This is a genomic window from Streptomyces sp. NPDC057474, assembly GCF_042802555.1.
Lineage (GTDB): Bacteria > Actinomycetota > Actinomycetes > Streptomycetales > Streptomycetaceae > Streptomyces.
On the sequence record NZ_JBHVDX010000039.1, the window covers coordinates 12,604 to 55,081 of the forward strand.

At 70.9% G+C, this 42,478-nt stretch carries 38 protein-coding genes and 3 pseudogenes; 21 read left to right on the forward strand and 20 right to left on the reverse strand.

Features of this window, described 5'->3' with window-relative positions:
• Positions 1-122: 122 nt before the first annotated feature.
• Positions 123-962, forward strand: coding sequence for an alpha/beta fold hydrolase (locus tag ACFU53_RS14230; RefSeq protein WP_383990740.1), 840 nt, complete (start codon positions 123-125; stop codon positions 960-962).
• 18 nt (positions 963-980) lie between these two features.
• On the opposite strand, the gene ACFU53_RS14235 is transcribed toward ACFU53_RS14230, so the two are convergent.
• Complete coding sequence (locus tag ACFU53_RS14235) at positions 981-2,600, reverse strand: acyl-CoA synthetase (protein ID WP_383990742.1); 1,620 nt, start codon at positions 2,598-2,600, stop codon at positions 981-983.
• 213 nt (positions 2,601-2,813) lie between these two features.
• On the opposite strand from ACFU53_RS14235, the gene ACFU53_RS14240 reads away from it, so the two are divergent.
• From ACFU53_RS14240 to ACFU53_RS14260, 5 genes are all read left to right on the forward strand, one after another.
• The gene (locus ACFU53_RS14240; RefSeq protein WP_383990745.1) at positions 2,814-3,614 is read left to right on the forward strand and encodes a crotonase/enoyl-CoA hydratase family protein; all 801 of its coding nucleotides are present in this window, start codon (positions 2,814-2,816) and stop codon (positions 3,612-3,614) included.
• Positions 3,615-3,730: 116 nt separating this feature from the next.
• Positions 3,731-4,681: a Zn-ribbon domain-containing OB-fold protein gene (locus ACFU53_RS14245; RefSeq protein WP_383990748.1), complete on the forward strand. Its 951-nt coding sequence runs from the start codon at positions 3,731-3,733 to the stop codon at positions 4,679-4,681.
• Positions 4,678-5,754 (forward strand): thiolase domain-containing protein, encoded by a 1,077-nt coding sequence (locus ACFU53_RS14250; RefSeq protein WP_383990751.1) that lies wholly within the window; start codon positions 4,678-4,680, stop codon positions 5,752-5,754. The genes ACFU53_RS14245 and ACFU53_RS14250 overlap by 4 nt, the downstream gene beginning before the upstream one ends.
• Entirely contained in the window at positions 5,751-6,917 is a 1,167-nt protein-coding gene (locus tag ACFU53_RS14255; protein WP_383990754.1) for a thiolase domain-containing protein, read from the forward strand. Before ACFU53_RS14250 ends, ACFU53_RS14255 begins: the two co-directional genes overlap by 4 nt.
• Before the next feature lie 82 nt (positions 6,918-6,999).
• Positions 7,000-7,245: a DUF397 domain-containing protein gene (locus ACFU53_RS14260; protein ID WP_351404856.1), complete on the forward strand. Its 246-nt coding sequence runs from the start codon at positions 7,000-7,002 to the stop codon at positions 7,243-7,245.
• A gap of 124 nt (positions 7,246-7,369) precedes the next feature.
• Here ACFU53_RS14260 and ACFU53_RS14265 read toward each other — a convergent pair whose 3' ends face one another.
• The gene (locus ACFU53_RS14265; protein WP_383990757.1) at positions 7,370-8,290 is read right to left on the reverse strand and encodes a transglutaminase domain-containing protein; all 921 of its coding nucleotides are present in this window, start codon (positions 8,288-8,290) and stop codon (positions 7,370-7,372) included.
• A gap of 178 nt (positions 8,291-8,468) precedes the next feature.
• Here ACFU53_RS14265 and ACFU53_RS14270 point away from each other — a divergent pair, with 178 nt between their 5' ends.
• Both ACFU53_RS14270 and ACFU53_RS14275 read left to right on the forward strand, forming a co-directional pair.
• The gene (locus ACFU53_RS14270; RefSeq protein WP_383990760.1) at positions 8,469-9,071 is read left to right on the forward strand and encodes a CGNR zinc finger domain-containing protein; all 603 of its coding nucleotides are present in this window, start codon (positions 8,469-8,471) and stop codon (positions 9,069-9,071) included.
• A 165-nt stretch (positions 9,072-9,236) separates the two neighbouring features.
• Positions 9,237-9,734 (forward strand): hypothetical protein, encoded by a 498-nt coding sequence (locus tag ACFU53_RS14275; protein WP_383990763.1) that lies wholly within the window; start codon positions 9,237-9,239, stop codon positions 9,732-9,734.
• Between the two features lie 92 nt (positions 9,735-9,826).
• On the opposite strand, the gene ACFU53_RS14280 is transcribed toward ACFU53_RS14275, so the two are convergent.
• Both ACFU53_RS14280 and ACFU53_RS14285 read right to left on the reverse strand, forming a co-directional pair.
• The gene (locus tag ACFU53_RS14280; protein ID WP_383990766.1) at positions 9,827-11,803 is read right to left on the reverse strand and encodes an N-acetylmuramoyl-L-alanine amidase; all 1,977 of its coding nucleotides are present in this window, start codon (positions 11,801-11,803) and stop codon (positions 9,827-9,829) included.
• Positions 11,804-12,026: 223 nt separating this feature from the next.
• Positions 12,027-13,169 carry an aminoglycoside phosphotransferase family protein gene (locus ACFU53_RS14285; protein WP_383990769.1) on the reverse strand — a complete coding sequence of 381 codons (1,143 nt, stop codon included), beginning with the start codon at positions 13,167-13,169 and terminating at the stop codon, positions 12,027-12,029.
• Positions 13,170-13,404: 235 nt separating this feature from the next.
• Here ACFU53_RS14285 and ACFU53_RS14290 point away from each other — a divergent pair, with 235 nt between their 5' ends.
• A complete protein-coding gene (locus ACFU53_RS14290; RefSeq protein ID WP_383990772.1) occupies positions 13,405-14,901 on the forward strand; it encodes a hypothetical protein in 1,497 nt (498 codons plus the stop codon).
• Between the two features lie 24 nt (positions 14,902-14,925).
• Here the strand turns inward: ACFU53_RS14290 and ACFU53_RS14295 are convergent, their stop codons facing one another.
• Entirely contained in the window at positions 14,926-16,356 is a 1,431-nt protein-coding gene (locus ACFU53_RS14295) for a PP2C family protein-serine/threonine phosphatase (protein WP_383990775.1), read from the reverse strand.
• 478 nt (positions 16,357-16,834) lie between these two features.
• Here ACFU53_RS14295 and ACFU53_RS14300 point away from each other — a divergent pair, with 478 nt between their 5' ends.
• On the forward strand, positions 16,835-17,248 hold the full coding sequence (locus tag ACFU53_RS14300; protein ID WP_383990778.1) for an SsgA family sporulation/cell division regulator: 414 nt from the start codon (positions 16,835-16,837) through the stop codon (positions 17,246-17,248).
• A gap of 42 nt (positions 17,249-17,290) precedes the next feature.
• On the opposite strand, the gene ACFU53_RS14305 is transcribed toward ACFU53_RS14300, so the two are convergent.
• From ACFU53_RS14305 to ACFU53_RS14315, 3 genes are all read right to left on the reverse strand, one after another.
• Positions 17,291-18,391, reverse strand: coding sequence for a chemotaxis protein (locus ACFU53_RS14305; RefSeq protein ID WP_383990781.1), 1,101 nt, complete (start codon positions 18,389-18,391; stop codon positions 17,291-17,293).
• A 164-nt stretch (positions 18,392-18,555) separates the two neighbouring features.
• Positions 18,556-19,086, reverse strand: a complete 531-nt coding sequence (locus ACFU53_RS14310) for a DUF4232 domain-containing protein (RefSeq protein ID WP_383990783.1) — start codon at positions 19,084-19,086, stop codon at positions 18,556-18,558.
• Positions 19,087-19,210: 124 nt separating this feature from the next.
• A complete protein-coding gene (locus ACFU53_RS14315; RefSeq protein WP_383990786.1) occupies positions 19,211-20,848 on the reverse strand; it encodes an alpha/beta hydrolase in 1,638 nt (545 codons plus the stop codon).
• Positions 20,849-21,174: 326 nt separating this feature from the next.
• On the opposite strand from ACFU53_RS14315, the gene ACFU53_RS14320 reads away from it, so the two are divergent.
• Positions 21,175-22,023 (forward strand): GNAT family N-acetyltransferase, encoded by an 849-nt coding sequence (locus ACFU53_RS14320; protein WP_383990788.1) that lies wholly within the window; start codon positions 21,175-21,177, stop codon positions 22,021-22,023.
• On the opposite strand, the gene ACFU53_RS14325 is transcribed toward ACFU53_RS14320, so the two are convergent.
• Together ACFU53_RS14325 and ACFU53_RS14330 are read right to left on the reverse strand one after the other, a co-directional pair.
• Complete coding sequence (locus ACFU53_RS14325; protein WP_383990791.1) at positions 22,001-23,191, reverse strand: acyltransferase family protein; 1,191 nt, start codon at positions 23,189-23,191, stop codon at positions 22,001-22,003. The genes ACFU53_RS14320 and ACFU53_RS14325 overlap by 23 nt on opposite strands.
• A gap of 61 nt (positions 23,192-23,252) precedes the next feature.
• Positions 23,253-23,756, reverse strand: a complete 504-nt coding sequence (locus ACFU53_RS14330) for a nucleoside deaminase (RefSeq protein ID WP_383990794.1) — start codon at positions 23,754-23,756, stop codon at positions 23,253-23,255.
• Positions 23,757-23,975: 219 nt separating this feature from the next.
• On the opposite strand from ACFU53_RS14330, the gene ACFU53_RS14335 reads away from it, so the two are divergent.
• Positions 23,976-24,770, forward strand: coding sequence for a GNAT family N-acetyltransferase (locus tag ACFU53_RS14335; RefSeq protein ID WP_383990797.1), 795 nt, complete (start codon positions 23,976-23,978; stop codon positions 24,768-24,770).
• A 41-nt stretch (positions 24,771-24,811) separates the two neighbouring features.
• Here ACFU53_RS14335 and ACFU53_RS14340 read toward each other — a convergent pair whose 3' ends face one another.
• From ACFU53_RS14340 to ACFU53_RS14355, 4 genes and pseudogenes are all read right to left on the reverse strand, one after another.
• Positions 24,812-25,690, reverse strand: coding sequence for a GNAT family N-acetyltransferase (locus ACFU53_RS14340; protein WP_383990800.1), 879 nt, complete (start codon positions 25,688-25,690; stop codon positions 24,812-24,814).
• Positions 25,691-25,984: 294 nt separating this feature from the next.
• Positions 25,985-26,248 carry a GlsB/YeaQ/YmgE family stress response membrane protein gene (locus tag ACFU53_RS14345; protein ID WP_383990846.1) on the reverse strand — a complete coding sequence of 88 codons (264 nt, stop codon included), beginning with the start codon at positions 26,246-26,248 and terminating at the stop codon, positions 25,985-25,987.
• Between the two features lie 165 nt (positions 26,249-26,413).
• Positions 26,414-26,602: pseudogene (locus ACFU53_RS14350) on the reverse strand (hypothetical protein); the annotation flags it as partial.
• The gene (locus ACFU53_RS14355) at positions 26,603-27,823 is read right to left on the reverse strand and encodes an aminoglycoside phosphotransferase family protein (protein ID WP_383990803.1); all 1,221 of its coding nucleotides are present in this window, start codon (positions 27,821-27,823) and stop codon (positions 26,603-26,605) included.
• A gap of 139 nt (positions 27,824-27,962) precedes the next feature.
• On the opposite strand from ACFU53_RS14355, the pseudogene ACFU53_RS14360 reads away from it, so the two are divergent.
• Positions 27,963-28,720 (forward strand): annotated as a pseudogene (locus tag ACFU53_RS14360) (ArsR/SmtB family transcription factor); the annotation flags it as partial.
• Between the two features lie 119 nt (positions 28,721-28,839).
• Here ACFU53_RS14360 and ACFU53_RS14365 read toward each other — a convergent pair.
• Together ACFU53_RS14365 and ACFU53_RS14370 are read right to left on the reverse strand one after the other, a co-directional pair.
• The gene (locus ACFU53_RS14365; protein ID WP_383990806.1) at positions 28,840-29,295 is read right to left on the reverse strand and encodes an SPW repeat protein; all 456 of its coding nucleotides are present in this window, start codon (positions 29,293-29,295) and stop codon (positions 28,840-28,842) included.
• 91 nt (positions 29,296-29,386) lie between these two features.
• Positions 29,387-29,989 carry a sigma-70 family RNA polymerase sigma factor gene (locus ACFU53_RS14370; protein WP_383990809.1) on the reverse strand — a complete coding sequence of 201 codons (603 nt, stop codon included), beginning with the start codon at positions 29,987-29,989 and terminating at the stop codon, positions 29,387-29,389.
• Positions 29,990-30,091: 102 nt separating this feature from the next.
• Here ACFU53_RS14370 and ACFU53_RS14375 point away from each other — a divergent pair, with 102 nt between their 5' ends.
• Positions 30,092-31,198 (forward strand): MerR family transcriptional regulator, encoded by a 1,107-nt coding sequence (locus ACFU53_RS14375; RefSeq protein WP_383990812.1) that lies wholly within the window; start codon positions 30,092-30,094, stop codon positions 31,196-31,198.
• On the opposite strand, the gene ACFU53_RS14380 is transcribed toward ACFU53_RS14375, so the two are convergent.
• On the reverse strand, positions 31,108-32,493 hold the full coding sequence (locus ACFU53_RS14380) for a cryptochrome/photolyase family protein (RefSeq protein ID WP_383990815.1): 1,386 nt from the start codon (positions 32,491-32,493) through the stop codon (positions 31,108-31,110). The two genes, ACFU53_RS14375 and ACFU53_RS14380, sit on opposite strands and share 91 nt — an antisense overlap.
• Positions 32,494-32,524: 31 nt before the next feature.
• Positions 32,525-33,556 (reverse strand): LysR family transcriptional regulator, encoded by a 1,032-nt coding sequence (locus tag ACFU53_RS14385; protein WP_383990819.1) that lies wholly within the window; start codon positions 33,554-33,556, stop codon positions 32,525-32,527.
• Positions 33,557-33,699: 143 nt separating this feature from the next.
• Here ACFU53_RS14385 and ACFU53_RS14390 point away from each other — a divergent pair, with 143 nt between their 5' ends.
• The 6 genes and pseudogenes from ACFU53_RS14390 to ACFU53_RS14415 all read left to right on the forward strand — a co-directional run.
• Positions 33,700-33,777 (forward strand): putative leader peptide, encoded by a 78-nt coding sequence (locus ACFU53_RS14390; RefSeq protein WP_383990849.1) that lies wholly within the window; start codon positions 33,700-33,702, stop codon positions 33,775-33,777.
• 152 nt (positions 33,778-33,929) lie between these two features.
• The gene (gene sfnG, locus ACFU53_RS14395) at positions 33,930-35,039 is read left to right on the forward strand and encodes a dimethylsulfone monooxygenase SfnG (protein WP_383990822.1); all 1,110 of its coding nucleotides are present in this window, start codon (positions 33,930-33,932) and stop codon (positions 35,037-35,039) included.
• A gap of 13 nt (positions 35,040-35,052) precedes the next feature.
• Positions 35,053-36,270 carry an acyl-CoA dehydrogenase family protein gene (locus tag ACFU53_RS14400; RefSeq protein WP_383990825.1) on the forward strand — a complete coding sequence of 406 codons (1,218 nt, stop codon included), beginning with the start codon at positions 35,053-35,055 and terminating at the stop codon, positions 36,268-36,270.
• 61 nt (positions 36,271-36,331) lie between these two features.
• Complete coding sequence (gene ssuE, locus ACFU53_RS14405; protein ID WP_383990828.1) at positions 36,332-36,886, forward strand: NADPH-dependent FMN reductase; 555 nt, start codon at positions 36,332-36,334, stop codon at positions 36,884-36,886.
• A gap of 4 nt (positions 36,887-36,890) precedes the next feature.
• Complete coding sequence (locus tag ACFU53_RS14410; RefSeq protein ID WP_383990831.1) at positions 36,891-38,171, forward strand: SfnB family sulfur acquisition oxidoreductase; 1,281 nt, start codon at positions 36,891-36,893, stop codon at positions 38,169-38,171.
• Between the two features lie 52 nt (positions 38,172-38,223).
• Positions 38,224-39,363 (forward strand): annotated as a pseudogene (locus tag ACFU53_RS14415) (LLM class flavin-dependent oxidoreductase); the annotation flags it as partial.
• Positions 39,364-39,428: 65 nt separating this feature from the next.
• Here ACFU53_RS14415 and ACFU53_RS14420 read toward each other — a convergent pair.
• Positions 39,429-39,929: a GNAT family N-acetyltransferase gene (locus ACFU53_RS14420; RefSeq protein WP_383990834.1), complete on the reverse strand. Its 501-nt coding sequence runs from the start codon at positions 39,927-39,929 to the stop codon at positions 39,429-39,431.
• A gap of 67 nt (positions 39,930-39,996) precedes the next feature.
• Positions 39,997-41,040: an acyl-CoA dehydrogenase family protein gene (locus ACFU53_RS14425; RefSeq protein WP_383990837.1), complete on the reverse strand. Its 1,044-nt coding sequence runs from the start codon at positions 41,038-41,040 to the stop codon at positions 39,997-39,999.
• A 499-nt stretch (positions 41,041-41,539) separates the two neighbouring features.
• On the opposite strand from ACFU53_RS14425, the gene ACFU53_RS14430 reads away from it, so the two are divergent.
• A complete protein-coding gene (locus ACFU53_RS14430) occupies positions 41,540-42,421 on the forward strand; it encodes a hypothetical protein (RefSeq protein WP_383990840.1) in 882 nt (293 codons plus the stop codon).
• Positions 42,422-42,478: the final 57 nt, after the last annotated feature.

Below are 42,478 nucleotides of genomic sequence, written 5' to 3' on the forward strand. Positions count from 1 at the left end.
GCGGAGGCCTGACCCCGCCCTCCCCGCGGAGGCCTGACGCCGTCCTCCCCGCAGAGGCCCGTCTCCGCCCTCGACGCTGAACTCCGTTGCGGCGGCCCTCGCCCGACACGAAGATCGACCCCATGCCGACCTTCACCGCACCCGACGGAACAGAACTCGCCTACCATCTGCGCGGCGAGGGCGCCCCGCTGATCGTCCTCCCCGGTGGAGCCATGCGCGCCTCCGCCTACCTGGGCGACCTGGGCGGCCTCACCGCCCACCGGCGCCTGGTGCTGCTCGACCTGCGCGGCACGGGCGACTCCGCGATCCCCGCCGATCCGGCGACGTACCGGTGCGACCGCCAGGTCGACGACGTGGAGGCACTCCGCGCCCACCTGGGCCTGGACCGCATGGACCTGATCGCCCACTCGGCCGGCGGCAACCTGGCCATGCTCTACGCGGCCCGGTATCCCGAGCGGGTCTCCCGCCTGGCGCTGATCACCGCCACCCCCTGGGCGGTGGGCCTGCCGGTGACCATCGAGGACCGTCTCACCGCCGCCCGCCTCCGCAGGGACGAACCGTGGTTCGCCAAGGCGTATCCGGCCTTCGAGGCGGCCTGGACCGGCCGAGGCCCCTTCGACGATGCCATGATGCCGTTCTTCTACGGCCGCTGGGACGACACCGCCCGCGCCCACGTGGCCGCCGAGGAGGGACAGACGAATGACGAGGCGTCCGCCGTCTACGGCTCCACGGGCGCCTACGACCCGTCCGCCACCCGAGCCGCACTCGCCGAACTGCCGGCGCCGGTCCTCGTGTACGCGGGCGAACTCGACACCGGCCCGACGCCCGACCTCGCCCGCCGCGCGGCCGGCCTCTTCCCGGACGCGCGGCTCGCGGTCCAGACCGGCGGCGGGCACTTCCCGTGGCTCGACGACCCGAAGGGGTTCACGGAGCGTGTGACGGCCTTCCTCAGCGGCCGCTGACGCGGTTCCGGGGTCGGCTCACACGTCCGCAGCCACCGCCACCGACCGCGCCCAGCGGTAGTCCGCCTTGCCGCTGGGGGAGCGCTGGATGGTGTCGGTGAGAACCAGCTGGCGGGGGACTTTGTACCCGGCGAGGCGGGTACGGCAGTGGGTCTGGATGTCCTCCAGTGACGGCTGGGCGGCGCCCGCGCGCAGCTGCACCACGGCGGCGACATGGTTGCCCCAGCGGGCGTCCGGCACCCCGGCCACCAGCGCGTCGTACACGTCTGGGTGGGCCTTGAGGGCCTGTTCGACCTCCTCCGGGTACACCTTCTCGCCACCGGTGTTGATGCACTGCGAGCCCCGGCCGAGGACCGTGACGACGCCCTCCTCGTCGACGGTCGCCATGTCGCCGAGGAGCACCCAGCGCTCGCCGTCCCGTTCGAAGAAGGTCTCGGCGGTCTTCCTCGGGTCGTTGTAGTAGCCGAGGGGGACATGGCCACGCTGGGCCACCCGGCCCGGCACACCGACCGGGACGGGCTCGTACGTCGCCGGATCCACGACCCGCGTACGGGAGTGGACGCGGATGCGGAAACCGTCGCCCGCGCCCGAGTCGTCCGTCGCCGTGCCGTTGAAGCCGGACTCCGACGAACCGAAGTTGTTCAGCAGCATCGCGTTCGGCACCAGGGCCTGGAACTGCTGCCGGACCGTCTCCGACATGATCGCGCCGGAGGACGACACGCTGAACAGGGCCGAGCAGTCCGTGCCCCTCATCGGGCCGTTGAGCGCGTCGATCAGCGGGCGCAGCATCGCGTCGCCCACCAGCGACACACTGGTGACCTTCTCCTTCTCGATCGTCCGCAGGGCCTCCTCGGGCACGAACTTGCGATGGATCACCACCCGTTGGCCGAAGTTGAACCCGATGAACGCGGTGAGCGTGGACGTGCCGTGCATCAGCGGGGCCGTGGGGAAGAACGTGATCCCGTCTCCCCCGGCCGCGACCCGCTCGGCCAGCTCCTCCGGCGACTTCACCGGCTCCCCGGTCGGCGCGCCACCGCCCAACCCCGAGAAGAACAGGTCTTCCTGACGCCACATCACCCCTTTGGGCATGCCTGTCGTACCGCCGGTGTAGATGATGAACTGGTCGTCGCCCGAGCGTGCCGGGAAGCCCCGCTCGGCGGACGCGGTCGCCTCCGCCTCGGCGAAGTCGATGGCCTCGAGCGCGGGCGCGTCCGGTGCGGGGGTCCCCACCCGCACCAGATGCCGCAGCTTCTCCGTCCGCGGCAGCGCGGCCGCGACCCGCCCCGTGAACTCCGTGTCGAAGACCAGAGCGGCCAGATCCGCGTCCCGGTAGAGGTAGACCAGCTCCTCCTCCACGTAGCGGTAGTTGACGTTGACCGGCACGATGCGCGCCTTGAGGCACCCGAGCGCGGTCTGCAGATACTCGATGCCGTTGTAGAGGTGCAGCCCCACGTGCTCACCGGGCTCTATCCCGCTGTCGAGCAGATGGTGCCCGATGCGGTTGGCCGCCGCGTCCAGTTCCGCGTACGTGAGCCGGTGTTCCGCGCCCGTGCCGGGGATGTCGAGATACGCGAGCGCCGCCCGGTCGGGGACCACGTCGACCACCGACTCGAACAGGTCGGCAATGTTGTACTCCACCGCGCTCCTCCTGACCCCGGACGTGCCCAACGCGCGTGCCGTAACCATCGGCTCGCCGGTCATCAGAGCAAAGGGCGCCGTGACTGTGAAGGGCTCGCGCAGAAGAAATCTGACTGTGTGTCAGCAAACCCTTGTACTGACTCCGCGCCTCCTGCAACCTGTTCTCGTTCCGGAGACGGAACCCCGTGCTCGCTCTGCCGGACGGAGGAAGCGATGGGTGGTACGGAACACCTGACCGTGCGACGCGAAGGCGCCACACTGGTACTCACGCTCAACAGGCCCGAGGCCAAGAACGCGCTCTCGCTGCCGATGCTCGTCGGCCTCCACGACGGCTGGGCCGAGGCCGACGAGGACGAAGCGGTCCGCTCGATCGTCCTCACGGGAGCCGGTGGCGCCTTCTGCGCCGGGATGGACCTCAAGGCCCTCGCGGGCAAGGGCATGGAGGGCCAGCAGTACCGGGACCGGCTCAAGGCCGACCCCGATCTGCACTGGAAGGCGATGCTCCGCCATCACCGGCCGCGCAAACCGGTGATCGCCGCGGTCGAGGGGTACTGCGTCGCGGGCGGCACCGAGATCCTGCAGGGCACCGATATCCGGGTCGCGGGCGAGTCGGCGACATTCGGCCTCTTCGAGGTCAAGCGCGGGCTTTTTCCGATCGGCGGCTCCACGGTTCGTCTCCAGCGGCAGATTCCGCGCACTCATGCGTTGGAGATGCTGCTCACGGGGCGGCCGTACAGCGCGCGCGAGGCCGCCGGGATCGGGCTGATCGGGCATGTCGTGCCTGATGGCACGGCCCTGACGAAAGCCCTGGAGATCGCCGAGGTGATCAATGCGTGCGGGCCGTTGGCCGTGGAAGCGGTGAAGGCGTCCGTGTACGAGACGGCCGAGATGACCGAAGCGGATGGGCTGGCCGCCGAGCTGAAGCGGGGGTGGCCTGTTTTCGACACCGATGACGCGAAGGAAGGGGCTCGGGCTTTTGCCGAGAAACGGCCCCCTGTTTACAAGCGGGCGTAGGCGCTTTGTCGGGGGCGGTTGTGGTTCGGCTGCGGGTGGTTCGTGGCTGGTCGCGCAGTTCCCCGCGCCCCTGAAGGGGCGCTCCTGTCGCCCCTTTTCGAAGGAGGAAGACCTCGATGTCCGCAATCCTCAAAGCGCCCCTCACCGTCGAGTTCCCGTTCACCCGGTCCCTCGGGCCCGTTCAGAGCGCCTTTCTCACCGGGCTTCGTGAGCGGGTCGTTCTCGGTGTGCGCACCGGCGACGGCAGGGTTCTGGTCCCGCCCGTCGAGTACGACCCTGTCACCGCCGAGGAGATCCGCGATCTCGTCGAGGTCGCGTCGACCGGCACCGTGACCACCTGGGCCTGGAACCACGACCCGCGCCGCGGCCAGCCCCTCGACACCCCCTTCGCCTGGGTCCTGGTGCGGCTCGACGGCGCGGACACCGCGGTGCTGCACGCCCTGGACGCGCCGGGCCCCGACGCCGTACGCACCGGCATGCGCGTCCGTGTCCGCTGGGCCGAAGAACGGTCCGGTGCCATCACGGACATCGCCTGCTTCGAGCCGTACGACGGGGACGCGGTGGAACCGGCGGGTCACAACGGTGAGTTCGGTGACCCGGTCACCGGCATCGTCGCCCCCGCCCGCCTCGACTACACCTACTCGCCCGGCCGAGCCCAGACCGGTTACATCCACGCCCTCGGCGGCCGCCGCACCGTCGGCGAGCGCTGCCCGTCCTGCCGGAAGGTGTACGTCCCGCCGAGGGGCGCCTGTCCGACCTGCGGGGTGGCCACGGCCGAACAGGTGGAGGTCGGGCCGGGCGGGACGGTCACCACGTTCTGCATCGTCAACATCAAGGCTGCTCATACGGCGAATCTCGACATCGAAGTCCCGTACGTCTACGCCCACATCGCCCTCGACGGCGCCGGGCTCGCCCTGCACGGCCGTATCGCCGGCATCCCCTACGACCAGGTGCGCATGGGGCTGCGCGTCGAACCGGTGTGGACGGAAGGGGCCCGCTACCCCGACCACTACCGGCCCACCGGCGAACCCGACGCGGACTACGACATGTACAAGGAGGTCCTGTGACGCGCGAGGTACCACGAGCCGCAGGCGTACGGGACATCGCCGTCGTCGCCTTCGCCCAGACCGACCACCGGCGCACCAGCGACGAGGTCTCCGAGGTGGAGATGCTCATGCCGGTGCTGCACGAGGTCATGGAGAGCACCGGGCTCAAGACCGCCGACATCGGCTTCACCTGCTCCGGCTCCAGCGACTACCTCGCCGGCCGCGCCTTCTCCTTCACCCTCGCCCTCGACGGCGTGGGCGCCTGGCCGCCGATCTCCGAGTCGCATGTCGAGATGGACGGGGCGTGGGCGCTGTACGAGGCATGGGTGAAGCTGCAGACCGGGGACGCGGACACCGCGCTCGTCTACGCGTACGGCAAGTCCTCACCCGGCTCCGTACGGGACGTCCTCACCCGGCAGCTGGACCCGTACTACGTGGCTCCGCTGTGGCCCGACTCCGTCGCCCTCGCCGCCCTCCAGGCCCGGGCGCTCATCGACGCGGGCACCACGGACGAGCCGGCACTGGCGGCGGTCGGGGTGCGCAGCCGCGCGGACGCCGCCGCCAACTCCCATGCCCAGCTGAGGGGTTCGGCGCCACAGGGGGAGTACCTCGTACGGCCGCTGCGCACCGGGGACTGTCCGCCCATCGGAGACGGGGCCGCGGCCGTGGTCCTCGCGGCGGGGGCGCGGGCCCGTGACCTGTGCGAGCGGCCCGCCTGGATCCGGGGCATCGACCACCGCATCGAGGCGCACGGCATCGGCGTACGCGATCTGACCGACTCGCCGTCCACCCGCCTCGCCGCCGAGCGGGCCGGTGCGTATGAACGTCCCGTGGACAGCGCCGAGTTGCACGCGCCGTTCAGCTCCCAGGAGGTGATCCTGCGCGAGGTGCTGGGGCTCGACGACAGCGTGCGGGTCAATCCGTCGGGCGGGCCCCTGGCCGCCAACCCGATCATGGCCGCCGGGCTCATCCGGATCGGCGAGGCCGCCGCACGCATCCACCGGGGTGAGTCCGACCGGGCGCTGGCACACGCCACGTCCGGCCCCTGTCTGCAGCAGAACCTGGTCGCCGTACTCGAAGGGGATCCGCGATGAGCAAGGAGCCCGTGGCCGTCGTAGGCGTCGGCCAGACCAAGCACGTGGCGGCGCGCCGGGACGTGTCGATCGCGGGGCTGGTCCGGGAGGCCGCCCGACGGGCCCTCGACGACGCCGAGTTGACATGGGCCGACATCGAGGCCGTCGTCATCGGCAAGGCGCCCGACTTCTTCGAGGGCGTCATGATGCCCGAGCTGTATCTCGCGGACGCGCTCGGCGCGGTCGGCAAGCCCATGATGCGGGTGCATACGGCAGGCTCGGTGGGCGGATCGACCGCGCTGGTCGCCGCGAGCCTGGTCGCCGCCCGCATCCACGGGACCGTACTGACCCTGGCGTTCGAGAAGCAGTCCGAGTCGAACGCCATGTGGGGCCTGTCCCTGCCGATACCGTTCCAGCAGCCGCTGCTGGCCGGCGCCGGCGGCTTCTTCGCCCCGCACGTCCGGGCGTACATGCGGCGCAGCGGCGCTCCCGACACCGTCGGTTCCCTCGTGGCGTACAAGAACCGCCGCAACGCCCTCAAGAACCCCTACGCGCACCTCCACGAGCACGACATCACGCTGGAGAAGGTCCAGGCCTCGCCCATGCTGTGGGACCCGATCCGCTACTCGGAGACCTGCCCGTCCTCCGACGGGGCCGTCGCGATGGTCCTCACCGACCGCGCGGGGGCCGCCCGTGCGCCCCGCCCCGCCGCGTGGATGCACGGTGGCGCGATGCGCAGCGAGCCGACGTTGTTCGCGGGCAAGGACAGCGTGTCGCCGCGCGCGGGGCGGGACTGCGCGGCCGACGTGTACCGGCAGGCGGGCATCGCGGACCCGCGCCGGGAGATCGACGCGGTGGAGATGTACGTGCCGTTCTCCTGGTACGAGCCGATGTGGCTGGAGAACCTCGGTTTCGCCGACGAGGGGGAGGGCTGGAAGCTCACCGAGTCCGGTGTCACCGAGCTGGACGGGGATCTTCCGGTCGACATGTCGGGCGGGGTGCTGTCCACCAATCCCATCGGCGCCTCCGGCATGATCCGTTTCGCGGAGGCGGCGCTCCAGGTGCGGGGCCTCGCGGGAGAACACCAGGTGGAGGGAGCCCGTCGGGTGCTCGGGCACGCCTACGGCGGCGGTTCGCAGTTCTTCTCGATGTGGCTGGTGGGCGCCGAACCGCCCACCTCCTGAACCTCCCCCTCACATGGCCTGTCGGCGGTGGGGGTCGATCGCTAGTCTGGCGGGCGGACGACGAACCGGGAGGAGCACGGACGTGGCCGAGACCACCATGGAGCAGCGATCCCTCGACGGCTGGCACAAGCCGGCGGAACTGGACCTCAGCAACGCGGACTGGCGGTCGAGCAGCCAGGGGCGGGGAGATGTCCAGATCGCCTTTGTCGAGGGTTTCATCGCCATGCGCAACAGCGGCAGCCCCGAAAGCCCCTCGTTGATCTTCACCCCCGCCGAGTGGGGCGCCTTCGTGTCGGGGGCCCGCGAGGGCGAGTTCGACCTGACCTGAGCGGACGTACGCGTGGTGTCGGTGGGCGGCCGGAGCCTGACGGCGCCCACCGACAGGGAGAGGGGGTAGTGGTGGGGGTCCGGAGCGACCGAACCGGGCCCGGTACTGTCCGGTGACGGACCGGTCAGCGGAGGGTGACCTCGCGTGGACCGTTGTACGGCGCCAGCGACAGGACGGTCCGCGGTGTCCGCAGCCCCTCGTGACCCGCGAACAGCTCACGCGCCGCGACGAAGCGCACCTCGTCACCCACCACCGGCGCGACCTCGTCGTACAGTCCGCGCACCGGGTCCACGAGCTCCTGGCCGGCCTCGGTCTCCGTGCCCCAGATGTCCCACAGCAGCGTCTCGACCTTGTTGATGTCCGCGAGATCGAGCCGGACGTTCCCGGCCACGAACCACTCCCCGTTCAACGGTCCTTCCTCCGGCGGGTGCAGGCCGAACGACCGGGGGTCCGCACCGCCTTCCCGGATGGCCAGCCATGCCTTGCCCGCGACGAGGAAGCGGTCGCGGGGCACGTCCATCGGATCGAAGTCGATGTTCCAGGTGTCGACGATCAATGGGTCCGTCAGCTGCGCGTCGGCGAGCAGCCACCCCCGCGCCGGGTCCCAGTACTCGGTGACCACGTGGTCGCAGTGGAAACCGTTGCTGCCGAAATAGGTGGCGAAGCCCGACCGCAGCCGGGCGGGCACGCCCATATGGCGCAGGAGCGAGCAGTGCAGCAGCGAGAAGTCGCGGCACACACCGACGAACCGGTCCCCGGGCTCGCGGCGGTGCGACAACGGTGCATCGTTTCGCTCGACGACGATCCGCAGGATGTCGTCGAGATAGCGCGTCTCGGCGTCGTTGTGCAGCCGCTCCTGCGGGATGGCGTAACCGAACGTTTCACCCTCGAGCCGATGGATCATCAGATCTCGTGCCAGGCGGGCGAGTTGAGCGGGTTCGGGCGGGAGGCCGACGTAGAGCGGGGCGAGTTCGCCCGGGTCGGTGAAGGTGCTCTGTGCGGCGTAGAAGGCGGCGACATCCGGTGCGAGGTGCACGGGTGGCATGACTGGACCCCCAGAATGAATCGGCCACGTGTTCGATTTACGGGCCGCTTCGCCTCACCGTGCCAAAATTCACCCTCAATTGTCCAGAATTCCCGCAGAAATGTGCGTGCCCGGAATTCCCTGCTCGAATTGCGGCCGACTTAATTTAATGGATGATGGCTCGCCTATCATTAGCGCCATGGAGTACTCGATCAGTGCGGACGCGCGGCTCGCCCTGGACCTCGCCCTGACCGTCCGCCACGACGGCAACGGCGCTGGCGCCGACGACCTGACCGAGCCCATGGGGCTCGCCACCTGGGTCCGGGCACACGCGGACGTCCTGCCGGTCGCCGTCGGCTTCACCGCCGACGAGACCGCACTCACCGCCGTACGCGATCTCCGCGGAGCCGTCCGGGCCCTGTTCGCACGCGCCGTCAGCCCCGGCGAGCCCAGCCCGGCCGACGCCGCCCGGCTGCTGCCCGTCCCCGAGGCCCTGGCACGCCTCAACGAGGCCGCCGCTTTGACTCCGACCGTCCCGGTGCTCTCGTGGGGCCCCGGCGCCGAACCCGTCGTGCGTCATGAACCCGCCACCGGCGAGGACCCGCTCACCGCCGCGCTCGCCCGCGCCGCCCTCGCCTTCTTCGCGAGCCCCGAACGGCAGCGGCTGCGCGCCTGCCACGCACCACGCTGCGTGCGCTATTTCCTCAAGGAGCACCCCCGCCAGGAATGGTGCAAGCCGTCCTGCGGCAACCGCGCCCGCGTCGCCCGCCACCACCGACGGCACAAGGAGATGGCGAGCTGAGAGCCGAGGAGGCGCTGCCCGGCTCAAGGGGCGCGGCGCCGTGACGCTCTGCGGCTCCGCCGCGCGGCCACGACCAGCCACAGGCCCCTCGCACCCGAAGAACGACCCTGGCTCTCCGACGCTCCCTCGGCCCCACCGTCGCACGGCACGCCGTACCATTGCGGCATGTCCTTCCTCCGCCGCCGCAGCGCCACCCCTGCCGGTCCCGACTTCGACGTACTGGCCATGGACCCGGGCGACTGGCCGGGCAATCTCGGTGCCGGCCTGCTGCCCGCCCCCGACGGCAGCTGCCAGGGCGTCTTCCTGCGCTACGACCTCTACGGCGGCCGCGGCCCCGCGATGATCATCGGCAACCTCCCGGAGGGCTCCCCGGCGCGCGAGGTCGCCGACGGCGAGATCCCCTTCGAGGTGGCCCAGCTGCTGATCGCGCTGGAGAACGAGGAGGACATCACCGTCGTCGGTTCCGAGGACCTCCCGGTGATGCAGGGCGACAACCTCCTGATCGTCCGCCGACTCAAGCTCTCCGAGTCCCGGATCTCCTGCGTCCAGTTCGACCGCAGCGACAACGTCCTGGTGACCATCGCCGCCTGGGACCGCCCCATCACCGACGACCTGTACACCCTGCTCAAGCCGCTCCCGGCGGAGCTGTTCCAGCAGGGCTGAGAGCAAAAAACAGACGAGAGCAAAAAAGAGGACGAAGACGAAGGGCCGGGCTCGCACCCGGCCCTTCGTCGTGCCCTCAGGCGACCTCGTCCTCACGCGGCCGGCAGCACCCGCACGTCCGCCGCCCGCACGAACGCCACCCGATGGCCGAACTGGATCTCGTAGTACAGATCCTCACCGACCACGACCCTGTGCCCGGTCGTGTCGAAGGAGACGGCGTAGTAGTACTCGCCCGGCACCCGGCCGCCGGCGACGTACTTCTGGCCCTTGAGGAGGTTGTACGGCAGCGGGGACACCGCCTGTGCGGGCACGCCCGCCGGGTAAGCCTTCGCCTCCGGGTAGGCGCGGCCGAACACAGGAATCTCCGCGACGCCTTTCCTGGGCGTCACGACCAGAGCGGCCGCGCCGACCGCAGTCGGCTTCCCCTTCGGATTCTGGAACCATGCCTTCTGCCCCAGGTACCAGATCGCCGTCCAGTCGCCCTGACGCCCGGCGACCGCGTACTGCTGGCCGGTGGAGACCCGCGAACCGAGGTCGTTCACGTCGATCGTCGAGTCACCGCCGCCCGGCCGCAGGCCGATGTCCTTGATCAGGGGCGACGTCACATCCGGCTCGCTGTACAAACGTACGGCGCTCGAGCCGTGCACCGCGCACGGCTCGCCCTTGCCGGCGCATCCCGTGAACTCCGGCCTGTTGCCGGCGTAGTTCGGGAGGATGGTGACCACGGTGCTGTTCTTGTCGGACGTCGGGCCGAACGGCTCGCCCAGCAGCTCGAAGTAGTGCCGCCAGTCCCAGTACGGGCCCGGGTCGGTGTGCATTCCCGGGATCGTCGCCGTCGTCGGGCCCGGCACGGTGTCATGGCCCAGGATGTGCTGACGGTCCAGCGGGATGCGGTACTTGTCGGCAAGGTACTTCACCAGCCGCGCCGACGTCCGGTACATCGCCTCCGTGTACCAGGCGTCCGGCGAGGCCAGGAAGCCCTCGTGCTCCAGGCCGACCGACCCCGCGTTGACGTACCAGTTGCCGGCGTGCCAGCCCACGTCCTTGTTCTTCAGATGCTGGGCGATGTGCCCGTCCGTGGAGCGCAGCGAATAGTGCCACGACACATAGGTCGGGTCCTGGACCAGCTTCAGAGTGGTGTCCCAGGTGGCCTCGGTGTCATGGACGACGATGTACCGGATGCGCTGCGAGTTCGGCCGGTCGGCCAGGTCGTGGTTGCCGTAGTCCTTGTCGCCGAACTCCTCGTACGGGGCCGGGATCCACTCGCAGGACACCGTTGTCGGGCACTCCGTGCCGTCCACCGCCGCCGCGCGCAGCCCCGCCCGGGACAGCTGCCCGGTGTCCGGGTTCAGGCCCGGCTCGGCGTCGAGCGTCACCCGCTGGCCGGCGTCCGTGACGCGCCCGGCGCCGTTGCCGATCACCGCGAACACCTCGTCCGCGTACGCCGCCGCCGTCGCCCGGTCGTCGGCGCCCGAGAAGCGCGCCACCGCCCCGTACCAGGCCGCCGGATCGGTGCTCGGCCACGCGCCGAGCTCCCGCTGCGCGGCGGCGAGCAGCGCGGCACCGCCCGCCACATTCGCCTCGGCGTCCGTGCGCAGCGTCCGCGCCGGCAGACCGGTCAGTGCGGCCGCCTTTGTCAACGTCCGCAGCCTGGACGGGAGTTCGGCTGGGTCGGGCAGGTCCGCCTCGGCCACCAGGGGCGCCCGGGAGTCGTCGCCACGCGCGTCCTCCGTGCCCTCGCTGTGGTGCGGGGCCTCGGCCAGAGCCGTACGGGCATCGGTCAGGTGCATGGGGCCGTATCCCCCGGTGACGCTGGGCGCGCCGCCGTGGGCGTCCCAGCGGGACTGGAGATAGGAGACGCCGAGCAGGACACTGCGCGGTACGCCGTACTCGGCGGCCGCGGTGGCGAAGGCGCCCTGCAGACGAGCCGAGGCGGAGGACGACTGGCTGTCGGGCGGGGCCGCGCCCAGCAGGGGCAGCAACAGGACAGCGGGGGCTGCGGCGAACGCCGTTCTACGGGTACGTCTGCGGTGTGGGGTGGGCCTGCGGTCGGTGGGGGATCCTCGCAAGGCGGCCTCCTGGAACGGTGGGGCGTTGGGGGGCGTGCGGGGCCGAACGTGCACCAGTGCTATCGGTCGGCCGACGATCCGTCAATCATGCCCGGCGGAGGCGGGTTCCCCTGTGATTGCCTGCCCCTGTCATGAGGGCCGCTGCCGTGACGAAGGCCCGCCGACATGACGAAGGCCCGCGGCGCGCCCTTGTGCAGGGCACACCGCGGACCTCCATTTCCCCTCAGCGAGTGCCTACCGCCGCCCGTACGGCCTTGCGGGCCAACTGGCAGTCGTCGTGCAGCCGCCTGAGCAGCAGCCGCTGTTCCTCGCCGGACGGCGCAGCAGCAGGGTGGGCCGGGCCCGATGCCGCCGGGGTCGAGTCGTGCATCGAACGCTGCACTGCCGTCTCGTAGGTACGGATCTCACGGGTCAGTACGAGCATCAGGTTCACCAGGAACGCGTCCCGTGAGGCCGGGCCCGCCGACTGCGCCAGCTGACTGATCTGCCGCCGCGCCACCGGTGCGTCCCCGAGCACCGCCCACAGCGTCGCCAGGTCGTACCCCGGCAGATACCACCCCGCGTGCTCCCAGTCCACCAGCACTGGACCGGCCGGTGAGAGAAGGATGTTCGACAGGAGGGCGTCGCCGTGACAGAACTGGCCCATGCCCTGACGGCCCGACGCGTGCGCGATGCCGTGCAGGAGCTTCTGCAGATCGCCCATGTCCCGGTCGGTGAGCAGACCCAGCTCATGGAATCGGGAGATCCGCTCCGCGTAGTCCAGCGGGGCGTCGAACGTCCCCGCCGGTGGCCGCCACGCGTTCAACCGGCAGATCGCGCCGAGCGCCGTCCGGATGTCGGCGCGCGGCGGCGCCTCCACCGGATGCCGCTGCAGGGCGGCCACCCGGCCCGGCATCCGCTCGATGACCAGGGTGCAGTTGTCCGGGTCCGCCGCGATCAGCCTCGGCGCTCGCACCGGGGGGCGGTGCCGGACGAACGAGCGGTATGCGGCTATTTCGTGCCTGAGCCGCTCCTCCCAGATGGAGGAATGGTCCAGTAAACACTTGGCGACGGCCGTGCTGCGCCCTGTCGTACCGACGAGCAGCACCGAGCGGCCGCTGCGGCGCAGCACCTGGACCGGAGTGAACTCCGGGCAGATGCGATGCACCGAGGCGATCGCCGTGCGCAGCTGCGCGCCCTGAGGGCCGGACAGGTCGAGTCTCCCGCTGAGCGGTTGGGTGCCGAGCCCCGGCACGCGCCGCGTCCGGCCGCCACCGAGCATCGGGGCCGCCGTACGCGTGGGGTCGAGGTAGGGGCCGCCGCTGCCCGGCGGGCGGGGGTGCAGCGACCGGGGAGGAGCGGACACGGAGGACGATGCTGCGTACATGGGGGAAGACAGATCCCTTCGTGTGCCGGCAATGTCACGCGCTACCCGTCCCGGCCGTCCGGGGACACCCTGGGGAGTGCCCGTCGGGGCGACCGGGTCGGGGTGGCGCTTTCCTACCTGACACCGGATGGCCCATGGCACACCATGTAGCGCACCCTGGCGAAGCCTGGCGAATAGTCCCCGTGCAACTGACAGCGGGCTACATTCAACTCAGCCGAGAACCTGGGGGCTTGACGTGAGCGGACAACCCAATACCCGACTCTCAGACCTGTTCGGCTTGGCCGGCTGGTCGAAGGGCGAGCTCGCGAGACTGGTCAACCGGCAGGCGGCGGCCATGGGCCACCCCCAGCTGGCGACCGACACCTCGCGGGTGCGGCGGTGGATCGACATGGGAGAGATCCCGCGCGATCCCGTGCCGCGGGTGCTGGCGGCGCTGTTCACCGAGCGTCTCGGCCGTGTCGTGACCATCGAGGACCTCGGTCTGGTCCGGCACGGGCGTACGGGGAAACGGCCGGGCGGCGGGAGTGTGGAACATCCCGACGGTGTGCCGTGGGCGCCCGAACGGACTGCTGCGGTCCTCACCGAATTCACGGGAATGGACCTCATGCTCAACCGACGCGGCTTGGTGGGTGCGGGTGTCGCGCTCACCGCGGGACCCGCACTCAGCAGCGCCATGCACGACTGGCTGCACACCGATCCGGCCCTCGCGGCCGACGCCCCCGACCTCGACAACCCCCTGCACGCCGACCCCGCCGGGTTCGACCGTTACGAGGCCGCCCCCATCGGGTCGCAGGAGATCGAGGAACTGGAGCGCTCGGTCGAGGTGTTCCGGGCCTGGGACGCGGCCCGCGGCGGCGGGCTGCAACGCAAGGCTGTCGTGGGACAGCTCAACGAGGTGGGAGGCATGCTCTCCTACCGTCACCCCGAGCATCTGCAGCGGCGCCTGTGGGGCGTTGCCGCCAACCTCGCCGTCCTCGCGGGCTGGATGTCGCACGACATCGGCCTCGAACCCACCGCCCAGAAGTACTTCATCATCGCCGCCCACGCCGCCCGGGAGGGCGGTGACCGGCCCCGTGCCGGCGAGGCCCTCTCCCGGGCGGCCCGACAGCTGGTGCACCTCGGCAAGCCCGACGAGGCGCTCGACCTCATGAAGCTGGCCCAGTCCGGCTCCGGCGAGCAGGTGCTGCCGCGCACCAAGGCCATGCTCCACACCGTCGAGGCCTGGGCGCAGGCCTCCATGGGCAAGGGCCAGGCCATGCGCCGCACCCTGGGCCGGGCCGAGGACCTGTTCGTCTCCGACCGGGCGGACGTGCCGCCGCCCAGTTGGATGCAGATGTTCAAGGAGGAGGACCTCTACGGCATGCAGGCCCTGGCCTACCGCACACTCGCGGAGCACGACCCGGCCGCGGCCAAGCAGGCCCAGCACTACGCGGAGAAGGCCCTGGAGCTGCGCGTCGACGGCCGCCAGCGTTCGAAGATCTTCGACTTCCTGTCCATGGCCTCGGCCTGCTTCATCGCCGACGATCCCGAACAGGCGGACCGGTACGCCCGCCTCGCCCTGATGTCGATGGGCTCCAACTCCTCCCACCGCACGTGGGATCGGCTGCGTGAGATGTATCGGCTCACCGGTCAGTACTCCAGCTATCCGAAGATCCAGGAGCTGCGGGAGGAGCTCAAACTCGCCCTCCCCAAACCCCAGTCGAAGAACAGGGGCGACATCGCGTCGGCGTGACCGTCGGGAACGGCCCGTAAACCGTCAGGAGCTGACCCTGGCGACGAGCACGCAGGCGTCGTCCGCACGCTCGGTCTCGCCGAACTCTTCCACCACGGTCCGTACGCATTCCTGGGCCGTACGCGCCTCGCCGAACCGTGGGGCCAGGTCCAACAGCCGCTGGACGGCGGCCTCTCCTCCCCGCCGGGGGACCAGCCCATCAGTGTGCAGGAGCAGCAGGTCGCCCTGTTCGAGCGTCACTTCGGCCTGCCCGTAGACGGCACCCGAGGTCGCTCCGAGCAGGACGCCGTCCGGCGATGTCAACACGCGCCCCGTCCCGTCGCGGAACAGCAGCGGGGCGGGGTGCCCGGCCTGCGCCCAGACGAGGGTGCGGGTCGCCGGCCGGTAGCGGCAGCAGACTGCGCTGCCGAGGGCCGGCTGCACGGTGGTGTCCAGTAACTGGTTGAGGCAGGCCATCAGCCGGCCCGGCTCGGTGCCCGCCATCGCCATGCCGCGCAGCGCGCCGATCAGCATCGCCATGCCCGAGGTGACGGTGACGCCGTGCCCGGTGAGGTCGCCCACGCTCAACAGGCTCTCGCCGCCGGGCAGTTCGAGGGCGTCGTACCAGTCGCCTCCGATCAGCGCGCTCGTCGAGCAGGGCAGGTAGTGGGCCGCCAGGTCCAGTCGTTCGGGGCCCTGTCGCGGGAGCCGCAGCGAGCTGCGCCACGGCGGCAGCACGGCCTCCTGCAGCTCGACCGCGAGCCGGTGCTCGGTCTGCGCGATATGCCGCTGGCGGTGCAGTGAGTCACGGGTCTCGCTCTCCGCCCGCTGGCTGCGCCGCAGTTCGCTGACGTCCCGCAGGACGGCCCACATCGAGGCCGTACCGCCGTCGTCGTCGAGCACGGGCTCGCCCATCATGTGCACGGTGCGCACCCCTCCGTCGGGGAGCACGATCCGGAATTCCCCGTCGATGCGTTTCGCGTCGATCAGACAGTCCGTGACCATCGCCGTCAGCTTCGGCCGGTCCTCGTCGAACACCAGCGACGGCAGTTCGTCCAGAGTGAGCGGCGGGGCGGCGGGGTCGCGGCCGAGGATCTGATAGAGCTCCCCGGACCAGCTCGCCTCGTCCGTCAGCAGGTTCCACTCGGCGCTGCCCACCCGGCTGAGCAGTGATGCGCGCCGGGGCGCCGGGGGCGGCGCGATCGGAAGGCCGGCCGTGGCCTCGGGTACCGGCGGCAGGTCCGGGCCGTCCCGAAGCTGGGCCAAGTGCCCGTCGAGATCGCTCAGTTGATGCAGTGCCAGATCGTAGAGCGCGTGCTGCCAGCGCACCTCGGGGTCCGCTCCGTCGGCGGGCGCGTCACGCCGTACGGCGTCCACGTCGCCCCGTAGCCGCCGCGTCTGCGAGATGAGCGCGTCGACCGTGCCACGCCGTGGCGGCTGGGCGGCGGGACGATCCGCAGAGAGATGGGACGGCATCACGTACTCCGATGGGGGACGGTACGACCAACGCTGACGTAAGGGCCGATTACGACTGTTGCACAGCCCGCGACGCGCTGTAAGGGATTTGGCAAGACCCGATACGGTGGTGCTTCCGGCATATGCCACCGTCCTTGCGGGTGGGGTTCTCCACGGCAAGTCGGCACGCGTCCGGAGGGGTCAAGTCGTAGAGATCGTACGTGACTTGGCGGACCGTCGACCGCATTCACATGTCTTTCATTCCCATGTTCGAGGGGCATATGTGCGAGCCCGGTCGGTTACATAGAGCGGCATATGTAAATCCGACCGCACCGGCACCTCTGGGCGCGTCCGGAGCCGGAGTGTGAGTGACATGGGTCACAGACGTGAATCCAGGAAGCGGCGTCATGCGAAAGACCTGCGCGAGGTCGAAAAGGCACGTCGGCGCACCGGCCGGCCCGCACCGCAGGAAGAGCTTCACCCGAAACGGAGACCGTTCATGACCGTCACGCTGGAACAGCCCGCCCGCGCTCTCCTCATCACCGCCGAGGACCGGGAGGTCCCGGTGCCCGCGAGCCTGCGCTATTCCTCCGACGATCCGCTGGCCGTGCACCTCGACTTCCCGGCCGACATCTCGTTGAACGGTGACATGGTGACCTGGACCTTCTCCCGTGGACTGCTGGAGGAGGGGGTGCAGGCCCCCGCCGGAGCCGGCGACGTGCACATCTGGCCCTGCGGCCGCTTCCGCACGGTGGTGGAGCTGCACTCCCCGTACGGCATGGCCCTGCTCCGGTTCGAGAAGGCGGCACTCCAACGCTTCCTGCTGCGCAGCTACGCCGTCGTCGCCGCCGGAAGAGAGGAACTGGGCCCGGCGCTCGACCGGGGCCTGACGTCCCTCCTCGGCGGCGTCTGACACCCGCCCGGAAGAAGGTACTGCGGTGTGCGCGGGCCGGGCTCAGTAGCGCAGGACGCCCGCGATGCCCCGGGCGTCGCCGAGGGTGCCGTCGGGGACGAAGCGGACCTCGGCCCCGGTGTCCAGGCACCGCTCGACGATCTCGTCCACGATGTCCTCGCGGACGTCGAGGTCGCCGCTCTTGGCCGGGACGAGGTGGGCGCCGCCACCGTCGGCGCGGACGGTTGTCCGGTAGTTCTCCTCGACGGCCAGGAGCTGGATACGGCCCTGCTGGGCGTTCTGCCGGACCTCGTCGACCCCGGCGGCGAACGCCTTGTGGCCGCGGGCCGTTTCGAGCCGTCGGGCCACGGTGTCGACGTTCCTTTGGTCCTCGGCGGCGACCAGGGGCCGGACCGCCTGCCACACGGAGTCCGGGGTGCCGTGCGCGAGACCGCCGTGCGGGATGTGGGTGGCGTCCTTGGTGACCGTGCCGATCTCGTCGAGCAGGGACAGTGCGGCCGTCTCCCCGGTGATGTACAGGGGCCGGAGCTGCGTGCGCAGCACCCGGGTCAGCGCGGTGTCGGCGTCGCGCAGGAAGTGGCGGGTGTCCTCGTCGCGGAAGGCGGACGGCAGGTCGCCGATCCGCTCCTGCCGCTCGGCGTCGAAGTTGTCGCGGTCCCTGGTCAGCGGGAACCCGCCGGTGTGCGCCTCGGTGACGCGGTCGCCGCCGCCGTTCCACAGGGTGACCCGGTCGGAGGAGACCGAGAGCACCCAGAACGGCCGCTCGGCGGCCTGTGCGGCCACCAGATTCCTGGTGAGGAAGGTGTCCGAGAGCACCACACGTTCCGGCACCGGACGGGCCAGTGACCAGACCTGGTGCTCACCGGGCGCCGCGAAGATGACCAGGCCGTCCTCGGCGTGTGTCAGGTCCACCTCGGCCAGCGCCTGGTCCAGCTGTTCGACGACGTCGTTGCGCCGCTCCCGCGTGACAGCGGGATCGTGCTCCAGTCGCTTCTTCGCCTCGGCCACCACATTGCGCAGCCGGACCGGATCCTGGGTGTTCTCGGGCTCCCGGCGGTGGGTCGGCGTCAGCACCGACACCGCGGGGTAGGGCCGCGGACGGCGCAGTTCGGAGAGGGTCGCGGGACTGAGGGCATGCTCCATGACTTCACGATAGGACTGATTCGCGTGTCGGGCATTTGGGGTACGCCGGTCTCCGGCGCGGGCGGCCCCGGTGGTCGGAAGAGGGCAGAGAACGAGCCCGCCGAAGCGCACCGGTGAAGGTGCGCGCCGACGGGCTCCGCAGTGCCGTGCGGTTGCCGCAGGGGTCAGCCGACTTCCTTCTTCAGCGCCTTGTCAGCGACGGCCTTGGACGGCTTCCACCAGGTCGTCACCGGCTCCCAGACCTTCACCTTCTTGCTCGAACCCAGCTGCTTCGCGGTGAACGTACGGCCGTTGAGGTTGGGGTTGGCCGACACGGTGATCGTGCCGACGCGACGCGCCTGCGGGTCCTTGAGGTCGGCGATCGTGCGGACCGCCGCGTACACCGTCTTCCCCGCGCCGACCTTGTACGGCCCGCTCTCGCCCGAGGGCACCGGCAGGGCCGCACCGTCGAGGTCGCCGAAGGTGACGACGGGAAGGCGGTCGATCGTGCAGGTGCGGGCGCCGGTGTTCTTGACGCTGATGTGCACGACCCTCGCGTCCTTCGACTGCTTGGCCCCCAGCTTGAGGACCTTCGCCTTGCAGACCGGGGTCTTCGCGGCGGGCTGGGCGGCCAGGCCCTGCGGGGCGGCGGCGAGGAGCAGCGCGGCGCCGGCGGTCGCCGCGGTCGAGACGGTGAGGAAGGAACGGATACGCATCGGTGAAATCCCCCAGTTTTGGTCACATACGGGTACGGCACGCGCAAAGGCGACGCCTGCCCAGTGTGACGCCCCAGGTGCGCGCGGGGTTGTACCGGACCCGTGCGTGTTACACGCCCGATGCTCAATCGTCGGCTCCGCAAGAACTTCCGTCGTCCGGCAGAGTCCCGAACAGCAGGAAGTCGTTGACCTTCTCGTGCACGCACTTCGACGACCCGTACCCGGTGTGCCCCTTGCCCTTGTTGTCGAGGACGACCGCCGAGGAGCCGAGCCGCCTCGCCGTCTCCACGGTCCAGCGGTACGGGGTGGCCGGGTCGCCCCGGGTGCCCACCAGCAGCATCTTCGGGGTGTCGACGTCCCGCACCTCCTCGCGGATGAAGTCGGTGCCCGCGGGGCGGCCGTAGCACATCAGCACCTGGGTGAGCCGGTACGGGCCGAACACGGGGGAGGCGTCCTCGTAGGCCGCGCGCAGGTCCTCCAGGTTGTCGGTGATCTTCTTGGCGGTGGGCCGGTCGGGGTCGTCGGCGCAGTTGATCGCCATGAGCGCGGCGGGAAGGTTGTCCAGCGGGACCTTTTCGGCGTCGACGAGCCCGGCGTGCGGAGTCGGTGTGCCGGACGCGCTGGGTTCGGGAGGCTCGTGCGGGCGGGCCGGCACCGAGGACCGGTACGGGACGGTCGTGGGGGCGAAGCCGCCGCCCGTGAGCGCCATGACGCCCCGGGTGTCCCCGTCGTGGACGAGCATGTTGAGGGCCTGGGTGAGCACGGGCCACATCTCCTCGCTGTAGAGGGCGTGGCTGATGGCGCCCACCAGATCCTGGCCCGTGAAGTCCTGCCCGAAGTCCGACGGCACGGGGTACTCGTCCAGCGAGTCGACCAGTGCGACGACCTGCTCACGGGCCGAGCGGGAGTCCTGCCCGAACGGGCACGTCAGCTCTTCGGTGCACGCGTCGAGGTAGTCCTCCAGCGCGGTCTGCTGGCCCTTGGCACCCACCAGACCCTGCTCGGTCAGTGGCTCCGTAAGGGTGTCCACCCCGTCGAGGACCATCCGGCCCACCCTTTTGGGGAACTGCGCCGCGTACACCGCGCCCAGCCGTGTTCCGTAGGAGAAGCCGAGGTAGTTGAGCTTCTTGTCGCCGAGCGCGGCGCGCATCACGTCCAGGTCGCGGGAGGCGTTGAGGGTGCCGATGTACGGCAGCACGGGGCCGGAGTTCTTCTTGCACGCCGCGGCGGCCCGCCGCAGCTGTTTGAGCGCGGCCTGCGGGTTGTTCGCGTCGTCTCCGTCGTCGGTCGCCTCCAGGGCCTCGTCGGTGCCGTCGCCGCAGCTGACGGGGGAGGAGCGGCCCACGCCGCGCGGATCGAAGGAGACGAGGTCGTAGCCGTTGGTGAGATCCATGAAGTCCTCGCCGCTGGAGGCGAGTTCGGGGACCCCCGGGCCGCCGGGGCCGCCGAAGTTCAGCAGCAGCGAGCCGCGCGGGTCGCCGGTGCCCCGGTAGCGGGCCACCGCCAGATCGAGGGTGCCGGCCTCGGGCCGGGCGTAGTCGAGCGGCACGGTGACCTTGCCGCACCGCAGATCCCTGGGCGTCTCCATGCCCTCGCACTTCGACCACTTGATCTTCTGCTGGTAGAAGCGGGTCAGGTCGGGCTGCTTGTCGTCCTGCTTGTCGTCGGCGCCCGCCAGTGTGGCCGGCAGCCCGGCCCCCAGCAGGGCCAGCACCGCGACCGCGGCTCCGGTGAGCGGGCGCCGTCTGTGCGTGGACCGCATGCGTGCCTCCAGGGACGCCCGGCCAGGGCGGCCGGGGACAACCCCCGGATCACCATAGGCGGCCCCTCGCGGCCACGCCTCCCGGCGGGCGGACCGGACGGAAGTGCCCTACCCTGCGCCGCTCCGACGTCGTACGACGGCCGTGGGTGTCGCTCGTACGTGTGACCCGGGCCGTCGGACCGGCCCGTCGCCCGGCGATGTCGGCCGTTTCCGGCGTCGCGGACGCGATCGCCCTTCGACGAGGATGCTGCGGGGACGCGGCCGACCACCGCACCCGCGGTCGCACGGCGGCCGCGCACCCGCGACCGCAGCGAAGGAGCGCAGAGATGACCTCTCCGGGGCATCAGGACCTCGTCGTCACCCGGGCCACGCTCGACGACTGGGCGGTGGTCGCCCGATGGGCGGGGGACGAGGGCTGGAACCCGGGGCTCTCGGACCCGGCGTGCTTCTTCGCACAGGATCCGGAGGGCTTCTTCATCGGCCGGCTGGACGGTGAACCGGTCTCGTCCGTCTCCGTCGTGAACTACGGCGACGGCTACGCCTTCCTCGGCTTCTACCTCGTCCGCCCGGATCTGCGCGGCCAGGGCCACGGCCTCGCCACCTGGAAGACCGCACTCGCCCACGCCGGCGACCGTACGATCGGCCTCGACGGTGTGGTCGCGCAGCAGGACAACTACCGGCAGTCCGGCTTCGAGCCCGCCCACCGCACCTTCCGGTACACCGGCGTCGTGCCCGGGGCGGCCGTGCCCGACGGTGTCGGGCCCGTCGAGGACTCCGGGTCCCTCGCGGCGTACGACAACGCCTGCCATCCGGCCGACCGCCCCCGCTTCCTGGAGCACTGGCTGACCGCCGACGGTCACCGGGCCCTCGCGCGGGTCGTCGACGGACGGCTCACCGGCTACGGCGTCATCCGCCCCGGCCGGGACGCCCTGCGGATCGGCCCGCTGTTCGCCGACACCGTCGCCGACGCCCGCGCGCTCTTCGCCGGGCTGGCCGCCGAGGCGGCGGGCCGCGAGCTGGCCATCGACGTGCCGGAGCCGAACGCGGCCGCCGTGGCGCTGGTCGAGGAGTACGGGCTGACGCCCTCCTTCGAGACGGCCCGCATGTACACCGGCCCGATCCGGCCGTACGAGGCGGAGCGCGTCTTCGGGGTCACGACTCTGGAGCTCGGCTAGGCGACGGGGCGGCGCCCCCCGTCCCGGCCGGGGCAGTGGCGTCTCCCGCTTTGGCCGGGGGAGTGGCGTCTCCCGCCTTGGCCGGCGGGGCGGCGTCGCTCTTCCGGAACGCCCACTCCATGCGCGGCTCGACGACACAGCGGAGCGCGGCACGTACGGGCGCCGTGCACAGCAGGGTGATGCCGCCGACCGCCATGGCCGTGACCGCGAGCTCCCCGAGCGGGGTGTGCAGCCACTCCGCGCCGTACCAGTTCCGGAACCGCGCCCACTTGATCACGAAGCCGTGCAGCAGATAGCCGTACATCGTGCCCGCGCCCAGCGCCGTGAACCACAGCTGGCGGCGAGGCACCCAGGCCAGGAAGCAGGACGTCAGCAGCACCGCCAGACAGAACAGGGCGGGCGTGGTCAGCAGGCCCGCCCAGCGGGACACGCCCTGACCGGTGACGCTGCCCCGGTGGTAGAACCAGCCCGCGTCGAACCACGGCGCCACCCAGTACGCCACCACGAGCGCCCCCAGACCGACCGGGAGCAGACACAGACGTACCCGGCGGGTGCGCAGCCGCTCGAAGTGCTCGGCCCGCAGGGTCAGCCCCAGCACGAAGAACGGCAGGAAGCCCAGCACGCGCTGGATGGAGACGTCGCCGCCGAGATCCGGTGAGACCGCCGCCAGCATCGCCAGACCCAGCGCGACGGGCAGCGGGTGACGCAGCATCAGCCACAGGGGTGTGGTCAGCCGCCAGATGAAGAGCGCGACCAGGAACCACATCACGTACCAGGGATCCAGCAGACTCAGCGGATAGCCCGGGTCGTCCTGCGCCCACCGGTAGAACAGCGTGTACGCCGTCTCGAACACGATGTACGGCAGGGCCACCCCCGTCAGGAGCCGCTTCAGTCGGCCGGGCGCCATGTCGAAGCTCCGCGAGAAGTACCCGGAGACCAGGGCGAAGGCCGGCATGTGGAACGCGTAGACGGTCAGATACGCGGCCGTCGCGGCCCGGCTGCCGTACGTCAGCGGCTCCCACGCGTGCCCGCAGGCCACCAGGACGATGGTGAGGTACTTCGCGTTGTCGAAGTACGGGTCCCGCGAGGTCCGCCTCGCCCGTGGCTTCTCCCGGTCGGGCGGGGCCGTGGGGGCGGGGCGGGTGTGCTGCACCACGTCTTCGGGCATCGGTGAAAGGTCTCCGGACAACGACGACGGAACCCGGACCGCCTGCCCCGCCACGCCGGTCTCAGTCATCGTCGGCGACATCGCCGACGGTTTTGGCGTGGAACCGCCGGTGCAGGGCCCGCACCTCCCCGACCAGCTCCGGCACCGGCCCCTCGACCGTCACCCCGGGCGCGATGTCCCGCACGGGCAGCGTCCGAACCGGCGGCGCGGGCACTCCCAACTCTCCCAGCCAGGCGGCGAGTTGCTCGGACGAGGCGACATACACGATACGGCCGAGGCCCACCCAGGCGTGTGCGGCCGCGCACATCGGACAGTGCTCGCCCGAGGTGTACACGGTCGCCGCCGCGCGCTCCTGAGGAGTGAGCCGGGCGGCCGACCAGCGGGCCAGCTCGAACTCCGGGTGACGGGTGCGGTCGCCTCCGGCCACCCGGTTGTGGTCCTCGGCCAGCACCGTGCCGTCACCGCCGACCAGGACCGAACCGAACGGTTCGTCACCGGTCTCCAGCGCTTCGGTCGCGAGCTCCACAGAGCGTCGCAGGTACACCAGTTCGGAGTCGTTCACCATGTTCGTCCGCACCCTCCTCATGGACCGCTCGGCCACGTTCCGCGACGAGCACCTTACGTCGTGTGTCCGAATCGCACGCCTTTCCGCGCGCGACACCCGTACGGCCCCCACCGGGAGGCTCGACGAACGGCGCGGGGCACGGGGCCGCAGCGCTCCCGGTGCGGGAGAAGCGGGTGAATTCCGTTGCCAGGGCGAACGACTGATGATGGAGTGAGCGGTATGGATCACGCTGCTGTGCTGGCACTGTTCGACCGGGACATGCGGGAGGGCGCCCGCCCCGACGGGCCCGGAGCCCGGATCGAGCGCGTGGGCGGGGTGGTGCGCCAGGTCGGTTCCGAGAACGGCTGGAGCGGTGTCGTCTGGTCCGACCTGGACGAGGCGGGCGCCGACGCGGCCGTCGCCGAGCAGATCCGGTACTTCTCCGGGCTCGGGCGAGACTTCGAATGGAAGCTGTACGGCCACGATCTCCCGGTCGACCTGGGGCAACGCCTGCGCGACGCCGGGTTCACGGCCGCTCCGGAGGAGACGCTGATGATCGCCGAGGTCGCCGACCTGACCCTCGACGTCGAGCCGCCCGAGGGCGTACGGCTCCTGCCGGTCACCGACCGTGAGGGCGTGGACATGGTGGCCGACGTCCACGAGAAGGCCTTCGGCACGGACAGCACCCGTATGCGCCACCAATTGCTGGCCCAGCTCACCGGGGACACCGATTCGGTCGTGGCCGTCGTGGCCCTCGCCGGAGACGAACCGGTGAGCGCCGCCCGGATGGAACTGCTTCCCGGTACACGCTTCGCCGGCCTGTGGGGTGGCGGCACCGTCGAGGGCTGGCGCGGCCGTGGTGTCTATCGGGCCCTCGTCGCCCACCGCGCCCGCGTCGCCGCCGACCGCGGCTACCGCTATGTCCAGGTCGACGCCCTGGCCCGCAGTCGCCCGATCCTGGCCCGCCTCGGCTTCGAGCCGCTCACGACGACCACCCCGTACGAGTACGCGGTGGGGAGCGCGGCGGCGGCGTGACCGGAGGCCGGCAGGTCGCCCGGTAGGTCGCGCCGGGTGCGTCACGGGTCGAGCTGGTACTCGATCGCCGTGTGCGTGGGCCGGTAGCCGAGCGCGTCGTTGACCTGGCGCATGGGGGTGTTGTCCTCCGCGGTGTCGGTGAGCAGGGTCAGGTCCGGGGCCAGGCTGTGGGCGTGGAGGATGGCCTTCGCCTTCATCCAGAGCCCCAGCGCGTGGCCCCGGTGCTCGGGCAGCACGGCCGTACCGTAGTGCTGCCCGTCGCCCTTGCCGTCGTCCGGCAGGACGAGCTCCGAGAAACCGACGATCGTGCCGCTCGATGTGTGCACAGCGGCCACGGTGTACAGAGAGTCGCCGCGCTTCGCGATCGCCTCGGCGGCGGCCACGACCCGCTCGACGTCCCAGACCACCGTCCCGTAGTCGATGTCTCCCATCGGCATGTCGTCCATCGCACGCCGCGACGCGGCGTAGGTGGGCGCGAGTTCGTCCGGCACGACGCCGGTCCAGCTGGTCAAGTGGTAGCCCGGACGGGGCTGTTCGAGGATCCGGGAGAAGTGGTCGGGGTCGATCCCGGCGAGTTCGAGCCGGGCGTACGTCAGGGTCAGTACCCGGCGGAAGCCGCGTGCCGCGAGGAACGCGTCGCCGGGGGAACCCTGTTCGGCCTGCGCGATGACCGCGCGCCGCCGCTCGTCACGTGCCGAGCCGATCGCCGCGTCGAGCAGCGCGGTACCGACGCCGTGCCGTCGCTCGGCCGGGTGCACGGCGATGTCCAGCTCCGCCAGATGTGTCTGCCCCTCCTTTGTGAACAGCCGCAGGAAGGCAGAACCGAGGGGTGTGCCGTCCGCCCCGGACGCCAGCCAGGCCAGGCGGTGGCTCGACGGGGTGGCGGCGGGGTCGGTGAGCTGGGTGACACGCGGGGGCAAGGGGGCTCCGGGGCTGGTCGGACGGTGGATGGCGAGGCCCGGCGACGCTAACCGTCGGGCGCGACGGCCCGCAACGGAATTCCGGACGCGGGCGCGGCCGTCCTTCCAGGCGCAGGCGGGCGTCGGCCATTGTCGCGGGACGTACGCGGGCGTCGGCCATTGTCGCGGGACGTACGCGGGCGTCGGCCATTGTCGCGGGACGTACACGGGCGCCGATCGTCGTTTCGGACGTACACGGGCGCCGATCGCCACCCGGACGTACTACGCGACCGCCCACCCTCGCCCCGCGACCCCTCAGCGTCGTGCCCTTGTCCGGTCCAGCGCCGCGATCCCCAGCGCCGCCAGCGCGATCTGGATGAGCCACTCAACCCAGTCGACGCCATTGGTGTCGGCCACGCCGACCCCCGCGGCGATCGCGGAGCCGATCAGCGCGGCGACGATGCCGACGAGGATCGTCAGCAGGATGCCGATGCGCTGCCGACCCGGCACGACGAGCCGACCGAGGATGCCTATGACAATGCCGATGATGATGGCACTGATGATGCTGTCGATCTCCATCTGATCTCCGCCCCTATTCGTCGGACCCCCGCAACCGTGCGAGTGCCCTTCGAACGCGAGCGCAGTCCGTCCCCGTTTCACGCTCTCCACGAGCCCGTCACCCACCCCGTGGCGGCCGGCACCTCCGCCGCGATGTCCATGACGGTGCGCCCGTCGGTCGCGAGGGTTGCGCTCGGCGATCGTGGAGCGGTGCGGGTCTCCTGCGGGCGCCGGGTGTACCTGTCGCATGAAGTCGCCCTCGATGATCGCGTGCGCGACCTCGGCGACCCGCAGTCGGTCGGAGATCTCCCAGCCCACCGTCGACCTGCCGACCCCGGCCCGCCCGCCGATGAGCAGCACCTCGGCGCGATCCATCTACCCCGCCACCTCCACGGAGTCGAAGCTCGGGTGCGCGGCGCACCCGAGCGCCTTCCGGATCACCGCCGCCGGGTCCCCCTCGTGATACGGCTGCTCGGACGCCTCGATGCCGTCGAGGAACTCCTGGTAGCGAACGGCGTACGCGAGGTGCGCCAGCGGCTCGGCCAGGGCGAGCGCGCGGGCGGGATCGCTCGCCGGGGCGTGGGCCTTCCAGGCGTCGACCCAGACACGGACGGCCGTGGGGCGTACCGCCTCGGGGAGGAAGTCGTACAGGCGTAGACAGTCCAGCACGGGGTTGCCCCAGTGGGCGTCGGAGAAGTCCACGACGACGGGTGGCCGGCCGTCGCTGCGCCAGTTGCCCGGATGGAAGTCGGCGTGGACGAGCGTGTCGGGGAGCCCGCATGCGGCGAGTTGATCCCAGAGGCCCGTCAACCGCCGTGCAGCTTCCCGCTCTTGATCAGTGATTCTCAACTCAATGGTTCCATCGAGCAGTTCGCGCACCAACCCGCCGAGGACCTGGTCCCGCCGGTCCCGGAGCCCCGGCGGTCGTCGGTCGATCAGCGCGGCCTGCGCGGCGACGAACCGGCGTACCCCGGCCTCGACCGTGGCGGCGTCGGCCGCCCAGCAGTCCTCACCGGGGATGTGTTCCAGCAGCATCCGCCGCTCGCCGGCGGCGAGAACCGTCGGCACGAGTTCCGCTTGCACCCGGGCGAACGCGGCGATGACCGTGGCCTCGTCGGAGGCGAAGCGCGGTGTCGCCTTGAGCCAGACCGGCCCCTGGTCGGTGGGCAGCCGGAAGAGTCCCGCCAGGTTCCATGACCGCCGCTGCTCGACCGGTCCCGTCACCGGCCGCCCCAGTGCGGCCAGCGTCCGCGAGGCCCAGTCCAGCAGTTCCCGCAGTCCGTCGGCCCGCGCCCACGGTGATCGAAGAGCGTCGTCCGTGTCCAACATCCCTTGGTCCACGGGGCGTTGCTCCAGCGTCCCGAGTCCGGGCGGCTCCAATGCCTCCACGTGGTACGTCACATGCCCGTCGCGCCCGCCCTCACCACCGTCGACTTCCAGGAGACGCACTACGAACACGGGCACCCCGAGTGTGCGCTCCAACTGCCCCACGACCGGCTCGACCTCGGCCCACCACGGGATGTCGACGGGGAAAGGGCCGGTGACACCGAGGAAGTCCGCACCCGATGTCACCCATGCGCTGAAGGTTCGACTCACGGCGACAGTCTGAAGGCCGTGCGGGAGGGCGGCCAACGAATATCGCCTGTGGTCGCCTGGGACCGGCCGCCCGTCGGTGATTTACATGCAGGCAATTACCTGCATAACGTCCAGTGTGCGATCAGAGAGTGACCCGGGAATGGACAAGGTCTTCAAGGCGCTGGCCGACGAGACGCGCAGGAGGCTGCTGGACCGGCTGCACGAGCACAACGGGCAGACGTTGGGCGAGCTGTGCGAGCGCATCGACATCGCGCGGCAGTCGTGACGCAGCACCTGGCCGTTCTGGAGGCAGCCAACCTGGTCAGCACGGTGCGGCGTGGGCGGGAGAAGCTGCACTACCTCAATCCGGTCCCGCTCCACGTCATGCAGGAGCGGTGGATCGACAAGTTCGAGCGCCCGCGGCTGAGGGTGCTCGGTGCCGTGAAACGACGAGCCGAGGAAGCCATGACCGGCAAGCCCACATTCGTGAACGTCACCGATGTCGCGAGTACGCCCGAGAAGGTCTGGGAGGCGCTCACCAGCGCCGACCTGACCGCCGACTACTGGGGGCACCGGAACGAGTCGGACTGGCGGCAGCGCTCACGCTGGGCCCATGTCCGCATCGACGGCTCCGGCGTCGAGGACGTCGTCGGCACGGTCGTGGTGAGCGAGCCCCCGACCCGCCTGGTCACCACCTGGGCCTCACCCGAGAACGAGGGTGAGGAGGAGACGTACTCACGGGTCACCTTCGCCATCGAGGCGCACGCCGACATCGTGCGCCTCACCGTGACCCATGAGGACCTGGAGGACGAGGGCGCGCTCGCCGAGGTGTCCTTCGGCTGGCCCGCGGTGCTGTCCAACCTCAAGTCGCCGCTGGAGACCGGCCGTGTGCTGCCGCAGGAGCCGTGGGAGGTGCCGCGCACCGGGTCAGGCCACGTGCCCCCGGTGGGCCCCGGCCCTGTGGGAGTCGGGGCGAACGGCGACGGCCGACCCGTCTGAGCGGATCGGCCGCCGTTACCCCTCGCGGGCGTTCCTGTTTATACCTGTGGCGTGCGGCCCGCACGCGTGTTGCCCTTGGTCGAGGCGCCGGCGCACATCAGCCCCAGCAGCAGTGCCAGGCAGCCGATGACGATGTTGTTGACCACGACACCGGCGTCCGGGCTGTCGCCGACGATCCACGCCGAGATGATCATCCAGACTCCCAGCGCGCACATGGCCCAGCTCAGGCCGTACATCCTCTCCGGTGCGGCGGTGAAGCCGAGGGCCAGCAGACCGATCGCGATGCCCACGATGAGGTTGTGGGGCACCAGCGAGGGCTGGCTCGTCGTGTAGTGGAGTATCCACGGGGACACGGCGCAGTACAGACCGAGCAGGAACACCGGTCCGTCCACGAGCGCCACATCGCGACCACCGAGCATGCGGGCGTACCGCGCCTGCATTTCGGGTGCATCGGGGTGACTGGAGATGTCACTCCGGTGTGAGACGTTGGCCATGACTCGACTCCTTTGAACTCTGCAGGCCTGACCGCGTCTGGTGGGGTATGCGGTAAGCGCCGCGTACGTTCATTCTGCGCTTATTTTCCCTTTATGTGTAGTGGTGGGTGATGAGGGGAGGGCCGGGGCGGAACTCGTCGTCCAAGCGGCTGCGCAGCCGTCGAAGCGCCCGCCGGGTGTGGCTCTTGACCGTGCCGAGGGGCAGGCCGGTGAGTTCTGCGATCCGGGTCTGGGTGAGGTCCTCGTAGAAGGCCAGGTGAAGTACCTGCCGCTGGGGTGCGGGAAGCCTGGCGAGTTCGGCGCGGATCAGTATGCGGTCGAGAGCGGCCTCGGGGTGCGCGCGGCCGGGGTGGTCGGCGAGGGCGAGCGCGGTGCCCGCCGAGGTCACCAGGCCGGCCCGGCGGGTCCGCGCGGACAGGGCGTCGGCGATCCGGCGCCGGGCGATCCCGACGATCCAGGCGCCCACGGCGCCGCGCTCGGACCGGTAGCCGTGCCGACCGCGCCACACGCCCAGGAACACCTGCTGGGTGACGTCCTCGGCCTCGCCCGTGTCGCCGAGACTGCGCCGCGCGAGTGCGTGCACCAGCGCCGACCAGCGGTGATAGGCGGCGGCCAGGCAGTCGTCGTCGCCCGCCACCAAACCCCGCGCCAGTTCCTCGTCGGCGGGTACGGCGCCCGGACACACAGGACTCATGAGGGTGGCTCCTCGCATGGGGCGGTGCGCATGCGGTCCATCGTGCGAGCCCGCGAGATCGGGCTTCAACTCGCATCGCTTCTGCATCGTATAGTCGCCCTCATGGGTGCATACAGGGAGGAAAACCCCGCCGATCCGGGGCTCACCAGCGGTGCCCTGGCCCGCAGACTGGGCGTGTCGCCCACGACCTTGCGTTCCTGGGACCGCCGCTACGGCATCGGGCCCGCGGTCCGCACCGACGGTCGGCACCGGCGCTGGACCCCGCAGGACGTGGCGGTGGTCGAGACGATGTGCAAGCTGACGTCCGCCGGGCTGCCACCGGCCGAGGCGGCACGCGCGGCGACAGAGGGGGCCGGGGACACCGGAGCGAGGCCGCGTGACGCGTATGAGGGCGCCCGGGGCTCGCAGGAAGGGGCCGGGGGAGCGCTCGTGTCGGACGGGGATCGTCAGCAGCGGTCACCCGCGCCCGGCCCACCGTCCCCGGCAGACACCCGCAAGGAGTGCCGGGGCCTCGCCCGCGCCGCCGTACGCCTCGACGCTCCGGCGTTGGAGGACCAGTTGGCCGGGGCCGTCGCGCAGCACGGACTCACGGTCGCCTGGCAGGAGGTGATGGTGCCGACGCTGCACGCGGTGGGCCGCAAGTGGGCGACGTCCGGCGACCGTTACGTCGAGGTCGAGCACCTGCTGTCGTGGCATGTCTCCACCACCCTGCGCCGCCACACCCGGCCGCCCGCACCCTGCCACGACACCACCGCCCCGGGCCCGGTCGTCCTGGCCTGCGTGCCCGGCGAACAGCACACCCTCCCGTTGGAAGCCCTCAACGCGGCACTGGGCGAACTCGGCCTGCCCACCAGGATGTTCGGCGCGGCCGTCCCCGCCGAGGCGCTCACCGCGGCGGTCGACCGGCTCGGCCCGGCGGCCGTGATCCTCTGGGCCCAGGCCCGCTCCACGGCGAGCCTGCCCCTGGCCTGTCATGTCGCCGCCATGCGCTGGGGCGTGAAGGGCGCCCGCCGACAGTCGCTCGTCATGCTGGGCGGCCCCGGCTGGCACGGCCGCCCCGCGTCGGGGATGGTCCGGCCGTCCTCGCTGGACGAGGCGGTGGAGGCGCTGTGCGGTGTCTACGGGCGGGCGGTCCGACCGGTCCAGGGCTTGCGCCCCCGCAGGAACCTCTCCCGTCCCGCCGACAGCTCGACAATCGGCTCCGGATAGTCGAGCGCGGCACGATCCAGCCCCTCCAGCTTCCACGGCTCGTGCACCGCCGACCTCGCGACATCCGCCAACTCCGGTACCCAGCGCCGTACATACTCCCCCTCCGGGTCGTACCGCTTCGCCTGGGTGACCGGGTTGAGGATCCGATTGGGGCGGGTGTCGGTGCCGGTCCCGGCCACCCACTGCCAGTTGAGCTGGTTGTTGGCCATGTCGCCGTCGACGAGGAGGTCCAGGAAGTGCCGGGCGCCGACGCGCCAGTCGACGTACAGCGTCTTGGTGAGGAAGCTCGCGGTCAGGAGCCGGCCGCGGTTGTGCATCCAGCCCTCGTGGCGGAGCTGGCGCATGGCCGCGTCGATCACCGGGTAGCCGGTGCGGCCCTCCCGCCACGCCTCGACCTCCTCCGGAGCGGACCGCCAACGGTCGTGCCTGGCACGGTAGTCCACGGACGCGGCCGCCGGTCGTGCCGCAAGCACCTGGCGGTTGAAGTCCCGCCACGCGAGCTGCCGTACGAAAGCCTCGGCGCCGGGACCGCCCGCCCGGCGGGCCCGGTGGACCAGCTCGACGGGGGAGAGGGTGCCGAAGTGCAGATGGGGCGAGAGCCGGGAGGTCGCGTCGCCGGCCAGGTCGTCGTGCCGGTCCTCGTACGCGGCGACACCGGCCCGCAGCCAGGCAGCGAGCTGCCGCCGGCCCTCCGAAGCACCGCCGGTCGCGAGTCCGGGCGACAGCCCAGTGATCCCCGTACGGGACGGCAGCGGCTCGGAACCGACGCCGTCCGGGACCCGGACGACCCGGGGCGCGTCCACCGCGTCGCGCAGCCGTTGCCGGGACCAGTGCCGGAAGTAGGGCGTGAAGACGGTGAAGTGATCGGACCCGGCGGGAGCCAGGACGCCCGGTGAAACCGCCGTGGTCACCGTGTCGTGGACATGCAGCCCCATCCCCTGTCCCACCAGCGCCCGTCGCAGCCGTTCCTCCCGCCGGTGTGCGTGGGCACTGACGTCCGCCGCCAGGTGCACCTCGTCGGCGCCCGTCTCGGCCGCCACCTTCGCGACCTGCTCCACGACGTCCCCCGACCGCACCACCAGCCGTCCGCCACGCTCGCGCAGCCCCGCGTCCAGGTCCCGCAGACAGTCGGCGAGGAACGCCAGCCGGTTGGGCACGGCGAAACCGGCCCGGTCCACGGCCGGATCGCGCACGAACAGCGGCACGACCTGACGGGAGCCGTCCAGGGCCGCCCGCAGCGGCGGATGGTCGTGCAGCCGCAGGTCGGCGGTGAAAAGGACGACCGAGACGTTCATGGGCACACCTCCGTATCAGGTCCCCCACTTGTCACTTCCACGGAGAGGACCGCTTCGGATGCGGCGGGCGTCGCTTTTCATCCGCAGGTGGAGCCGGGAGGACTTGCGGGTGCGGGTGCGGGTGCGGGTGCGGGTGCGGGCGCCGGGGCCACGGCGCCTTCCCGCCGGTCAGGGTGCGTGCCGTGCGGACGAACGCCTCGTGCAGGTCCCGTGCGGCCTGCGGTACGGAGTCCGCCCTGCGGCGCTGGAGCATCAGCAGCACCCGAGTGGTGTCACCGGCGATCGGCCGGTGGACGAGCGCGCCCCGTCGTTCCAGCGGGTCGTCGATCACGCTGAAGTCCGGCAGGACCGTCGCCCCGAGCCCCTCCGCGACCAGCAGCTTGCCCATCTCGGCACCGTCGGTGGAGTACGCGAAGGCGGGGTCGCGGCCGTCGAGAAGCCGGTGGACGTAGCGGTGCATGACATACCCCGAGCGCATGCCGATCAGCGGTACGGCGAGCAGGTCGTCCACGGACACAGCCGCCCGGGACGCGAGCGGGCTGTCCGGGCGGATGACCACCACCGGGCGGCCCCGCAGCAGCTCGGTGGCCTCGAAATCGGCGGGCACGTCGTCGCCCTCGAGATGGTTGACGAGCCCGAGGTCGAAGGAGCCCTCCAGCAGACCCCGGTGGATGTCGGTCTGCTGAACGCCGACCACCTCCACCTGGGTGAGGGGATGCGTGGCGCGGAAGTCACGGATCACCGGGATGAGCAGCGGCACGGTCGCCGCGTTGACCGTGCCGAGGCGGACCATACGGCTGATGCGGTGCTGTTCGCCCGCCGCGGCCCGCAGCCGGTCCACCGCGTCCAGCACACCGATGATGTGCGGCAACAGCTCCCGGCCCGAGGCGCTCATCGTCGCGCCGGAACGTTTGCGCTCCAGTAGATCGACCCCGAGTTCGCGTTCCAGATTCCGTACGGTCTCGCTCAACGCGGGCTGGGAGAGCCGTAGTTCGTCGGCGGCCCGGCGCAACGAACCGAGCCTGGTCACCGCCGTGATGTATTCCAGCTGTTCTGTCCGCACGGCAGCAGAATGCGCGCCGATTTCCGGCCCGTTCAAGGGTTTCCCTGTCACACCTTCGTGAAATTCAATGGTCCGGGATACGAGACCGGTCGGGTTGTCCTTGACGGTCGTCGCCGACGGCTGTCACGATCGACGGCATGAAGATGCGACTGGACCTCACGCGGCGACGCCATGTCGACCTCGCGCGCGTCTCCAGCGCCTCCTGTCGCGCCGTGGCCTGATCACCTCTCCGCGATCCGCCGCGCGTTTTCCCTTTCCTCGCCTGAATTCACCGTGCCCGCGCACCCCTTGAACCACATGCGCTCCTTTTGAAGCGCCCCGCGCACCCCTTGAATTCGGCGTGCCCGAAAACATTCCGCACCAGGAGTTCCGCATGCCCGCCGCGCCCGTGAAATTCGCGTATTGGGTCCCCAACGTCAGCGGGGGACTCGTCACCAGCAGGATCGAGCAGCGCACCGACTGGGGGTACGACTACAACCGCGAACTCGCCGTCCTCGCCGAGAACAACGGCTTCGAGTACGCGCTCAGCCAGGTCCGCTACATGGCCAGCTACGGCGCCGAGTACCAGCACGAGTCGACCAGCTTCAGCCTCGCCCTGCTCCTCGCCACCGAGCGCCTGAAGGTCATCGCCGCCATCCACCCCGGCCTGTGGCACCCCGGGGTGCTCGCCAAGTTCGGCGCGACCGCCGACCACCTGTCGGGCGGCCGCTTCGCGGTGAACGTCGTATCGGGCTGGTTCAAGGGCGAGTTCACCGCCCTCGGCGAGCCCTGGCTGGAGCACGACGAGCGCTATCGCCGCTCCGAGGAGTTCATCCAGGCCCTGCGCCAGATCTGGACCGAGGACCACACCGAACTCGCCGGTGACTTCTACCGGTTGCGTGACTTCTCCCTCAAACCCAAGCCCCTCAACACACCCGAACGCCCCCACCCGGAGATCTTCCAGGGCGGCAACTCCACCGCCGCCCGTGCCATGGCCGGCCGGGTCTCCGACTGGTACTTCTCCAACGGCAAGGACTTCGACGGAGTCGTCGAGCAGATCGGGGACGTACGCGCCTCCGCCGCCCAAGTAGGACGTGCGGCACCGAAGTTCGGGCTCAACGGCTTCCTCATCGCCCGCGACACCGAGGCCGAGGCCCGCGACACCCTCCGGGAGATCGTCGCCAACGCCGACCGGGAGGCCGTCGAGGGTTTCGGCGCCGCCGTCAAGCAGGCCGGGCAGTCCACCGGCGACGGCAAGGGCATGTGGCAGGACTCCGGTTTCGAGGACCTCGTCCAGTACAACGACGGATTCCGTACGGGCCTGATCGGCACCCCCGAGCAGATCGCCGAACGGATCGTCGCCTACAAGAAGCTCGGCGTCGACCTCTTCCTCCTGGGCTTCCTCCACTACCACGAGGAGGTCGAGTACTTCGGCAAGCGGGTGCTGCCGCTTGTGCGTGAACTGGAGGCCCAGCTCCCCGAGTCCGTCCTCGCCCAGGTCTGAGGAGGCCATCGAGATGAGCACCACCACGCCCACCGACTGGAAGACCGGCCCCGCCCCGCGGACCGCCCAGGAGTGGATCGCCCGAGCCGGTGAGGTCGCCGCCGTCCTCGCCACCGACGCCCCCGAGCGCGACCGTGTGGGGGCCACCCCGTACGCCGAGATCCAGCTTTTGAAGGACTCCGGCCTCGTCACCCTGCTCGGTCCCACCGAGCACGGCGGCGGAGGCCAGGACTGGCTCACCGCCTACCGGGTCGTCCGCGAGGTCGCCAAGGCCGACGGCTCCATCGGCCAACTCCTCGGCTACCACTACCTCTGGAACCGGGCCGCCCGCCTGGTCGGCACCCGCGAGCAGTGGGAGCACGTCGAGGCCGAGGCCGCCCGGGGCCGCTGGTTCTTCGGCGGGGCCGTCAACCCGCGCGACAAGGACGTCGTGGTCACCGAGGACGGCGACGACCTTGTCTTCACCGGCCGCAAGTCCTTCTCCACCGGCAGCAAGGTCTCCGACGTCACCGTCCTCGAAGGCGTCCTGGAGGGCACCGACAGCCATGTCTTCGCGATCGTGCCCTCAGACAGCGATGGCCTGAGCTTCCACGACGACTGGGACAACATCGGCCAGCGCCTCACCGAGAGCGGCGGCGTCACCCTCGACGGCGTCCGCACCCCGTGGTCCTCCGCCGCCGGCTACGTCGACAAGGAGTTCCGGCCCCGCACGTACAACACCCTCAACGTCCCCACCATCCAGCTCGTCTTCGTCAACTTCTACCTCGGCATCGCGGCCGGCGCGCTGGAGACCGCGGCGACGTACACCCGTACCAAGTCCCGGTCGTGGCTGCACGGCGGGCACGAGCGGGCGGTCGACGAGCCGTACGTCATCGATGTCTACGGCGATCTGACCGCCAAGCTCTGGGCGGTCGAGGCCCTCGCCGACACCGTCGCCGCCGAGGGACAGCGGCTGCACGACGACCCCGACGCGGTCACCGAGAAGGCGCGCGGCGACTTCGAGGTCAGGGTGGCCGCCGTCAAGGCGCGCGCCACCGATGTGGCCCTGGAGATCGCGAACCGTGTCTTCGAGGTGACCGGCGCCCGGTCGACAGCCACCTCCGAAGGGCTCGACCGCTTCTGGCGCAACATCCGCACGCACACTCTCCACGACCCGGTCGCCTACAAGCGCCGCGAGGTCGGCCGCTGGGTCCTCGAAGGCGAACTGCCCGAACCCACCTGGTACTCCTGACCGCTCTCCCTTCCGGGGTGCCCGTCCGTGCGGGCACCCCGGGTTCCCAGAAAGAGGACCCATGGCCACCGTCCTGTCCGTCTCCGGCAGCCCCTCCGTCTCCTCCCGCACCGCGAAGCTCGTGCGCCACCTGGACACCCGTCTGGTCGCCCAGGGCCACGAGGTCGTCCCGCTCGACATCCGCACCATCCCCGCCGAGGCCCTGCTCGGCGCGGACTTCAAGCACCCCGCCATCGTCGAGGCCACCGAGCTCTTCGAGCGGGCCGACGGCATCGTCATCGGCACCCCCGTCTACAAGGCCGCGTACTCCGGAGTCCTCAAGGCCCTGCTCGACCTGCTCCCGCAGTACGCCCTCACCGGCAAGACCGTGCTGCCCCTGGCCACCGGCGGCACCACCGCCCACGTCCTCGCCATCGACTACGCGCTGCGCCCGGTGCTCAGTTCCATGGGCGCCCGGCACATCGTCCCCGGCTGGTTCACCCTCGACAAGGACATCACGGTCGGGGAGGACGGCAAGGTCACGGTCGCCCCGGCCACCGCCGAGGCCCTCGGCCAGGTCGTCGACCAGTTCCTCACCGCCCTCGGCCCCGCGCCGGTGCTGGCCGCCGCGAGCTGACACCATGACCGACGCCCCCACCGACGCCCCCACCGACGCCCCCACCGACGCCCCCACCGACGCCCCGGCCGGTACCCTGACCGGCTCCGTGGTCGGTTCCCCGGCCGCGAAAGTCATCGCCGACGACGTCGAGGCCCTGACCGTCGCCGCCGCGCTCGCCGAGGAGTTCCGTGCCGGGGCCTCGGAGCGGGACGCCGAACGTCGCCTGCCGCGCGCCGAGTTGGAGCGGCTCTCCGTCTCCGGGCTGCTGGCCGTCACCGTGCCCGCCGAGTACGGGGGAGCGGACGTGACCCAGGAGACCCTGGCGGAGGTCTTCCGGCTGCTCGCCTCCGCCGACGCGAGCCTCGCCCAGATCCCGCAGAGCCACTTCGCCTATGTCAATGTGATCCGCCGTCAAGGCACCGCCGAGCAGCAAAAGTTCTTCTTCGGCGAGCTCCTCGCCGGGCGTCGCTTCGGCAACGCCCAGTCCGAGGCGGGCACCAAGCACATCCAGGACATCCGCACCCGCCTCACGCGTCGGGCCGACGGCTCGTACCTCCTCAACGGCGTCAAGCACTACGCCACGGGCGCCCTGTTCGCCCACTGGATTCCGGTGCTCGCCCGGGCCGAGGACGACAACCCGCACGTCGCGTATGTGCCTCGGGACGCCCCGGGCCTGACGGTCGTCGACGACTGGGACGGCCTCGGTCAGCGCACCACCGCCAGCGGCACGGTCCGCCTGGAGGAGGTGCCTGTCCCGGCGGACCGGGTGCTCCCGCACCACCTCACCTTCCAGGGCCCTCAACTCCACGGTGCGATCGCCCAGTTGCTGCACACGGCGATCGACGTCGGGATCGCCGACGGCGCTCTCGCGGAAGCTGTCGAGTTTGTGCGGACCAAAAGCCGGCCCTGGTTCGAGAGCGGCTTCGAGACGGCGGCCGAAGACCCCCTGCTGATCCAGCGCTTCGGTGAACTCGCCCTGCAGGCGCGGGCGTCGAGGGCGCTGCTCCGGGAGGCGGCCCGTGCCGTCGACGCGGCACGCGCAGACCTCACCGACGACTCGGCGGCCGAGGTCTCCATCGCCGTGGCCGCCTCGAAAGCGCACGCCGCGAACACCGCCGTCGAGATCGCGGGCGCACTCTTCGAGGTCTCCGGCACCCGCTCGGCACTCAACTCCCTGAATCTGCACCGTCATTGGCGCGACGCCCGTACCCACACCCTGCACGACCCGGCCCGCTGGAAGATCCAGCACATCGGCCGCTATGTGCTGAACGGCACCAAACCCCCACGCCACGGCCTGCTCTGAAAGGCGACCTGGATGACCTGTCGCCGCGGACATTCCTGATCGGAGACCCCACGTGTCCCTCACCTTCCACTGGTTCCTGCCGACCAACGGCGACAGCCGGCACGTCGTCGGCGGTGGCCACGGCACCCCCGCCACCGAGTCCGGCCGGGACCGGCCGCCGACGGTCGCCTATCTGAGCCAGATCGCCCGCGCCGCCGAGGACCTCGGCTTCGTCGGCGCGCTCACCCCCACCGGTGCCTGGTGCGAGGACGCCTGGCTGACCACCGCGATGGTCAGCCAGCACACCGAACGCCTGAAGTTCCTGGTCGCCTTCCGCCCCGGCTTCGTCTCGCCGACGCTCGCCGCCCAGATGGCCTCCACCTTCCAGCGGCACACCGGCGGACGGCTTCTCCTCAACGTGGTCACCGGCGGCGAGAGCCATGAGCAACGCGCCTACGGCGACTTCCTCGACAAGGACGACCGGTATCGCCGTACCGGCGAATTCCTTCAGGTCGTACGGGACTTGTGGGAGGGCAAGACCGTCGACCTGAAGGGCGAGCACCTCCAGGTCGAGGACGCGAGGCTGGCCCGGGTGCCCGACCCGGTGCCCGAGGTGTACTTCGGCGGCTCCTCGCCGATCGCCGGGGAGATCGCAGCCCGGCACGTCGACGTCTACCTCACCTGGGGCGAGCCACCGGCCAAGGTCGCCGAGAAGATCGCCTGGATCAAGGGGCTGGCGGCGAAAGAGGGCCGCACGATCCGCTTCGGTATCCGGCTGCACGTCATCACCCGCGACACCGCCGAGCAGGCCTGGGCGGAGGCGAACCGGCTGCTCGACGGCTTCGACCCCGAGACCGTACGGTCCGTGCAGGCCGGACTCGCCCGCAGCGAGTCGGAGGGCCAGCGGCGCATGCTCGCCCTGCACGGCGGCAACCGCGACAGCCTGGAGATCCACCCCAACCTCTGGGCCGGTATCGGCCTGGTGCGCGGCGGCGCGGGCACCGCCCTGGTCGGCAGCCACGACGAGGTCGCCGAGCGCATCAAGGAGTACCACGCCCTCGGCATCGACGAGTTCGTCCTCTCCGGCTACCCGCACCTGGAGGAGGCGTACTGGTTCGGCGAGGGCGTCCTCCCGCGCCTGGCCGCCCAGGGCTTGTGGCACCACCCCTTCGCCAAGCCGACCGCCCCTACGGCACAGGTGCCGTTCGCGAGCCAAGGGAGTGAGCGGAACGTGGGAACGGCAGTCGAGCCGCACCTGGCTCTCGAACAGCAGGACGCTCACACGGCGCGCTCCATGCACACCAGTTGATCCCGCTCGTCCCATGACTCGGTGACGCCGAAGCCGAGCCGTTCGTACAGGGCGATGGCCCCGGTCCGCCATTTCCACACCGACAGCCCAACGGTGCCCAGGCCGCGCTCCGCAGCATGTGCGAGCGCGGCGTCGAGCAGGCCGGAGGCGATACCCCGGCCTCGGAAGGCCGGGTCGGTCCAGAGTCTCTTGATCTCCGCCCGTCCGTCGGCGGGGGAGGTCACCACCAGACAGCCCACCGCGGTGTCCCCGTTCAGGGCCATCAGCACGACATCGCCGACGAACGCGGTCGCGGGGTCGGAGATCTCCGCCCGGTAGCGGTCCGGCAGCCCGTCCACATCGGCGACGGGCTCGCCCTTCTCGGCCTCCGTCCGCAGATGGTAGGCGGCCAGCAACGCGGCCGGCCCGGCCTCGACGGAAGCGGTCCGGTCGGACCAGCGAACGATGGAAACCCCGTGTCGAGCAGTCATGACGCCAGCATCACACGACACCGGCCGGGACCTGCGTGAGCCTGCGGCGCGTGGCCACCGCCGGGGATCAGTACGCGGCCGACAGCGAGCCGAGGTGCGCTCGGCGTACCTCGGTGGTCTGGCCCTGCACCAGCAGGAACATCGCCTCGCGGGCCAGGCGTTGCGCGCGGCTGTCCAGGTCGAGGGCGCGTCCGCCACCGGCGACGAGCGCGGCGGTCGTGGCGGTGCGCATCAGATCGAACGCCTTCGTCTTGAGGGCCAGCCGCTCCTCCATGTGCTCGTGCGGCGCGGGATGGTCGGCGAGGGCGTACGCCTGCCGCCGGACCTTGTCCAGCCTCAGACGCAGCGCCTTGGTCGTGGGATCGTTCTGGTCCAGCAGGCCGAGGGCCGACTCGGCGACTCCGAACACCGCCGGTGAGGCGTTCGTCGGCTTGGGCCGGTCGCTCGCGGCCCAGGACTCGTACGGCGCGTGCAGGGCCACCGCGTCGTCGGGGATCCACAGCCCGTCGAGATGGAGCGAGACCGTACGGGCGGCCGTGAGCGCCGCGAGCCGCATGGGCGCAGAGGCCTTCAGCCCGGACTGCTGCTTGGCCTCGGTGAAGGCGAACACCACCTCGTCCGCGTCCGTCACCCCGGCCAGCAGCATCACATCGTTGAGCCCCCACCCGGTGTACCAGGGAACCGTGCCGTCGAACCGCCAGCCACCACGCTTCGGCACGGCCCGGACCGGCACCTGCGGGTAACGGCGCAGATGCGCGTACGCGACGCCGGACAACAGTTCGCCGGTGGCCAGCTTCCCCAACAGGCTCTCGCGGGCGGGGAGTTCGCTCTTCACGAGGGTCAGCACGGGTGTGTAGTGCTGGGTCTGCACGAACCACGTGGAGCAGCAGGCCCCCGCCAGGATCTCCGCGGTCTCCCGCGCCACGGAGTTGGGTGCCCCCGCCCCGCCGTACGCCACCGGCGCGCTCACCCCGAGCAGCCCCGACCGTTTGATCGCCTGGATACTGCTCGCGGGCACCTCCTGCTGGTCGACACGCTCCGCCTGAGGCGCGAGCACCTCGGCGGCGAGTCCGCGCGCCTGGACGACGAGGGGGTGCGGTGACGTGGTCATGGGGTGATTCTCCCCGGCTCCGGCCCCAAAGATCACATCCTTGGGGCCGGAAGATCACATCTTCTCCATCTACGACTTCGCCCCGACCTCCATCGACTCGGCCGAACCCCCGGCCGCGGGCGAGACCGAGGCGTGGGCGCGGCGCTTCGGGATAAGGAGGCGAGGAGGGCGGCGCCGGCGTTGATGGCCATGACGACCTCGAAGCCGTTCTCGGGACGGGAGGGCGTAGCCGCCGGAGTCGGTGGTCATCCGGCGAGGACGACACCGGCGAGGGCGCTGGCGACCGAAGTACCGATGGACCGCATCAGGGGGTGGAGGCGGCTGAGGGCGGGGCGGATGTGACCTGCGTCATGTCGGCCCGATGTCAGGTCACTGGCCGCAACCGGTCAGGTCGTTGCGCTTGCATGTTGATCGTCGGGGCCGCGCCCCCGGCGGCTCTACGAGCGACGGTTCGCTCCACCCCCCACCGGGGCCCCTCCGCCCCGTAAGGAGAACGACCATGAAAGACCGGGCCAAGGTCGAGGAACTCCTCGTCACGTCGGACCTCCAGGTGCAGACCTCGGCGGTCGCCTGGAAGCACGTCAAGGCCGAATACGTCGACGTCGTCGAGGAGATCCTGGCGACGCTGGCGCCGAGCGGGCCCTACGCGTACACCGTCGTCCCCGCGCTCGAAGAGGGCAAGGAGATCCCGACGCAGCGGATCGTCGACACGTACGAGGCCATCGAGAGCAGCTACCGCAACATGCACCGGTTCGCCGCCGTGGTCGGGATCCGGCCCGTGGCGGAGATCAACACCTCCTGGTACACCTTCGTGAGCGGCTCGGGCCGGGGGCGCGACAAGAACACCGGCGCCGAGAGCGAGCGCCCCATCATCGTGCTCTTCCCGACGATGGGTTCCGAGGGCATCACCGGCGAGCTTTTCTGGGGCCGTACGCAGCGGGAAACGCTGCCGGGCGACCCGGCCGACGGGGCGCTGGCCAGCAGGTTCGCCGTCGCCAAGGTGCACGACGCGTTGCTCGACGCCTATCGCAAGGGTGATGTGGACGCGATCGTCGAGCGGGCCCACCCCGAGGTCCAGACGGGCGTCCGGGACTATGCGGCGGGTGTCGGCACTCTGGTGGAGCTGCACACCAAGGACGACCTGAAGGCCCACCTCCAGGAGTTCTACGCCCACTACGAGGTCCGGGAGATCGAGGTCGTCAAGCAGCACTTCGACGACTGGTTCTTCTTCCACGAGCTGCGCTGGACGGTCGAGGCCCGCAAGGGGTCCGCGGCGGGCGGCGTCTTCCGCTATCACACCGCCGAGTACGCGGAGGTGTCCGGCGCCGGGCTGGTCGTCGCGCACATCGGGCACGGCACGGATCTGTTGAAGCTCGGCTGACACGAGGGCTCAACTCCCGTACGTCGGTGCCCCGGACGGCAAGGTGTCGTCCGGGGC

Coding starts and splice junctions, on each gene's coding strand:
- ACFU53_RS14230 (WP_383990740.1), top strand. CDS start 123: ATGCCGACCTTCACCGCACCCGACGGAACAGAACTCGCCTACCATCTG.
- ACFU53_RS14240 (WP_383990745.1), top strand. CDS start 2,814: ATGGGTGGTACGGAACACCTGACCGTGCGACGCGAAGGCGCCACACTG.
- ACFU53_RS14245 (WP_383990748.1), top strand. CDS start 3,731: ATGTCCGCAATCCTCAAAGCGCCCCTCACCGTCGAGTTCCCGTTCACC.
- ACFU53_RS14255 (WP_383990754.1), top strand. CDS start 5,751: ATGAGCAAGGAGCCCGTGGCCGTCGTAGGCGTCGGCCAGACCAAGCAC.
- ACFU53_RS14265 (WP_383990757.1), bottom strand. CDS start 8,290: ATGCCACCCGTGCACCTCGCACCGGATGTCGCCGCCTTCTACGCCGCA.
- ACFU53_RS14270 (WP_383990760.1), top strand. CDS start 8,469: ATGGAGTACTCGATCAGTGCGGACGCGCGGCTCGCCCTGGACCTCGCC.
- ACFU53_RS14275 (WP_383990763.1), top strand. CDS start 9,237: ATGTCCTTCCTCCGCCGCCGCAGCGCCACCCCTGCCGGTCCCGACTTC.
- ACFU53_RS14285 (WP_383990769.1), bottom strand. CDS start 13,169: ATGTACGCAGCATCGTCCTCCGTGTCCGCTCCTCCCCGGTCGCTGCAC.
- ACFU53_RS14295 (WP_383990775.1), bottom strand. CDS start 16,356: ATGCCGTCCCATCTCTCTGCGGATCGTCCCGCCGCCCAGCCGCCACGG.
- ACFU53_RS14300 (WP_383990778.1), top strand. CDS start 16,835: ATGACCGTCACGCTGGAACAGCCCGCCCGCGCTCTCCTCATCACCGCC.
- ACFU53_RS14305 (WP_383990781.1), bottom strand. CDS start 18,391: ATGGAGCATGCCCTCAGTCCCGCGACCCTCTCCGAACTGCGCCGTCCG.
- ACFU53_RS14310 (WP_383990783.1), bottom strand. CDS start 19,086: ATGCGTATCCGTTCCTTCCTCACCGTCTCGACCGCGGCGACCGCCGGC.
- ACFU53_RS14315 (WP_383990786.1), bottom strand. CDS start 20,848: ATGCGGTCCACGCACAGACGGCGCCCGCTCACCGGAGCCGCGGTCGCG.
- ACFU53_RS14320 (WP_383990788.1), top strand. CDS start 21,175: ATGACCTCTCCGGGGCATCAGGACCTCGTCGTCACCCGGGCCACGCTC.
- ACFU53_RS14325 (WP_383990791.1), bottom strand. CDS start 23,191: ATGCCCGAAGACGTGGTGCAGCACACCCGCCCCGCCCCCACGGCCCCG.
- ACFU53_RS14330 (WP_383990794.1), bottom strand. CDS start 23,756: ATGGTGAACGACTCCGAACTGGTGTACCTGCGACGCTCTGTGGAGCTC.
- ACFU53_RS14335 (WP_383990797.1), top strand. CDS start 23,976: ATGGATCACGCTGCTGTGCTGGCACTGTTCGACCGGGACATGCGGGAG.
- ACFU53_RS14345 (WP_383990846.1), bottom strand. CDS start 26,248: ATGGAGATCGACAGCATCATCAGTGCCATCATCATCGGCATTGTCATA.
- ACFU53_RS14365 (WP_383990806.1), bottom strand. CDS start 29,295: ATGGCCAACGTCTCACACCGGAGTGACATCTCCAGTCACCCCGATGCA.
- ACFU53_RS14370 (WP_383990809.1), bottom strand. CDS start 29,989: ATGAGTCCTGTGTGTCCGGGCGCCGTACCCGCCGACGAGGAACTGGCG.
- ACFU53_RS14375 (WP_383990812.1), top strand. CDS start 30,092: ATGGGTGCATACAGGGAGGAAAACCCCGCCGATCCGGGGCTCACCAGC.
- ACFU53_RS14380 (WP_383990815.1), bottom strand. CDS start 32,493: ATGAACGTCTCGGTCGTCCTTTTCACCGCCGACCTGCGGCTGCACGAC.
- ACFU53_RS14390 (WP_383990849.1), top strand. CDS start 33,700: ATGCGACTGGACCTCACGCGGCGACGCCATGTCGACCTCGCGCGCGTC.
- sfnG (WP_383990822.1), top strand. CDS start 33,930: ATGCCCGCCGCGCCCGTGAAATTCGCGTATTGGGTCCCCAACGTCAGC.
- ACFU53_RS14400 (WP_383990825.1), top strand. CDS start 35,053: ATGAGCACCACCACGCCCACCGACTGGAAGACCGGCCCCGCCCCGCGG.
- ssuE (WP_383990828.1), top strand. CDS start 36,332: ATGGCCACCGTCCTGTCCGTCTCCGGCAGCCCCTCCGTCTCCTCCCGC.
- ACFU53_RS14410 (WP_383990831.1), top strand. CDS start 36,891: ATGACCGACGCCCCCACCGACGCCCCCACCGACGCCCCCACCGACGCC.
- ACFU53_RS14420 (WP_383990834.1), bottom strand. CDS start 39,929: ATGACTGCTCGACACGGGGTTTCCATCGTTCGCTGGTCCGACCGGACC.
- ACFU53_RS14425 (WP_383990837.1), bottom strand. CDS start 41,040: ATGACCACGTCACCGCACCCCCTCGTCGTCCAGGCGCGCGGACTCGCC.
- ACFU53_RS14430 (WP_383990840.1), top strand. CDS start 41,540: ATGAAAGACCGGGCCAAGGTCGAGGAACTCCTCGTCACGTCGGACCTC.